This is a genomic window from Methyloversatilis universalis EHg5, from assembly GCF_000378945.1.
Classification (GTDB): domain Bacteria; phylum Pseudomonadota; class Gammaproteobacteria; order Burkholderiales; family Rhodocyclaceae; genus Methyloversatilis; species Methyloversatilis universalis_A.
In genome coordinates this window covers 4018486-4073262 of the sequence record NZ_KB900539.1, presented here as the reverse complement: position 1 = coordinate 4073262, position 54777 = coordinate 4018486, and the positions used below count along the sequence as shown (strand labels likewise).

The following is a 54777-nucleotide window of genomic DNA, read 5'->3' as shown; positions in this document are numbered from 1 at the left end:
CGATGTGCAGCGTCATGCCGCCCTCGCGCGCCAGCACGTTGATGGCGGCGCCCCCGGCGAGGAAGTTCTCGACCATCTGCCAGGTCACGTCGGCCGGGTAGGCGGACAGACCGCGGCCGCGCGCGTCGCGCAGCGTGCCGTGGTCGCCGGCGCACACCAGCAGGTGCGGTGTGCCGGGTTCGGGCGCGGTCGAGCCCAGCACCTGACCGATCTGCAGCGCCAGCGCCTCCAGCCGGCCGAGTGCGCCCAGCGGCTTGGTCTTGTTATCGATGCAGGCCTGAAGCGCGGCGGACAGGTCGGGGGCGGGCGGGGCGAGGTCGAAGCGGGGCGTCATGGTGATCCGGTGGTGCAGTGCAGCCCGGCAGTTTAGCCGGCTGGCGGGCAGGGCGTGGGCCAGCGACAATGGCAGCCCGCATCGATCCCGCTTCGCCCCCGCTGTGCGCACCCGTCTTGAATTCCTGCTGCTGGCGCTGATCTGGGGCGCGTCCTTCGCGTTGTACCGCGTCGCCATTCCCGAACTGGGCCTGCCGCTGACCGTGGGGCTGCGGCTTGCACTGGCGTCGGCCGCGCTGCTGGCGGTGTTCGGCTGGCCACTGCGCCAGGTGGCGGCGGGCGAGCGCCGGCGCGTGGCCGGCTGGCTGCTGCTGACCGGTGCCGGCAGCACCGCGCTGCCGTTCGTGCTTTTTGCCGAAACCGTCATGCGCTCCAGCGCCGGCTTCGCCGCGGTATTGAACGCGACCTCGCCGCTGTTTTCGGCGCTGCTGGGCGTGTGGGTATGGCGCGAAGCGGTGTCGCGCTCGAAGCAGCTGGGCCTGCTGCTCGGCTTTGTCGGTGTCGCAATGCTGGCGGCGCTGCGTGACACCGGTCCGCTGAAGGTGGGGCTGGACGCGGTCGCGCTGGGGCTGGTCGCGGCGGCGTCCTATGGCCTGTGCGTGCAGTGGGTGAGGCGGCGGCTGCACGATGTGCCGCCGACCGCGGTGGCGACCGGCATTTCGCTGGTCGGCGCGTTGCTGCTGCTGCCCTGGGCGTTGCTGTCGCTGCCGGACCAGCTGCCGTCCTGGCGGCCCTTGCTGGCGGTGGCCATGCTGGGCCTGGTGTCGACCGCGCTGGCCAATGCGCTGTATTTCCGGCTGATCGGCCGCATGGGCGCCACCCAGGCGCTCAGCGTCACCTTCCTGATTCCGCCCTTCGCCATGCTGTGGGGTCACCTGCTGTTCGATGAGCGGCCCACGCTGGCCATGCTGGGAAGCACCGTGATCATTCTGGCGGGTACCGCACTGAGCGTGGGCTGGCGGCGTGCGCGCTGAAGCGGTCAACGCGCGCGCCGCGGGAATCGTTGTATGAGCGCCCGGCCGCTGCCGGCGCTCTTGGAGACCGGGCCGCTGCTGGCATAGACTTGCGGGCCGCGTCGCCGAGCCTGCGCCGGATCCCGCCCGGCCCCGCGCCAGAAAAGAATCCTGGTTCAACCACATCGTCGAGGAACACCATGAAAACGCTGATTTCCGCTGTCGTCTGTGCCGCCGCGCTCGTGAGCGCACCGGCTTTCGCCAGCAAGGACCTGGCCACCGCCAAGGGCTGCCTGGCCTGTCATTCGCAGGGCGCCGACACCAAGATCGGCCCGGGTTACGCCGCGGTCGCCAAGAAGTACGCCGGCCAGAAAGACGCCGAAGCCAAGGTCGCCGCCTTCATCAAGGCCGGTACCCCGGCTGGCGGCAAGACCCTCTGGGGTGGCCCGATGCCGATGCCGGCCCAGTCCGCGCTGTCGGATGCCGATGCCAAGACCCTGGCTGCCTGGGTACTGGCCGGCGCGAAGTAATCCGTTTCTGCGCGTGCGCACGAAAGCCGGCCTGTAGGCCGGCTTTTTCGTTCACCGCAGGATTGCGGGCAAGGCCACCCGCTATTCACCGTGTTGCCGTTCACGGTGCACTGCTAAAGTGCCGCGCATCCCGCAATGGAGCCGGCCATGGATGCAGCACCCGCACGTACCCGCTACGGCATGCAGGTCACCGAATCGATACGGCAGACCCGCGTACGCTATGTGCTGCTGTTTGCCGCCGCGCTGGCTACGCCGCTGCTCTATCCGCCGACCACCGCGCTGCTGCTGCTGGCGCTGGTGAGCTACGCGATCCGGATGTTCGGCGTCGAAGGCATCTATCACCGCTACTTTTCGCACCGGGCCTTCCGCTGTTCGCGCCGGGTGCAGTTCGTGCTGGCACTGATCGCATCGCAGTGCGGCCAGCACGGGCCACTGTGGTGGGCTTCGGTTCATCGCCACCACCATCAGAACGTCGAGGCGCCGGAAGATCCGATCTCGCCGCGCCAGCACGGCCTGTTTCACTCGCATGTCGGCTGGGTGTGGTGCGAGCGCTACAAGGACACCGACCTCGACCGCGTGCCGGATTTCGCCCGCTACCCGGAAATCCTCTGGATAAACAAGCACTACACGCTGCTCATGCTGTCCGGCGCCTTCTTCATCTGGCTGCTGGCCCGCGCTGGCGTGTTCGGGCCGGACGTGAGCGGCGGCGCTGCGCTGATGTGGGGCTTCTTCCTGCCGACCGCGCTCGGCGTGCAGACTGTGTCCATGGTCAATTCGGTCGGCCATTTCCGCCGCCTGCCGGGCGGTTACCGCCGCTTCGACACCGACGACGATTCGATGAACCGTCCGCTGCTGGCGCTGTTCACGATGGGCGGTGGCTGGCACAACAACCATCACCGCTACGGCGCCAGCGCCCGCGCCGGCTTCGCCTGGTACGAGCTGGACATCACCTTCCTCATCCTGAAACTGCTGGCCCTGCTGGGCATCATCCGCGATCTGCGCGACCGTCTGCCGGACGACGTGCGGGAAGAGGGCGGGCTGGCGCCCGCGCCAGCGGGCGACAAGGTGGGCGGCTGAGCGTCGGAAAACTTTGCACGCGTGTCCGCAGGCTTTGCAACGACGGTGAGCCGTGATGGCCGTGTACCTGGCGAACGGGGCATTCCGGTTGCAGCCGCTTCCGTGCGGCCGGTCACGCTGCGCATGAGGTGGAACAGGGTGGGCGGCGCACAAGCGCTTACCCCTGTGCTAGCGCCGCACCGTGCGCACTGTCGGTAAGCCTTACAGCACCCAAACGGCGTGCCGCCGGGCTGTCCTGCATCCTGCTGTTCACAATACGTAATACCAAAGTCATACGTTTTGGCACATCGCTTGCTGTCGCTCGGTCAAACATTACCGGAGCGTTACAGATGAAATTCCGCACCCTTCTGCTGCCCGCCCTGATCGCCGCCCTGTCCGGCGGTGCGCAGGCCGCTTCCATGCTCAGTTTCGGCGCCAGCGGCTATGGCACCCAGTTCCTGGAAGCCAACGACGACCGCTCGACCAATCAGATCCGGCTGCCGTTCAGCATCAACTTCTTCGGTCAGACCTACAGCAATTTCTTCGTCAACAACAACGGCAACATCACCTTTGAAAGCGCGCTGAGCTCGTTTACGCCGGCCGCATTCCCGATCGCTTCGCAGCCGATGATTGCGCCCTACTGGGGTGACGTGGATACCCGTGGCGTGGGCAATGTGTGGATCCATTCACCGAACGACGACACGCTGGCGGTGACCTGGCAAAACGTCGGCTACTACAACCAGCAGACCAACAAGACCAACAGCTTCCAGCTGCTGCTGCGCAACCGTGCCGACACCGGTGCCGGCAACTTCGACGTCGATTTCCGCTACCAGAGTCTTGAATGGACCACCGGTGACGCCAGCGACGGATCGAACGGTCTCGGCGGCATTCCGGCGCAGGCCGGCTACGACGCCGGTGACGGCATCAACTACCTGACCCTGCCCGGTTCGCGTACCGGCGACGTGCTGAACCTGCAGAACACCACCAATGTGGCCGGCGGCGAAGCCGGCCTGTGGTCCTTCGCCATCCGCAACGGTCAGCTGCCGGGCAGCTCGCCCACCAATCCGCTGATGCCGGTGGCCAGCGACGAAGGCTGGAACTTCAACTTCAACATCGTGCCGGGCCGGACCGTGTTCATCGATCCGGACATCGCCATCGGCTACGACTACATCGTGAACAGCGGCCCGTCGATCGCCTCGGTGCTGCTGCCGACCTTCGGCGATGGCCTGTACGACCTGTGGCTGTGGAATGGCAGCGAGTGGGTCGCCACCGGCGACGTGCTGACCGGCGGTGTGACCTACAACTTCGTCGAGGCGGTCACCCGCTTCCGCATCCTGGGCATCGAACAGGGCGCCGCGCTCGACCCGCTGAACCCGACCGCCTTCGTCACCGGCCTCACTTTCGACAGCAGCGGTCAGGTGTCGATGTCGCAGAACCCGATCACCGTGTCGGTGCCGGTGCCCGAGCCGGAAACCTACGCGATGTTCCTGGCCGGTCTGGGCCTGGTCGCCATGGCCCGCCGTCGCCGCGCCGCCTGAGTTTCCGGCGGCAGAGGACAGCGATGCCGGCCTGCGTTCGCGCAGTCCGGCATCGTCGTTTCTGCCGCGCCCAAATTGACGCTCCGGGCGGTCACCCGCAGAATCCGGGGCTGACAACCTTTTCAGCCCTCCGCGGAGATTCCAGATGACCCCGATCACCTCGTCGCGCCCGCTGACCGCACTGGTCGCGCTGTCCGCCTGCCTGCTTGCGGCCTGCGGCCAGAAGGACGACGCGGCCGCCCCGGCTGCCGCCGACGCCGCGGCCACCGTCACCATACGGCTGGGCCATGTGGCGCCGCTGACCGGGCCGCAGGCGCATCTGGGCAAGGACAACGAGAATGGCGCACGGCTGGCGATCGACGACCTGAATGCCGAAAAGCTGCTGATCGGCGGCAAGGTGGCCAAGTTCGAACTGCTGGGCGAAGACGACCAGGCTGACCCGCGCCAGGGCACGACGGTGGCGCAGAAGCTGGCCGACGCCCACGTCAACGCGGTGATCGGTCACCTGAACTCCGGCACCACCATTCCGGCGTCGCGCATCTACCACGACGCCGGCATCGTGCAGGTGTCGCCGTCGGCCACCAACCCGACCTACACCCGTCAGGGTTACAAGACCGCCTTCCGCGTGTTCGCCGACGACGTGCAGCAGGGCAGCGTGCTCGGCGGCTTCGCGGTGACCAAGCTGGGCGCTAAGAAGATCGCCATCATCGACGACCGCACCGCCTACGGTCAGGGCCTGGCTGACGAGTTCGACAAGGCGGCCAAGGCGGCGGGCGCCACCATCGTCACCCGTGAATACACGACCGACAAGGAAACCGATTTCGCCGCCATCCTGACCAAGGTGAAATCGACCAGACCGGATCTGGTGTTCTACGGTGGCATGGACACCCAGGCCGGCCCGATGGCGCGCCAGCTCAGGACGCTCAATATCGGCGCACCCATGCTGTTCGGCGACGGCGCCTGCACGGTCGAGTTCCACAAGCTGGCGGGCGAGGGCGCTGACGGCCACTACTGTTCGCTGCCCGGCGTGCCGCTGGACCAGATGGCCGGCGGCAGCGCCTTCCGTGACCGCTACAAGGCCAAGTACAACGCCGACATCCAGCTCTACGCGCCCTATGCCTACGACGCGGTGCGAGTGGTGGCCGAGGCGATGAAACAGGCCGGTTCGGTCGACACCGCCAAATTCCTGCCGGCGCTTGCCGCGCTGAACTACCCGGGTCTGACCGCGCAGATCCAGTTCGACGAGAAGGGCGACATCAGGGACGGCGCGATCACGCTGTACCAGGCCAAGGGCGGCGCCTGGAGCGCGCTCGAAACCCTGGGCGGCAAGGCGCCGAACTGATCCCCGGCGCGGCCATGCCGCGCCCCGCAGGCCGCGCCGGCAGCTGCCGGTGCGGCTTCCTTCCCCGGGTGCCGCGCGGCGGCACTGTACGGCACAGGACACCCGACGCTTCGTGGACATCCTCATCCAGCAGATCATCAACGGGCTGGTGCTCGGCAGCATCTATGCGCTGGTCGCCCTTGGCTACACGATGGTCTACGGCATCCTCGGCCTGATCAATTTCGCGCACGGCGAAGTGGTCATGATCGGCGCGCTGAGCGCGCTCACTGCCATCGGCCTGCTGGTGCCGAGCGGCCTGCCCGGTCCGGTCGTCGTGCTGGCCGGCCTGCTGATCGCGATTCCGGTGTGCATGGCGGTGGGCTTCACGATAGAGCGCATCGCCTACCGGCCGCTGCGCAACGCGCCACGTCTGGCGCCGCTGATCACCGCCATCGGCGTGTCCATCGTGCTGCAGCAGCTGGCCATGATGGGCTGGGGCCGCAACTACCACACCTTCCCGGCCCTGCTGTCCGTGACCGCGCACAAGGTCGGCGGCGCGGCCATCACCGACCTGCAGATCATCATCGTGCTCACCGCGGCGCTGCTGATGGCGGCGCTGGTGTGGCTGGTCACCCGTACCCGGCTCGGCCGCGCGATGCGGGCGAGCGCCGAAAATCCGGCGGTGGCCCGGCTGATGGGCGTGGATGTGGACCGCGTCATTTCCTTCACCTTCGTGCTCGGCTCCGGCCTGGCGGCGGTGGCCGGCGTCATGGTGGCCGCCAACTACTCGATCGCGCACTACGCGATGGGCTTCATGCTGGGGCTCAAGGCCTTCACCGCGGCCGTGCTGGGCGGCATCGGCAATCTCGGCGGCGCCATGCTGGGCGGACTGCTGCTGGGCATCATCGAAAGCCTGGCCGCCGGCTATATCGGCGACCTGACCGGCGGCTTCCTCGGCAGCCACTACAAGGACGTGTTCGCCTTCTTCGTGCTCATCCTGGTGCTGGTGTTCCGTCCGTCCGGGCTGATGGGCGAAAAGGTGGCGGAGCGGGCATGAGCGCCGATCCGAAACTGAAGGCCCGGCTGGGCATCGCGCTGATCGGCGTGGCGCTGGCGGTGCTGCCCTTCGCGGTCGGCGCCACCTTCGGCAATTCCTGGGTGCGCATCGTCGATTTCGCGCTGCTCTACGTCATGCTGGCGCTCGGGCTCAACATCGTGGTCGGCTTCGCCGGCCTGCTCGACCTCGGCTACATCGCCTTCTACGCGGTCGGCGCCTATCTGTACGCGCTGCTGTCCAGCCCGCATCTGGCGACCGCCTTCCCGGCGCTGTTCGCGGTCGCACCCGGCTGGCCGGTGTGGGCGGTGCTGCCGCTGGGCGCGCTGGTGGCCGGCCTGTTCGGTGTCATGCTCGGTGCGCCGACGCTCAAGCTGCGCGGTGACTATCTGGCCATCGTGACGCTGGGCTTCGGCGAAATCATCCGCATCTTCCTGAACAACCTGAATGCGCCGGCCAACATCACCAACGGGCCGCAGGGCATCAACAACATCGCCGCCGCCCAGATCGGCGGCCACGCGCTGAACCGGCCGCTGGAGCTGTTCGGTGTCATGGTGCCGGGCGTGCATCTGCAGTACTACTTCTTCCTCGCGCTCACGCTGCTCGTGGTGTTTGTCTGCGTGCGGCTGCAGGATTCGCGGCTCGGCCGCGCCTGGGTCGCCATCCGCGAAGATGAGGTGGCCGCCCGCGCCTGCGGCATCAATACGCGCAACGTGAAGCTGCTGGCTTTCGGTCTGGGCGCCACCTTCGGCGGCGTGGCCGGCGGCCTGTTCGCCGGCTTCCAGGGCTTCGTCAGCCCGGAGTCCTTCGGCCTGCTGGAATCGGTCATGGTGCTGTGCATGGTGGTGCTGGGCGGCATGGGCCACATCCCGGGTGTCATTCTCGGCGCGGTGCTGCTGGCGCTGCTGCCGGAGGCGCTGCGCTGGGGTGCGGTGCCGGTGCAGCAGTCGCTGTTCGGCAAGGTGCTGATCGACCCGGAATCGCTGCGCCTGCTGCTGTTCGGCATCGCGCTGGTGGTGGTGATGCGCTGGCGCCCGGCCGGCCTGTGGCCGTCTGCGCTGCGCAAGCGCGAACTGGCGGCGCACGGAGAGGCGGCATGAGCGCGCCGCTGCTGGAAGCCCGCGGCATCAGCAAGCGCTTCGGGGGCGTGCAGGCGCTGCGCGACGTGTCGCTGTCCATACGCGCCGGTGAGGTGTACGGGTTGATCGGCCCGAATGGCGCCGGCAAGACCAGCTTCTTCAATGTGCTCACCGGCCTGTACAGCGCCGATCAGGGCGAGGTGCGCTTCGACGGCCAGTCGCTGCCGCTGGGCGTGCCGCACCGCATCGCCGGTCTGGGCATCGCCCGCACCTTTCAGAACATCCGGCTGTTCGGCGCCATGAGCGCGCTGGAGAACGTGATGGTGGGCCGCCACATCCGGCTGCACACCGGCGTGCTGGGCGCCATCCTGCGCACGCCGGCTGCGCGCCGCGAAGAGGCCGACACCGAGGCGCGCGCGCATGCGCTGCTGCGCTATGTCGGCATCGACCGGCTGGCCAATCAGCAGGCCACGCATCTGAGCTACGGCGACCAGCGCCGGCTGGAGATCGCCCGTGCGCTGGCCACCGAACCACGTCTGCTGGCGCTGGACGAACCGGCCGCCGGCATGAATGCGACCGAAACCGCCGGCCTGCGCGCGCTGATCGAAAAGCTGCGCGGCGATGGCATGACCGTGCTGCTGATCGAACACGACGTGAAACTGGTGATGGGCCTGTGCGACCGCGTTGCGGTGCTCGATTACGGCGAGAAGATCGCCGAGGACGTGCCTGACGTCGTCCGCCGCGACCCGCGTGTGATCGCCGCCTATCTGGGCAGGGAGGCGGCCGATGCTTGAGGTGCGCGGACTGGAGGTGCACTACGGCGGCATCTGCGCGGTGCGCGGCGTCGATCTGGACGTCGCCGCCGGCGAGAAGGTGGCGCTGATCGGTGCCAACGGCGCCGGCAAGACCAGCACGCTGAAAGCCATCGCCCGCATGCTGCCGGCGCGCGGCAGCGTAAAGCTGGAGGGCGAGGCGATCGAGCACGCGCCGCCGCACACGCTGGTGCGCAAGGGTTTCGCGCTGGTGCCGGAAGGCCGCGGCGTGTTCGCCCGGCTGTCGGTGCTGGAAAACCTTGAAATGGGCGCCTATGTTCGTGACGACAAGGCGGCGATCGAGGCCGACATCGAACGCGTGTTCGGCCTGCTGCCGCGGCTGAAGGAGCGCGCCGGCCAGACCGCCGGCACGCTGTCCGGCGGCGAACAGCAGATGGTGGCCATCGGCCGCGCGCTGATGAGCCGGCCGCGCCTGCTGCTGCTGGACGAGCCGTCGATGGGGCTGTCGCCCATCATGGTCGACACCGTGTTCGACGTGATCCGCCAGGTGGTGCAGGAGGGGGTGACGCTGCTGCTGGTCGAACAGAACGCGCGGCTCGCGCTGTCGCTGTGCGACCGCGGCTGTGTGATGGACGGCGGTGAAATCACGCTCACTGCGCCGGCCGCCGAACTGCTGGACAACCCGGCGGTGCGCGCCGCCTATCTCGGAGAATGAAACCGTGATCCGCACCCTTGCCGCCTTTGCCACACTCACCGTACTGAGCGGCCTGCTTGCCGCCTGCAGCAGCCAGCAGATGTACGACAGCGCCACCGGCTGGCGGCAGCAGGAATGCGACCGCATCACTGACGCCGCCGAGCGCAGCCGCTGCCTGGAAACCGCGAATCTCGAGTACGAGCGCTACCGGCGCGAGCGCGAAAAGGCTGGCGACGCGCGCTGAGGCCGGCGACGCGCGTTGAGGCCGGCGACGCGCGTTGAGGCCCGCTGAAGCCGCCTGGCGTCGGCAGGCGTGGATGACGTCAGCGCGCTCTTGCACAGCAGCAACCGCCCGCACGAATCCGTTGTTGCCATTGTCATTTTCCGGATAATCCGCGGACGTCATTCGTGGAGCACCGGTCATGCGCATCCTGCTGTGCTGCCTCTGCCTGCTGCTGTCCGCGCTCGCAGGCGCCGACCCGCTGCCGCCGATGCTGGCGCTGCGTGCGCCCGCCGATGTCGATCCGGCGGCCTACTGGGTCAGCGAAAAACTGGATGGCGTACGCGCGCGCTGGGACGGCGAGGCGCTGCGGCTGCGCAATGGCGAGCGCATCGCCGCGCCGGCGTGGTTCACCGCGCCGCTGCCGGCGCAGCCGCTCGACGGCGAACTGTGGCTGGCCCGCGGGCGCTTCGACGCGCTGTCGGGTCTGGTGCGGCGGCAGCAGCCGGACGAGGCGGACTGGCGGCAGGTGCGCTACATGCTGTTCGAACTGCCGGGTGCCGACGGCGATTTCAGCGCGCGGCTCGAGCACCTGAAAGCCATCGAAAGCCGTGCCGGCGTGGACTGGATACGGGCAGTGCCCCAGCGTCGGGTGGCCGACCGCGATCAGCTCGAAGCGCTGTTCCGTGAGGTGGTCGGGCAGGGCGGCGAGGGCCTGATGCTGCACCGGGCCGACGCACACTGGGCGTCCGGACGCAGCGAGGCCCTGCTGAAGATGACGCCGTTCGAGGACGCCGAGGCGACGGTGCTGGCCCATCTGCCGGGCCGTGGCCGTCTGCGCGGAAAGCTGGGTGCGCTGGCCGTGGTCGACGCCGAAGGCCGCCGCTTTCACCTGGGCAGCGGCTTCTCCGATGCCCAGCGTGCAGCACCGCCGCCGATCGGTGCGGTGGTCACCTACCGCTTCCGCGAACGCACGCCGCGCGGCCTGCCGCGCTTTCCGGTGTTCGTGCGCGAGCGCCTGCTGCCGTGAAAACGGCAACGGGCGCCGCAGCGCCCGTCGTCTTCATGCCGGCAGCCCGGCGTCAGTGCAGGTTCTCTTCCGCCCGCTGGTCCTTGCGGTAGGTTTCATACACCAGCACCGGAATGCCCAGCGGCTTCAGGTGCTGTTCGATCAGCGGCTTCACGTCTGCCCAGTTCAGGCCGCCGACGCCGGTGGCCAGTCGCGGCAGCGCGACGCTGGTTGCGCCGGTCGTCTGCAGATGCCGCGCCAGCGCTTTCAGCGCGTGATGCACGTTTTCCACCGTGGCCTTGCCCGGCTTCGCGGCCGGACCGTCGCCCACCATGTTCTGGGTCAGCAGGTTCACGATGTTGCGCGTGCTGCCGTCGTTGTCGACGCCGGCCCACGACCACACCTCGCCGGCGTTCAGATGCTTGCCGTGCACGGCATGGCGGTAGTCGCGCGCCATCGAGGGCCAGCGCTCGCGCAAGGCCAGCGCGAGGCCGTGATCGAAATGTTCCTGCACGGCGATGCCGTGCGCGATGACGTGAGCCTTGCTCAGCAGGATGTCGCCGGTGACTTCGCGGATCATTCGGTTCTCCTTGTGTCTGCGGAGCCGCGGCACCGTGCCGCGGTCTTCGAGTTCAAGGTACGCCGGCGGGGGCAGGCGCCATTGACCGGGGTCAAACCGCCCTCAGTACGCGCTAGTAAGCCTTCAGTCCGTCCGCGCGCTGACCTGGGCGTGGGTTGCCTGCGCCAGATCCTGCCGCGTCCGCCCGTGTGAGGGCAGCGCCGGCAGCAGTTCGACCCGGGCCACGGTGCGCGGTGCGCGCGCCAGCATGCATACCGACTGCCAGAAGGTGGTGTCGTCGATGTAGGCGGCGGCGTCCGCGTGTTCGCCGCGGTGGTCGACATAGCGCAGGCGCACCGGCTTGACCGCGCGGCCGGCGTCGATCGCCGCCTGGAACAGCGCGGCGCGGAAGGGCAGCACGCCGCGTCCGTCGCTGGTGGTGCCTTCCGGAAACACCATCACGCTGCGCCCGCAGCTGAGCGAACCGACCAGGCGGTCGCGCACTTCGGCGGCCGAACTGCGGCTGCTGCGACGGATGAACACGGTCTGGTTGCGCGCCACCAGCCAGCCGATCACCGGCCAGCTGCGCACGTCGTCCTTGCACACGAAGGACAGTGGTGAAATCGCGTTGATGACGAACACATCCACCCACGAAATGTGATTGCTCACCAGCAGCTGGCCGGGCCGCGGCAGCGGGCCGCGCGCCTGCAGCTCGACGCCGAGCACCGCCAGCAGCTGGCGCGACCAGCCCGCGCGCATCTTGCGCTGGGTGCGCTCGCTCACCAGCGGGTAGAACAGGCCGACCCGGGTGCAGCCGTCCGCCAGATGCAGCGCGAGCCGGCCTATGCGCCACGCCATGCGCAGGCGGGCACGCAGACCCTGGCTGTGGTGAGTGGCCGCGGCGGCGCGGCCGGATGAGGCGGAATGGGGCAGAGGCAAGGGCAGATCGAGTTCGTCAAACAGGCTGATGACCGACATCTTACTGTCCTCCCCGGTTCCGCTGCGTCAGGCGGCACGCGGCATGAAGTGGCGGGCGTAGCGCGCGTCCATGCGGGTCATGTCCAGCAGCACCGGCAGGTCGGCGGTGTTGAAGTCCGGGTCCCAGGCCGGCTCGCCGCACACCTGCGCACCGGCGCGCACATAGCCCTTCACCAGCGGCGGCATGACTGCGCTGGCGGCGGGCACCAGTCGTTCCAGCGGCAGGCGCAGCTTCGGGAATACGCGGTATTCCGGCGGCGCCATGTGTTCGCCCAGGCTGGCGAACACGGCTGCCGCGTTGTGACCACCGTCGGCTAGGCCGATGCTGGCGCAGCCGATCAGGTACTGGTGGCCGTTGTCCTGCATGTAGCAGGCGAGGCCGGACCACAGCAGCCCGATCACCGCGGCGTTGCTGCGGTAGTCGGCGTCGATGCAGGAGCGGCCTACCTCGACCATGCGCGGGCGCAGGTGGTCGAGCCGGCCGAGATCGAACTCGGTTTCCGAGTAGTAGCCACCGGTACGGCGCGCGGCCTCCGGCGGCAGGATGCGGTAGCAGCCGACGATGCGGCCACTGTCGTCGTCGCGCACGATGAGGTGGTCGCAGTGCGCGTCGAAGCGGTCGATGTCAGCGCCCTGCACCGGGCTGTCCAGCCGTGCGCCCAGTTCATCGGCAAACACCCGCCAGCGCAGCTGCTGCGCGGCCAGTACTTCGGATTCGCACTTCGCCAGCGTCACGCTGAGGTTGCGTTCTGCGCGCCGACCGCGCGCCTGTTCGATCTGCAGCATCCCGTCTCTCCAGGAAGGATTCCGCCGCACGATAGGGAGCGCGTGTTCAGGTGATATGACGTCGCGGCGACAGCGTCGTTACAGCGACCCTCGCCACGCCGCCCCAAACAGCGGTATAAGCATTCCGCTCGATCGAGCCCCACACAACCCACGAGGATGTTCTGATGAACCACCGTACCGGCGCGCTTGCTGCCGCCCTGATGATGACTGTGGCCACCTCGGCGCTGGCCGAAACCAAGGCGCCGGCTGCCGCTGCGCCGCTGGCCAAGGTGAATGGCGTGGCCGTGCCGAAGGCGCTGGCTGATCTGCTGGTGAGCGAGCAGGTGGCCCAGGGTGCGAAGGACGACGACGAACTGCGTGCCCGCGTGCGTGACCATCTGGTGCGCCGCGAGGTGCTGCTGCAGACCGCGCGCAAGGCCGGTACCGACAAGCTGCCGGCAGTGCAGCAGCGCATCGCCTACGCCACCAGCGAAATGCTGGCCAATGCCTATCTCGAGCGCTGGGTGGAACAGAACCCGGTGACCGAGGCGGCTGCCCGTGCCGAGTATGAAAAGGTGGTCGGCCAGAACGCGCCGAACGAGTACCTGTCGCGCCACATCCTGGTCGAGAGCGAAGAACAGGCGCGCGACATCATCGCCAAGCTGAAGGCCGGTACCGCCTTCGCCGAACTGGCGGTGCAGTCGAACGATCCGGGCAGCAAGGAACGCGGCGGCGAGCTGGGCTGGTCGCGTCCGGGCAGCTTCGTGCCGGAATTCGACGCCGCGCTGCAGAAGCTGGAGAAGGGCGCATTCACCCAAGAGCCGGTCAAGACCGCCTACGGCTTCCACGTGATCCAGCTGGACGACATCCGCCGCGCCGAACCGCCGAAGTTCGAGGAGGTGAAGGACCGCATCATCGAATCGATGCAGCAGAGCAAGGTGCAGCAGCACATCGAATCGCTGGTGACCAAGGCCAAGGTGCAGTAAGCACCGCCTGCGTCCGGCGACTTGATCGCCGGGCGCAGCTCAGGCCGGGCCGACGAAGCGCAGCGCCAGCAGCGTCACGTCGTCCGACTGCGGCTGGTTGCCGCAGAACAGCCGCATCGCGTCGCGCAGCGTTTCGATCGCGGTGGCGGCGCCACCACCCACGCCGGACAGCGTGGCCAGCATGCGGGTTTCGCCGAACAGTGCGCCCTGCGCGTTCAGCGCTTCGGTCACGCCGTCGGTGTACAGCAGCAGCAGATCGCCGCGCTCCAGCCGGGCCTCGGCCAGGCTGTAGTCCACGGTCGGATCGATGCCGGCGATCGGGTTCTGCGGCACCTTGAGCAGCGTCGGCGTCTGGCTGCGCCGCACCAGCACCGGCCGCGGATGGCCGGCATTGGCGTAACGCAGCAGGCCGTCGCGGGTATCCAGCAGGCCGATGAACAGGCTGGCGAACAGCATGCGTTCGTTGTTCAGCGCGAGCTTGCGGTTGATGCGCTCCATCACCCGCTCCATATGCCCCTTCTGCCCCTGCTTGCGCGCCGCTTCGGCGCGCAGTGTGGTGACCGTGCGCATCATCAGCAGTGCCGCCGGCATGCCTTTGCCGCACACGTCGCCGATGGCGACGAACAGCCGGTGTTCGTCGATGAAGAAGGCGTCGAAGAAGTCGCCACCGATTTCCCGCGCCTGCTGGATGCTCGCTTCGCACTCGATTTCCGGGTGTTCGGCAAACATCGGCGAACGCATCGGCAGCATGCCCGACTGGATTTCGCGTGCGGTGCGCAGTTCGGACTGCAGCCGCTCCAGCACCATGGAACTGCGTACCTGCTCGACCACCTGGTGATTGGCCTGGCGCATGCGGGCTGCCATCAGCCGCATCAGGTTGCGCGCGACCTGGGGCAGCGGCAGCAGCTCGGAAAAGAAGCTGTGGGCGTCGATCAGCAGCAGCCGGGTGCCGGCTTCGGCCACCACCCAGGCGGACGCCGGTTCGCCATCGACGATGGACAGCTCACCGGCGCATTCGCCGGTGCCGATCACGGTGTGACCGGTGCTTCCGGCTTCGGCCGGATCTTCCAGATACACCCGCAGCCGGCCGTTCAGCACCAGTGCCACATGATCGTTCTGCATGCCCGGCGCCAGCACCAGGTATTCGTCCGGATAGTCACGCTGGGCGCAGTGCGCGACCAGGCCTTCGATCAGCGCGTACGGCACGTCGCGGAACAGCTCCAGCCGGGAAATGAAGCCCAGCGCCCGTCGCTCCGCACCGCTGCGCGCGTCAGCATTCACCGTGCTGCCGTCGGCACGCCGGAGCGGGAATGTCGCCGGCGTGCGCCGCCGCCGGTCGATGCCGCGCCTGACCGGAGCACGTGTGCCGGCCGGGCTGCTGCGACCCGGTCGGGCCCAGGCCAGCGTGAGCTGATTGCGGCCGCTGGCCCGCTCATAGCTCACCTGTTCGGCGAACTGGCGCACCAGATGCACGCCCAGACCGCCCACGCTGGCTTCTTCCAGCGTGGCCGGCGTGACCGGCTCGGGCAGCGCCAGCGGATCGAATTCGCGGCCGTCGTCGGCCACCACCAGCTTGACCGACTGCGGTTCCAGGATGAGGTCCAGCGCGATCGTGTGCGGTGCCTCGTCGTCGAAGGCGTAGCTGACGATGTTGGCGACCAGTTCCGACACGCAGAGGTCGAGCCGGAACACCAGCTCGCTGCCCAGATCGAAGGCGTCGCCCAGCGTGCGCAGCCAGGCGCTGGCGGCGGAAATGGCACCGCTGTCGTTGATCAGCCGCAGGCTGCGCCGGGCGTGCGCGCTATGCACGACAGACTCCATGCGACGCGGCGCGCGCGTTCAGTCCTGCAATGACCGGCGCGCCGCTTCCAGGTCGTCGCACAGCGTGAGCAGCTGGTCCACGCCGGCGGTTTTCAGCACGCGCTGGATCATGGGCTGGGCACCGAACATGACCAGCTTGCCACCGCGCGCCGCCTGGCCGCGCGCCGCGCCGAGCAGCGTGCGGATGCCGATCGACGCGAGAAAACTCACCGCCGACAGGTCGACCGCGATCCGTGCCGGATGCGTGCTGGTGGCGTAGGTGAAGGGCTGATCCAGCGCTTCCGCGCCTTCGATGTCGAGTCGGCCATCCAGCCGGATCAGGGTGATGCCGCCGTCCAGCGGCTGGCTGTCCATCTTCATGTCGGTGCTCCCGGAGTGGCCGCAGACCGTCAGCGCGGACCGTGGCAAGCTCTGCAGCTTGTTTCATTTGCATGTCAGGGGTGTGACGGCGTCAGTCTTCCAGCCGCTGTTCGCCCCAGCGCGGCAGCAGCGCATGCGGCACCCGCAGCTGGTCGAGAATGCGGGCGACCACGAAATCCACCAGATCGGCGATGGACTGCGGCTGCTGGTAGAAGCCGGGCGAGGGCGGCAGGATGACCGCGCCGTTGCGCGACAGGCTGAGCATGTTTTCGAGGTGCAGCGTGGAAAAAGGCGTTTCGCGCGGCACCAGGATGAGAGGGCGGCGTTCCTTCATCACCACGTCGGCCGCACGCTCGATCAGGCTGGACGCGAGGCCGTGCGCGATCGCTGCCAGCGTGCCCATCGAGCACGGGCACACCACCATGGCGTCCGGCGGGTTGGAGCCGGAGGCCGGCGGGCTGTTCCAGTCGTCGCGGCCGAATACCCGGATCTGGCCTGTGGCCGCCGAAAAGCGCGCCGACAGTTCGCGCTCTGCCTGCTGCGGGCTGGCCGGCAGCAGCAGATCGGCCTCCTGGCGGGCGACGATCTGTGCCACCTGCGAATAGACGATCCACACGTTGCAACCGGCCGCCACCAGCGTTTCGATCAGGCGCAGGCCGTAGGGGATGCCGGAGGCGCCGGTCAGCGCGACCAGCACGGTGTGCGGGGTAGGGTGGGCGGTGCTCATGCCACATTGTCCCGCAACAGCCGTGCCGCGACCACGCCATTGACGATGCCGAACACCAGCGCGGCGGCGAAGAACACCGGCGCCAGATTGAACAGCCCGTCGTGTGGCACCAGCCACAGCCGGGCCAGCAGCAGCTGGCCGGCGATATGGGCGAAGGCCGCGGCCACCGAGCGGCCGACCGGCCCCAGCCAGCGCGCAGGCAGCGGCTGCAGCGCACCGAGCGCGCACAGGCTGGCCAGCGCGCCGCTGGCCGACAGGAAGAAGCCGGGTGCCAGGAACTGGCCGGCCAGCAGGCTGCCGGCCAGCACGCGCAGCACGCTGACCCAGGCGGCGTCGCGCCAGCCGTGCCGCACCAGCACGATAAGGATGACGATGTTGGCCAGCCCGGGCTTCACGCCGGGCAGCGGGCTCGGAATGGCCGCTTCGACCAGCGAGGCCGCAATCGCCGCTGCTGCGTAGCGCGCCAGCCGGCGGTCGCGCGGGTCGGGGCGCACCTCAAGGGCGTCCATCAGAAGGCCACCGTATCGGCGCCACCGTCGGGTCCGGTCAGTTGCAGCGTGATGTGACTGGGTGCGCACACCGCGACGCTGCCGCCGCGGCTGAGCCAGCCCTGCTGTACGCAGTACTGTCGCGGACCGGGGTCGGCCGCCACCCGTGCGCGCCCGGGCTGGACTTCGATCACGGTGTCGCCCTGTCTGCCCAATGCGCCGGCGATCGCGACACGATGGCTGCCGTTCAACGGCAGTTCGGCAACGATGCGGCCGTCCAGCCTGACCTGGGCGATCGTGGGAGCGGTCTGCCCCCACCGGGCGGCGGCGGTGGCGGCGGTCAGTGCGATGCCGGCCACGATGACCAGCAGGTCGCCGGGCCGCAGCAGCGCGCTGCCGGTGTTCACTTGCCGCTGGCGGCGAGCGAGCGGTGGCGCAGCAGCACGCGGGCAGCGCTGCGGAAGTGTTCGGCCAGCCACTGCGCCATGTAGACCGAACGGTGCTGGCCGCCGGTGCAGCCAATGGCCACGGTCAGGTAGCTGCGGCTGTCCTTGACGTAGCAGGGCAGCCAGTCGCGTACGAAGCGGGCGATGTCGTCGCGCATGCGCAGCACTTCCGGATGGCGCTCCAGATAGTCGATCACCGGCTGGTCGCAACCGGTCTGCGGGCGCAGGCTGGTGTCGTAATACGGATTGGGCAGGCAGCGCACGTCGAACACCAGGTCCGCGTCCAGCGGAATGCCGTGCTTGAAGCCGAAGGATTCGAACATCAGCGTGAGACCAGACGTTTCGTCGATCTGCACCAGTTCGCGCACCCACTTGCGCAGCACCGCTGACGGCAGGTCGCTGGTGTCGATGCGATGACCGAGCGCGACGATGGGCGCCAGCATTTCACGTTCGTGGCGGATCGCCTCGGCCAGCGAAGTTTCGTCGTCGCCCAGCGGGTGGCGGCGGCGGGTTTCCGAAAAGCGGGCGATCAGTGCGTCGTCGCGTGCGTCAAGAAACAGCGTCTGCAGCTGGGTGCCGTTGCGCAGCACGCCCATCATCGGCGGCAGCGCGCTCATGCTCTTGCCCGAACGTACGTCCACCGCAACCGCGACCCGGCTGGTACCGGCGTCGCGCAGATGGCCCACCAGCTGCGGCAGCAGCGGCGCCGGCAGGTTGTCCACGCAGAAGAAACCGGCATCTTCCAGCACATTGAGCGCCACGCTCTTGCCGGATCCGGACATGCCGCTGATCAGTACCAGGCGCATCGCGCCGCGTCGGGTTTCATTCACGCCGTATTACCCAGAAAAATTCTGCTGATGTCATGGTCATGCTTGACACCCTGCCAGAGGAAACTACGCTGTAAGGATGCGGTCAGAAGAAGCATAGCGCGCGAAGCACGACCCGGATCAGTTTGTTCGTGCCCCGATCGATGGCGACGCGCGCCCCCGGATCAACACGGAGGTGCCCATCATGCGATATCTGAGATTGCAGCGCAGCCAGGCCAATCGCCGTCGTGCGGAACGCGAGGCGGAAAGGGCCGGCGTGCAATCGCGTGCCCAGAGTGCGCCGGTCGGCAGCACGACGCGCGAAGCCGCGAATTCGGTCGGCGAACCGGCCGAGCCGCGTCGCCGGCGCGAGAGCTGAAGCCGGCGGCAGACGCCGCCACCCGGAGTGTGCCGTTGTCGCGTCAGTCGTTCTCGGGTACTACCCGCGGATGGCCGGCTGTTTCCCGTTCGAATATCCGTTCCAGTATGTCCAGACGGACCTCGTCGGAACTCGAACCCCAGGCCGCGATCTCGTCGCGCGAGCGCAGGCAGCCGAGGCAGTAGCCGGTCGTCTTGTCCAGCGTGCAGACGCCGGTGCAGGGTGAAGCCACCATCTTTCAGTAATCCTCAGTGCTCAGTCTTGGGGCCGGAATGCGCGTGCCACGCGTGATGCCGGGGCGCGGTCCAGCCGCGCGCTGATCCAGCGCGCGGTGCCGACCAGCGCCTGCATGTCGATGCCGGATTCGATTCCGGCGCCGTCCAGCATATAGACAAGGTCTTCGGTCGCCACGTTTCCGCTGGCGCCCGGTGCGAAGGGGCAGCCGCCCAGGCCGCCCACAGAGGCGTCGAACACCGTTACGCCGCGTTGCAGCGCCGCCCACACATTGGCCACCCCCATGCCCCAGGTGTCGTGGAAGTGGCCGGCCAGCTGCGCGACCGGCACCTGTTCCGCCACGGTGTCGACCAGCGCGCCGATCTGTGCTGGCGTGCCGATGCCGGTGGTATCGCCCAGGCTCACCTCGAAGCAGCCCATGTCGATCAGCCGGGCCGCCATGCCGGCTACCTTGCGGCTATCGACGGCGCCTTCGTAGGGGCAACCGATCACGCAGGACAGATAGCCGCGCACGCGCACCCCGGCATCGCGTGCGCGCTGCGCCACCGCGGACAGGCGGTCCATCGATTCGGCAATGCTGCAGGCGGTGTTCCGCTGCGAAAAGGTTTCCGATGCTGCGGCGAAGATGGCGATGTCGGTACAGCCGGCGGCCAGCGCGGCGTCCAGCCCGGTGTCGTTCGGCACCAGACAGGGATAGCTCACGCCGGCCCGGCGAGGCAGGCGCTGCATCAGTTCGCCGCTGCCCGCCATGTTCGGCACCCGCTTCGGCGAAACGAAGGCGCCGGCTTCGATGTCACGCAGGCCGGCGTCGGCCAGGCGCGCGATCAGCGCGAGCCGGTCGTCGACGCCCAGTGCCATGGTTTCGTTCTGCAGGCCGTCGCGCGGACCGACTTCGACGATGCGCACGCGGGCCGGCAGCGGGCCCGCGCTCATGCCATGCCGACCGGCACCCAGCCCGGATGGCGGCGCGCGAACAGCGCGTCCAGCCCTTCCTGCGCTTCGGCGCCGGTATCGATGCGTTCTTCCAGTCCGACCACGTGGTCCAGCGTCTGCTGGTCGGCGTGCGGGCGGCCGAGCGCACGCACCAGGCTCTTGATCTGGTGCTGGGCGCGCGGGCCGCCAAGCAGCAGCGCGTCGACCACTTCGCCCACCGCCTCGTCCAGATCGTCGGCGGATGCGACGATTTCCGACAGCAGGCCGATGCGGTAGGCCTCGGATGCCGAAAAGCGCTCGCCGGTCAGGAAGTAGCGGCGCGCCCGCGCCGGGCCGACCGCGCCGATCACGTAAGGCGCGATGACCGCCGGTACCTGGCCGGTGCGCACGCTGTCGAAGCTGAACTGTGCGTCAAAACTGGCGATCGCGATGTCGCAGGCGGCCAGCAGGCCGGCACCCAGACCGCTGGCCGGACCCTGCACCCGCGCCACCACCGGTCGGGCCGATTCGGACAGCGTGCGCATCAGCCGTGCAGCCAGCGCCGGGTCGGCGGACATGAGGCCGCTGCGTTCCATTTCCTGCGGGTCGCTGCCGATGCTGAAGCTGTCGCCCAGCGCCGACAGCACGATGACGCGCACGTCGGCACGGGCGTTCATGTCGTCGATGACCGCGATCAGTGCCTGTACCAGCGAAGCGTCGAGCAGGTTGTGGTGGTCAGGGCGGTTCAGCGTGGCGATGCCGATGCCGTCCACCACCTCGGTCAGCACCAGCGCCTTCGGATCATTCATCAAGGCAGGGTCCCCTGTACCAGCCGGCTGCCCAGCGCGCGCAGCGGCGCGCCCAGTTCGAAGCCGGGCAGCACCACTTCTTCATCCACCGCGTACAGCTGGCAGGGCAGGCCATGCGCCTCGCAGGCGGCGATGGCGTCCTGTTCCGCGTCACTGCCGGCATTCCATGCCCATTCGCCATTCATGTTCAGCGCGAACGCGCGCGGCCGCAGCGTGACCTGCAGGAAGCGGCCGTAACCGGCGCGACCGCCGTCATTCAGCAGCGGCACCGCATCGACCAGATCGACCGGGCGCAGCCAGCCGCCGGGTTCGCCGGCGCTGGCGGAACAGGCGGCAAGGGCGGCGGCGCAGGCGAGCAGCGAACGCAGGCGAACGGTGTTCATGCGACGGGTACTCCCGTGGTGAGGTCGGCGCCCAGCCTGTCGAGCAGGCGTGCCGGATCGTCGTCGGACAGGATCAGTGCGCGATGCGCCCGGCTCAGGAAGCCGGCGCTCACCGCCTGATCGAACATGGCGAGCAGCGGATCGAAGTAGCCGGCCACATTGAGCAGCCCGGCCGGCTTGCGATGCAGCCCGAGCTGCGCCCAGGTGAGAATTTCGCACAGTTCGTCCAGCGTGCCAAAACCGCCGGGTGCTGCCACGAAGGCGTCGGCCAGATCGGCCATCAAGGCCTTGCGGGTGTGCATGCTGTCGACCACGTGCAGCTGCGTCAGGCCCGGGTGGGCGACTTCCAGCTGTTCGAGATGGTGGGGGATGACGCCGATCGCCTCGCCGCCGGCGGCCAGTGCGGCGTCGGCCACCACGCCCATCAGGCCGATGTTGCCGCCGCCATACACCAGGCCGTGGCCGCGCGTGGCCAGCAGGGTGCCGAGCCGGCGCGCCGCGTCGGCATGGATGGGGTCGTCACCGCTGCGCGAACCGCAGAAGACACAGACACGCATCGGTCGGAATCGGGTCGAAAGGGAACAGGGTGCGAAGTATGCCTGTGCCGCGCGGCCGCCGCGAGCGGAAGGCGGGCTCGCTGGGCCACGGGGCACGTTTCAGGCCGTGATCGGCAGTGACTCAGTCGGTGACTCAGTCGGTGACTCAGTCGGTGAACTTCGCGCGCACCACGCGCCATTCCTGCGGGCCGTCCATGGTGCGCGAACAGCCCAGCGGCACCGGTTCGGCGCCCGGTTTCATTTCGGTCTTGGAGCGGTCGCCGGTGCCCACGCCCATGTGATAGCGGTCCAGCCACACGGTCACGGTGCGGCTCGGGTGGCTGTTGCTGACAAGGATCTGCACCGAATTGCGCGACACGCACTGGGCAGCGAAATCCTTGCCGAAGGTGACGAACTGAAGCGGGTCTTCTTCCTGCGCCCACACCGGCGAAGCGGCGCCGAGGGCCAGCAGCAGCGGGGTCAGTACGGCGATGGCGGTGCGCATCGGTCTCCTCCGGAAGCGGTTCGACGGTTCGGATGCCGTCAGATGCGTGAACGCGGCGGGCGTTCCGCAGTACATGCGCAAGTGTAACAACCGGGGTCGCAGCACTCGATATTGCGCTGCACAATGAGCCGGATTTCGAGTTATGATCGTGCAAATTCAATGTCTTGGCCCCTGACCCCGTGTCCGAACATCCCCACGCGCTGGAAATGCTGGATCTGCCGCGGCCCGCACCGGGCCGGCTGGCGCCGGTCGCGCGCGGTGTGTACCGGCTGTGCATGCCGGTTGCGTTCGCGCCGGGCCACGTCAATGTGTGGGCGATCGAGGACCAGGACGCTGACGGCCCGTGCTGGACCCTGGTCGATGCGGGCTTTCCGGACGACGCCACCCGCGCCCACTGGCTGCAGGCGCTGACCGGCGATCTGGCCGGACGGCCGGTACGCCGCATCCTGATCACCCACTGCCATCCGGACCACTTCGGTCTGGGCGACTGGCTGGCGCAGCAGACCGGCGGCCGCATCTGGATGTCGCTCGGCGAATACCTGACCGCCCAGGCCTGGTTCGGCGACACGCCGGCGTCGGCGATGGACCTGATGGCCGCCTTCTTCCGCCAGCACGGCCTGCCGCCGGCGCAGACCGAGGCGATGCAGCGCGAGGGCAGCCGCTACCGCCGCACTGTCGGTTCGCTGCCGACCGCGATGCGCCGCGTCCTGCCGGGCGAGGTGATCACGATAGGCGAAGACGCCTGGGAAGCCATCGTCGGCCACGGCCACTCGCCGGAACACCTCAGTTTCTATCGCGCACACGACCCTGTGCTGATCGCCGGCGACATGCTGCTGCCCACCATTTCGCCGAACACGCCCACGCTGCCGTTCGAGCCGGAAACCGATGCGGTCGCTCACTACCTCGACTCGATCGAACGTTTCCGCCTGCTGGCCGCCCATACCGTGGTGCTGCCGGCGCATGGCGATCCCTACCGCGGCGTCGGCCTGCGGGTGGACCAGCTGCGCCTGCATCACGAAAAGCGCCTGGTGCAGATCGCCTCGCTGTGCGAGGTACCGACGACAGCCTTCGAACTGTTGCCGCGCCTGTTCAAGCGCGAGCTCGACAGTTTCCAGACGCGGTTTGCCATGGGAGAGGTGATCGCTCACCTGAACCACCTGTGGCAGACCGGCGGACTGCGCCGCCTGCACGACACCGACGGCGTATTCCGCTTCACCCAGCCCTGACGTAGTAACCGTCCTGACCACTCACAACCCAGCCACAAGCCCAGGGGGAGACAGCATGAACAAGCCAGCCGCCAAAGAAGCCAAGCAAGCAGAACCCGCCGCACTGCCGGATCCGGCCGCGGTCGCCAAGACCTATGCCGAAGTCGCCGAACGCGCCTCCAAGCTGCTCGGCGAACACGTGCAGCGCCAGCTCAAGCGCGGCATCACGCCGCCGTCCGACGAGCTGGGCATTGCCCAGGCCTTCATGGACATGACCTCGCGTCTGCTGTCCAACCCGTACAAGCTGGCACAGGCGCAGATGGGCCTGGTGTGGGACTACTACACGCTGTGGCAGCAGTCGATGCTGCGCTTCATGGGCGTCGATGCCGCGCCGGTCGCCACCCCGGTCAAGGGTGACAACCGCTTCCGCGGCGAGGAGTGGGAAAGCCACTTCCTGTTCGACTTCTTCAAGCAGAGCTACCTGATCGCCGCCCGCCACATCCACGACGTGGTGAGCAACGTTGAAGGCATGGACGAGCACACGCTGCAGAAGGTCAATTTCTTCACCCGCCAGACCATCAACGCCTTCAGCCCGAGCAACTTCGCGCTGACCAACCCGGAAGTGCTGCGCGAAACCGTGCGCAGCCACGGCCAGAACCTGCTCAAGGGCTTCAACAACCTGCTGCGCGACATCGAGGACGGCGACGGCCAGCTGCGCGTGCGCATGACCGACACCTCGGCCTTCGAACTGGGCCGTAACGTCGCGACCACGCAGGGCAAGGTGGTGGGCGAGAACGCGCTGATGCAGCTGCTGCAGTTCAACCCGAGCACTGACACCCAGTACAAGCGTCCGCTGCTCATCGTGCCGCCCTGGATCAACAAGTACTACATCCTCGATCTGCGCGAAACCAACAGCTACATCAAGTGGGCCACCGATCAGGGCCACACCGTGTTCGTCATTTCGTGGGTGAATCCGGACGAGAAGCTGGCCCAGCTCACCTTCGAGGACTACGTGGAACAGGGCCCGCTGGCCGCGCTCGACATGATCGAGAAGCAGACCGGTGAAACCGAAGTGAATGCCGCCGGCTACTGCCTGGGCGGCACGCTGCTGGCGACCACGCTGGCCTATCTGGCCGGCAAGAAGCAGAAGCGCATCGCCAGCGCCACCTTCTTCACCACGCTGATCGATTTTTCCGAGCCGGGCGAACTGGGCGTGTTCATCGACGAGAAGGCGGTCGAGGGCCTGGAAAAGAAGATGTTCGAACGCGGCTACCTCGAAGGCACCGAAATGGCCGGCACCTTCAACATGCTGCGGTCGAACGACCTGATCTGGTCCTTCGTGGTGAACAACTACCTGATGGGCCGCGAGCCCTTCCCGTTCGACCTGCTGTACTGGAATTCGGACTCGACCCGCATGCCGGCCTGCATGCACAGCTTCTACCTGCGCCAGATGTACATCCAGAACAAGCTGCGCGAACCGGGCGGAATCACCGTGCTGGGTGAGGCGATCGACATCCGCAAGATCAAGACGCCGGTGTATTTCGTGTCGGCCATCGAAGACCACATCGCGCCGTGGAAGAGCACCTATCTGGGCGCCCAGCTGGTGTCCGGCCCGGTCCGCTTCGTGCTCGGCGGCTCCGGCCACATCGCCGGCATCGTCAATCCGCCGGCGGCCAACAAGTACGGCTACTGGACCAATCCGGGCGTCAAGCTCGCGGACAGCGCCGACGAGTGGTTCAACGGCTGCACCCAGAACCCGGGTTCGTGGTGGGTGGACTGGCAGCAGTGGGTGACCGCACAGGACAGCGACCGCGTGCCGGCCCGCGACCCGGCCAAGGGCAAGCTTAAGGCGATCGAGGACGCGCCGGGCCGTTACGCCAAGCTGCGTCTGGACACGATGAAGAAGTAATACGCCGCTCAGGCGGTGCAGCAATGAAAACGGCCGGTCAGTGACCGGCCGTTTTTCTTTCCGGGTGGAGCGGCCGTCGAAATCGGAATCCCTCGCGGCGGGGGCGCCGCTCCCACAAAATCTGCCACAGGCTGCTCATGCCTCTGTGGGCGCGGCGCCCCACCGCGATGCTGACCTCGATCAGGCCGCCGCGCTCTCGCCGCTGATCACTCCGGCGGCGTTTCCAGCAGCACGTCGCGGCCGGTGTGGCCGGCGATCAGTTCCAGCAGTTCCTGTTCGTTGTAAGGCTTGCCGAGGTAGTGGTTCACGCCGATCTCGCGCGCATAGGCCTTGTGCTTCTCGGCGGTGCGCGAGGTGATCATGATGATGGGCACGTCGCGGGTGCGCGCATCGGCGCGCACGTTGCGTGTGAGGTCGAAGCCGTCCATGCGCGGCATTTCGATATCCACCAGCATCACGTCGGGCACTGCGTCGATCAGCTTTTCCAGCGCATCGACGCCATCCTTCGCGGTCACTACGCGATAGCCTTCGCGTTCCAGCAGCCGGCTGGTGATCTTGCGCACGGTCAGCGAATCGTCCACCACCATCACCAGCGGCGTCTCGTCCGCGGTGGCGGCCGGCATTGCCGGTACGTCAGGCAGATCGGCGCCGGCGTGGCCGCGGGCGGCCAGATCCAGGCGGTTGCGGGCGGCGATGGCCACCGGGTTGATGATGAGGGTCACTTCGCCGTCCGGCAGCACGGTGGCGCCGGAAATGCCGACCAGCTTGGACAGCTGCGGGCCGACCGGCTTCACCACCACTTCCTGGTTGCCGCGCAGCGCATCGACTTCGAGCGCCATGAATTCATGGCCGCTGCTGATCAGCAGCACCCAGCTGCCGGCGGCCGGCGGGCTCTGCCGCTCGCCCAGCAGGCGCGGCAGGTATTGATAGCGGTAATGGGTGCCCAGCCATTCCTGGCCACCGGCATCGCGCAGGGTTTCGCCCGATTCGCCCTTCAGTTCGCGCGCGTGCTGCACCATGGACGACGGAATCGCGTAGGTCTTGCCGCCGCTGCTTACCAGTACCGACTGGGTGACCGCCAGCGTCATCGGCAGCGACAGCCGGAAGCGGGTGCCCTGACCGGATTCACTCACGGTTTCGATGCGGCCGCCGAGCGCGCTGGTGGCGTTCTTCACCACGTCCATGCCGACGCCACGGCCGGCCAGTTCCGACACCTGGGCGGCGGTGGTGAAGCCCGGTTCGAAAATGAGGCCAGTCAGCCGCCGCTCATCCACCACCTCGTCTGCGGCCAGCAGGCCGCGTTCGACACCGCGCGCACGGATGCGCTCGAAAGCGAGGCCGGCGCCGTCGTCGGCCAGTTCGATCTCGACCTCGTTGGTCTGCTGGGTGAGCGTGATGACGATTTCGCCGGTTTCCGACTTGCCGGCCGCCACCCGCGCCTCGCGCGACTCGACGCCGTGCGCCACTGCGTTACGCAGCAGGTGCTCGATCGGGCCGGTCATCTTTTCCAGCACTTCGCGGTCCAGCTCGATCTGCGTATTGCGCAGCTCGAGGTTCACCTTCTTGCCCAGTTCCTTGGCCGACTGCCGGGCAACTCGGTACAGCCGGTCTTCCAGCGTCGAGAACGGTACCATGCGCACCGACATCAGCGCCTGCGACAGTTCGCGGTTCAGCCGTGCCTGCGACTGGATGGCGGTGTCGGCGGCGTCGAGGTTGCGCACCAGGTTGTACTGCACCGTGGTGACGTCGGACAGACTTTCGGTCATCAGCCGCGACAGCTCCTGCAGTCGCGTGAAGCGGTCCATTTCCAGCGGATCGAACTGTTCGTGGTGCGCTTCCGCCGCCGCCATGCGCGACTGCATCTGGCTTTCGGCGTGGATTTCGATCTCGCGCAGCTGGCCGCGCAGGCGCTGCACGTTTTCGGTCAGGTCGTTCAGCGAGCCACGCAGCGCGCGCAGTTCTCCTTCGATACGGGTGCGGGCGATGCTCATTTCGCCCGCCTCGTTCACGAAGCGGTCCACCATGTCGGAGCGCACCCGCACGGTGGGCCGTTCGCGCACCGTGCCGGCTTCCTCGTCGGCGGCTATGGCAGCCGGTGCATCGGTCGTGCCGCCGTCGGCCTGCGCCGTGGCTGCGGCCGGTTCGACGGTTTCCCCGCGTTCCAGCCGGCCGACCAGTTCCTCGCAGCGGTCGTAGGCCAGTTCGAGCTCGTCGAGCACCAGCCCGCGGTCGTCCTCGCTGCAGGGCACCTCGATCACGCCTTCCATGCTGTGCACCAGATCGCCGAAGCGCATGACGCCGGCCATGCGGGCGCTGCCCTTGAGCGTATGCAGCTGGCGGCGCAGCGCGTCGGAGGCGCTCAACTGACCGGCCTCTTCGCGCCAGGCGCGCAGTTCGTGGCCGATCTCGCCCAGCAGGTCGTGAGCTTCTTCGAGGAAGATGGGCAGCAGCTGCGGATCGATATCGTCGGCCACGCGCGGCGTGTCGTCCGCGGCCGGCAGGCGCGGTGGCACCGGCAGCGGTGACGGGCGCGGCAGTTCTACCGCAAGCGTGTTCTCCGGTGGCGGCAGTACGTATTCGTCCGGCAGCGCGACCTTTTCGAATGCCATGTCGTCGCCGTCGAGCAGCAGCGCGCTGCTGTCTTCGCCCTGGTCGGATGCCGCGGCCGGGCTGTATTCCGGTTCGGCTGGCGGGGCTTCGGCGTGTGCGTCCTGCTCCGGTTCGGCCGCAGAGGCGTCGAGCTCGGTCAGCCCGATGAGATCGATAGCGTCGACCGTTTCTGCGACTTCCGGCGATACAGCATCGGCGGAGGCATCTGAAGCGTCGCCGTCTTCCCACGGCAGGTCGCTATCGGTCAGGTCGTCGATGCCGGTGACCGGACCCGCCTCGGGTACGGATGCGGTCTCAGGTTCGGATTCCGGTTCGACTTCTGGTTCGACCACCGGCTCCGGCAGCAGCTGGCCTTCGTCATCCAGCCCGCGGCGGAAGCCGGCCAGATCGCTGAGCACCGAACGCGCGCCGGTGTCGGCCGGTTCAGGCGTGACGGAAGGCGGCAGTTCGAACACCGGCAGTTCGACCGGCGTCACCGGCAGCATGAACAATGCGTCCAGCCGCGCCACCAGATCGGGTACCGGTACTGCGGGCTGGCTGGCGGCGACCGCGTTGACCTGGCTTTCAAGCGTGCCGGCGGCGGTGTTGAGCAGTGCGGATTCGTGGTCGGCCGGCGGCTGGCCGTGGCTTTCGCAGCGTTGCAGTGCGTGTTCGAGCGCCTTGGCCAGCAGGCTGATGTCGTGTTCGCCCACGGTGAGCGAAATGCCGCCCAGCGTGTGGGCGGCGATCAGGCTGTCCTGAGTGGGCAGCAGTGACGGATTGACGTGAAGCCGCGCCAGTTCGCGGCGCAGCGTGGCCAGGTGACCGCGCGCCTCGGCGACGAACAGGTCGAACAGCGTGCGGTCGGCACCGGCGTCCAGCGCCAGGTCCTCGGCATCGATGTCGGCGGTGATGTCTATCGGCTCGATCGCTTCGACAGATGCTGCTGCAGCGTCATCCTCGGGCAGTTCGGTAATGTCCAGCGTTTCGGCATCGGTCGGCGGCGCCAGTTCGAGGTCGAAATCGATGTCGAGTGCGAGCGGTTCGGGTGCGGCCGGCGGTTCCGATGCGAACAGTACATCCGGCACGATGGTGGTTTCGGCCAGAGATGCGTCGTTGAAGATGTCTGCCAGGTCGTCGAGGTTGGCCTGTCCGTTGCTGGCGGACGTGCCAGGCAGTCCGGCGGCCTCCAGCGCTTCCTCTTCGTCCAGGTTGAAGTCGAGCCCGCCGTCGAGTTCCAGATCCAGTGCGTGATCCGGCGCCGGGGCGGGCGCCGTGCCGGTGGCCGCTTCCGGTTCGCCCAGCAGTGCGGCACAGGCCGGCGTCAGCCAGTCGTGGGGCGGGGTCTGGGTGTTGCCGTCGGTCAGCATGTCTACCCAGCCGGCGAACAGGCTGCGCGCGCGGTCGAGCAGGTCGAACAGTTCCGGCGTGCCGTCGCGTTCGCTGGCCAGCCAGCGGTTCATCACCTGTTCCACCGCATACGCGGCTTCGCCGAGGTCGCGCAGGCCGACCATGCGGCCACTGCCCTTGAGGGTATGGAAGCCGCGCCGCAGCGTGGTGAGCAGATCCTGGCTGTGCGGTGCCTGACGGGCGGACACGGTGCCGGCGGCGATGGTGTCCAGCACCTCGCGTGCCTCTTCGATGAAAATTTCCAGCAGCTCGGCGTCGAACTCTTCCTGACTGGCTTCCGCCAGTCGCACCGTGTCGGCGGACGGTGCCAGCGAGTCGGCGGGCGAGTCGGCCAGTGCCTGCACCGCTTCGGCCACCGGGGTGTCGCCGGCCTTGAGTGCGGCCAGTGCTTCGGCCACCCGCTTTTCGAGCTTTTCGTCGGCCAGCAGCTTGGCGTCCTGGCGCATGGTTTCCAGCGCCTGCCGCAGTTCGTCGCGGGTGCTGTCGTCGGCACCGCCGCGCGCCAGGCGGTCCAGCAGCTGGGTGGCTTCGGCGCGCCGCGCGGCCAGTTCGTTCTCGACGGTGACGCCGTCGGCATCGGCGCCGACCGGGGCTTCTCTGGCCTGCGCGCTGCCGCGCGGGTTCAGGATGATGTCCAGATCGGCCGGGCCGTACTGCAGCTTGTCCACGAAGAAGCCGAGGCCGGACAGCTGGTGCGCCAGCGTTTCGAATTCGCCTTCGGCTGCGACATGATCGGGCTGGGCCATGCGCGCGATCTGCTGTGCGCTGCGGCGGACCAGCGCGACCGCGCTGTCCTGCCCCAGCATGTTCAGCGCGCCCTCGACCTGCTTGAGCGGCGCGGACAGGCCGGCCAGTTCCGGGGCGCGGGCCGGGTTGCGGAAATAGGCGTCGAGATGCTGTTCGACCTCGCCCAGACTGGCCAGGATTTCGCGCGCGACCTGGCCCATGAACAGGCGCTCCTGCGCCTTGCGCGACATTTCGTCGAACAGCGGAATCTGCATCGCCGGCAGTTCTTCGCCACGGCGGGCGCGGGCGAGACGGTCGACCAGGGTGTCGACCTGGGCCGGCAGATCGTCGGCCTGAGCACGGCTGAACTGTTCGATCAGCGCGTCCATCACCAGCAGCGCAGTGGCGACTTCCATCGCCAGGCTTTCCTGGTGCTGCAGCGGGTCGCGCCGCAGCCACTGGCCGAGATCGAGCAGGGCGGCGGCGAGCCGGGCCAGATCGGGCTGGCCGACCCGGGTGCTGGCGGCCACCATGGCTTCGCACTGTTCGTGGAACTGCGGCAGCGCGACCGCCGCGCCGGAAGAGAAGCGGGTCCACGCGTCCTTGGCCTGGCCGAGCGATTCGCGCAGCGCGGCGATGGCCGGCCGCAGCGCGGCGATGTCGTCGCGCGCATCGTGTTCGCTGGCCACCAGCGCGTCCAGCGCATAGGTGTCGCGCACCGCGCGCAGCGCCGGCGTGCTCTGGCTGGCGGAGGCGATGAAGTAGAGCGAATCGCGCATCAGCCGCTCGGCCACGCCACGCGACCCTTCGAGCAGCCGGCGCATCTGCACGTCGACGCGCGCGCACAGCCGTTTCACGAAGAAATCGCTCTGGATGGCGCCCTGCGCCATGCCTTCGAACAGCGCGCCGATTACCCACCAGAAGGCGCGGGTGGCCGGGGCGGTCTGGGTCTGTTCGATCGCGCCGACCGCCTGCCGCATCTGCACCAGACCGTCGCGGTCGTCGCGCAGGAAGCGCAGCAGGCCACGCTCGAACTGGCTGCGCGCAGCGCGCAGCGCGCGCGAGCGGTCCAGCGGCGACAGCGCGGCGGCAGCGGCGCTGCTGCCGGCCGGGCGGCGCGTGAGGTCAGGGAAGAACAGTTCCGACGGCGCGACCACGCTTTCGCCGCGTGCCGCCATGAGGTCGCGGTACAGCGGCATCAGCCGCATCGGCTGGTCGACGCCGCCGGCCACCAGTTCGTCCAGATGACTGCGCACCGCGGAAATCGCCCGCTGCGCCACCGGCCCGGCCTGGTTGTCGGTGTCGCTGAGCTTGCCGGCGTGCCAGTCGGCGAACAGCTGTTCCAGCGCGTCGCAGAAGTGGGTCAGGCCATCGAGGCCGACGATGGCGAGCGCGCCGCGCGCCTGGTGCAGATGGGTCTGCGCGAACTTCAGCGCCTCGGCGCCGGCGGCGTGCCGGCCGTCGCCCAGCGCTTCGGCCGCACGCACCAGGGCGAGATCGATCTCGCCGCGGACCCAGATCAGCGGGCCCAGATCCTGTTCGCTGGAAGAGGTGCTCATACCTTGAAGCCCGCGACCGAGCCCTTGAGTTCAGCGGCGAGGTCCGCCAGCTGGCCGATGGATACCGCGGTCTGCTTGGTGCCGACCGTGGTCTGTTCGGTGATGCGCAGAATGCCCTGCATGCCCTGGGCCACGCGGGTCGCCTGTTCGGCCTGCACCTGTGCGGACGACGAAATGCTTTCGATCAGCTGCGCCAGTTCGGACGACACGGTGGAAATTTCATCCAGCGCCTGACCGGCCGCGTCGGACAGGCGTGCGCCTTCGACCACGCCGCGGGTGGAGTTTTCCATCGCCGCCACCGCGTCCTGGGTGTCAGTCTGAATGGTGCGCACAATCGCCGCGATCTGCTTGGTCGCTTCGGCCGAGCGTTCGGCCAGCCGCTGCACTTCTTCCGCCACCACGGTGAAGCCGCGGCCGGCTTCGCCAGCGCTCGCGGCCTGGATGGCGGCGTTCAGCGCCAGCACGTTGGTCTGTTCGGTAATGTCGGAAATCAGCTCCACGATTTCGCCGATCTCCTGCGACGATTCGCCGAGGCGCTTGATGCGTTTCGACGTTTCCTGGATCTGTTCGCGGATGTCGTTCATGCCGCGGATCGAGTTCGACATCGCGGTCGAGCCGTTCTGTGCGGCGGACAGCGACTGGCGCGCCACCTGCGCGGAGCGGGTGGCTTCCTGCGACACCGTGTTCATCGACTGCGCCATCGCCAGCACCGACTGGCCGGATTCGGTCACCTCGCGCGACTGCTTTTCCGCCGCGGTGAGCAGCTGGGTGGAAATGCGCTGCGCGGTTTCCGACGCCTCGGTCACGCGGCTGGCGGCGTCATTGATCCGCTTCACCAGCACCGACAGCTCCTCGATCGTGTAATTGACCGAATCGGCAATCGCGCCGGTGATGTCTTCCGACACCGTGGCGCGCACGGTCAGGTCACCGTCGGCCAGATCGCCCATTTCGTTCATCAGCCGCAGGATGGCCTGCTGGGTGAGGTCCTTCTCGCGCTTGGCTTCTTCGCGCGAACCTTCGGCCTGCAGACGCTGGTCGTTCTGGTCCTCGTTGTAGGCGCGCACCATCAGGAACACGCTGGCCAGCGCCAGCAGCACGCACAGCGCGCCGGCGCCGGCCAGCGCCAGACGACCGTCGCGCTCGCCGACATAGCCGGCGCCGAGCTGGTCGGTCAGCGTGGACAGCGCGGCGGCGTCGCTCACCACTGCGAGACCGGCCTTGCGTGCGGCGGAGATGTCATCCGGCTTGGCCAGCTGGTCGGCCAGCGCGGCGAGCGGTGCGTCCAGTGCGGCGCGGGCAGCGGCGTAGCGGCTGCGCGCCTCGCCGTCGATGCCCGTCTCCACCTGAGCGGCGACGTCGCGCAGCGCCGGCAGTGCGCGGGCGAGGGCAGTGGTCACGGCCGGATCGGCACTGCCGCTGCCGGTCAGTGCATGCACACCGGCCTGCACTTCGGTCAGCAGCGCGGCAAAGCTGCGGAAGGCGGTAGCGTCCTTGCCGCTGCCCTGCGCGGCCGCAGCGGCCAGCGGTCCGGCCTGCTGGTTCAGCGCGCGCGCCAGTTCGCCGGCGGCGCGCAGCGCCTTGTCCTGTGCCAGCAGCGCGGACACGTTCTTGTCGAAGGCGCCCCAGGCGGTGTCCAGCTGCTGCAGCGTGGGCTGTACCGAGCCTGAACTGGCCGGCACGTCGACGCCGTCGATCTCGCCGCCCTGGCTGACCCGGTCGAGCAGCCGGAAGAAGCCGTCACGGCTGGCGGCCAGTTCGCCGAAGGCCGCCTGTTCGCCGGCCATCGCCTGCTGTGCCGACTTCGCCATGCTCTGGCTCAGCGTGCGCATCTGGCCGGCGGCCGAAATGTAGCTGGCGTTGTAGCGGGTGATGCGCAGATCCTGCCAGACCAGGAAGGCGGCGATCACGATGAAGAACAGGAACAGCGTGCCCAGCGCGCGTACCTGCTGTTCGAGCGGCAGGTGGCCGATCAGCGGCAGACGGCCGCGCAGGAAGCCGAGGCTGCCGCGTGACGCGGCGGGTGCGCTGGCCGCATCAGTGCTGCGGGCGGATTTCAGTCCTGGGATGTTCAGTGCCATCGTGGCCTTTCCTGGGGGCTGTTCGGTTCGTGTGGGGTGTTCGATCCCGGCCCGGGCGTGCCTCAGGCCGCGACGTCGAGAAAGCGTTCGTCGGTGTACAGCCGGCGCGGATCGAAGCGGCGCCACAGCCGGCCCTGGGTATCGGTGAACTGTCCGGCGACCCAGGGGCGCGGATCCGGCGCGGCGTTCTCCGCCGGCTCGAAATCCTCGCGGGCGCGCAGACCGAGCACGCGCGACACCAGCAGTGCGCTGTTGCAGCCGAACTTGGCGTGCGGCAGCAGCAGCCTGGCATCGCCGGTCAGCACCGTGGGGTTGCCGCCCTGGAAGGCGGCCAGATCACTGACCGCGTACAGCACGCCGCGCACGTTGGCGACGCCGCGCAGCCAGCCGGTGGCCAGCGGTACCGGTGTCAGCGTGGGCACCGGCAGGATTTCGCCGGATTCGGCCAGATCGATCAGCCACAGCTCGCCGCCGGACTGCAGGCCAAGCAGCGCACGGGTGCTGGTGCCGCCCGCGGTGTCCGACAGCTTGCGGGCCAGTTCTTCCTGGAATTCGCGCAGCGAGAGCTTAGCCATCGCTGTCTGCCGCGCCGAGCTGGGTGATGCGGCCGAGCAGTTCTTCCAGATTGACCGGCTTGACCATGTAGTCGAGCGCGCCCTGGCGCATGCCCCAGATGCGGTCGGTCGGCAGGTCCTTGCTGGTGCACATGATCACCGGAATGTCGCGCGTGCTGTCGTCGCGGGTGATGGTGCGGGTGGCCTGGTAGCCGTTGATGCCGGGCATCACCACATCCATCAGGATGAGGTCCGGCTTTTCGGCCTTGGCCTTCGCGATCGCCTGTTCGCCGTTCTCGGCGATGATGACCTCGAAGCCCTTGCGGGTCAGGAAATCGTTCAGAACATGGCGTTCGGTGGGCGAATCGTCCACCACCATGATGCGCTTGATCGCCATCGTCGGCTCCGCGTTCGAATGGATACGGGGTGGGGGGCGTCAGTCAGCGCCGCTGCGGGCGTGGCGCGACACCGCCTGCAGCAGGCTGTCCTTCGTGAAGGGCTTCGTCAGATACTCGTCCGACCCGACCATGCGACCGCGTGCGCGGTCGAACAGGCCGTCTCGAGACGACAGCATCACGACCGGAGTAGCGGCAAACCGGGGGTTCTTCTTGATGAGTGCGCAGGTCTGATAGCCGTCGAGGCGCGGCATCATGATGTCGCAGAAGATGACCTGCGGATGATGGTCGCTGATCTTGGCCAGCGCATCGAAGCCGTCTTCGGCCAGCACCACCTGGTAGCCGGCCTGGACCAGAAAGATTTCGGCACTGCGGCGTATGGTGTTGCTGTCGTCGATCACCATCACCTTGACGCCGGCGCTGCCACCCGAATCAGCCAAGATGCTCTCCCCTCGTGCGCACGACACAGGCCTGCGCGATCAAGCGATGTGCAGGCATGCGGATTGTCTTCATACAGCCGCTCGTCGAGCCCGCCCGGTCAGCCGGAATGCCGGCGAACGGACGGCCTGCCGGCGCGTCCGTCAGATCTGGACCATTTCGAAATCGTCCTTGCGTGCGGCGCACTCGGGACAGGTCCAGTTGGGCGGAACGTCCTCCCAGCGGGTGCCGGGGGCGATGCCCTCTTCCGGCAGGCCTGCGGCTTCGTCGTAGATGAAGCCGCAGATGAGACACATGTAAGTCTGGAATTCGGCCGTGACAGAGGAACTCATGGCGGGCTGCTTTGTTAGAATCCAATTGATATTACCGTAATTAACCATCTGTAACGACAATCCGGGCGCGCGCTTTATGGTCAATGCTGATGTACGGGCGCTTCCTCCGCTTGTCATGTGCTTTTCCGCGACCGACCCCACTGGCGGGGCCGGCATGCAGGCGGATCTGATGACGCTGTCGGCGCTGGGCTGCCACGCGCTGACCGTGGTTACCGCGGTCACGGTGCAGGACAGCGCCGGGGTCGAGGAAGTGGTGCCCATGGACGACGACCTGCTGGTCGATCAGGCGAGGGTGCTGCTGGCCGACATGCCGGTGGCGGCATTCAAGATCGGCGTGATGGGCAGCATCGAGAACATCGCTGCCATCGCCGAAATCATTTCCGACTATCCGGACGTGCCGGTGGTGCTCGACCCGGTGCTGTCCTCCGGCCGCGGCGACGAACTGGCGGACGAGGACATGGTGATTGCGCTGCAGGAACTGCTGCTGCCGCTCACCACCGTGCTCACGCCCAACAGTCTGGAAGCACGTCGCCTCGCCCAGCCGGACGACGATGACGATGACGACGGCGGCGATTTCGCCGACGAGGACGACCTGGACGATGACGACGACGCGGTGGAGGACGACCACCGCGGCGTGGCTACCCCTTCGCTCGACCAGTGCGCCCGCCAGCTCATCGCCGCCGGCTGCGGCCATGTGCTGCTGACCGGCACCCACGAATCCACTGCCCGCGTCGCCAATGTGCTGTACGGCCCGAACGGCGTCATCCGCCGCGACGAATGGGACCGCCTGCCCGGCAGCTACCACGGCTCCGGCTGCACGCTGGCGTCCGCGGTGGCGGCCTGGCTGGCGCACGGCCTGGACATCGGCGAGGCGGTGCACGCCGCGCAGGAGTACACCTGGCGCACGCTGGAATCCGGCTTCCGGCCCGGCATGGGCCAGCATCTGCCGGACCGCTTCTTCTTCCTGCGCGAACGGCACGCGGCCGCTGCCGGCGGCGCAGCCGACGAGGATGACGGCGATGACGCATAAGCCGCTGCGCGGCCTGTACGCGGTCACGCCGGAAGCGCTGAGCGGCGGCGCGCTCTACCGTGCGGCCGAAGCGGCCTGCGGCGGCGGCGCCGTCGTGCTGCAGTACCGCAACAAATCCACCGATGCTGCCCAGCGGCGTGCCGACGCCGACGCGCTGCGCGCCATCACCACGGTGTGCGGCACGCTGTTCGTGATCAACGACGACATCGAACTGGCACGCGCCTGCAGCGCCGACGGCGTGCACATCGGTCGCGACGACGGCGACCCGGCGCGGGCGCGTGCCCGGCTGGGCAAGGACGCATTGCTCGGCGTGTCCTGCTACGACGATCCGGCACTGGCCCGCGCGGCCGCGGCGGCCGGTGCCGACTACATCGCCTTCGGTTCGATGTACGCCTCCGGCACCAAGCCGCAGGCGCCGCCGGCTTCGATCGCCCGTTTCGCCGAGGTGGCCGACCTCGGCCTGCCGCGCTGCGCCATCGGCGGCATCACGCTGGCGCGCGCGCCGGAACTGATCGCCGCCGGCGCCGATCTGCTGGCGGTGGTGTCCGACCTGTTCGACGCCGACGACATCGCGGCCCGGGCCCGCGCCTACGCCCGGCTCTTCTGACCGCCTTTCCGCACGATTCCCCGAAGGATTCCCCATGAGCACCCGCAACGAACAGCTTTTCGAACGCGCCCAGCGCAGCATTCCCGGCGGCGTCAATTCGCCGGTGCGCGCCTTCCGCTCGGTCGGCGGCACGCCGCGCTTCTTCACCCGCGGCGCGGGCAGCCGGCTGTGGGACGCCGACGGCGCCGAATACATCGACTATGTCGGCTCCTGGGGCCCGGCCATCGTCGGCCACGCGCACCCGGAGGTGATCCGCGCGGTGCAGGAGGCGGCGGTCGGCGGTCTGTCGTTCGGCGCGCCGACCGAGGCGGAAATCCTGATGGCGGAAACGCTGTGCGCCCGCGTGCCGTCGATCGAGCAGGTGCGCCTGGTCAGCTCCGGCACCGAAGCGACCATGAGCGCCATCCGGCTGGCGCGCGGCTTCACCGGCCGTGACGCCATCGTGAAATTCGAGGGCTGCTACCACGGCCACGCCGACAGCCTGCTGGTGAAGGCCGGCTCCGGCGCGCTCACCTTCGGCAACCCCAGTTCGGGCGGCGTGCCGGACGACTTCGCCAAGCACACGCTGGTGCTCGACTACAACGACGTGCAGCAGCTCGAAGACTGCTTCCGCAACCACGGCAGCCGCATCGCCTGCGTCATCGTCGAGCCGGTGGTCGGCAACATGAACCTCATCATGCCGAGCCGCGAATTCATCGACGCCATGCGCGCGCTGTGCACGAAGCACGGCGCGGTGCTCATTTTCGACGAAGTGATGACCGGCTTCCGCGTCGGCCCGGTCGGCGCCCAGGGTCTGTTCGGCATCACGCCCGACCTCACCACGCTGGGCAAGGTGATCGGCGGCGGCATGCCGGTCGGCGCCTTCGGCGGCCGGCGCGACATCATGTCCGCCATCGCCCCGCTGGGCGCGGTCTATCAGGCAGGCACGCTGTCCGGCAACCCGGTCGCGGTGGCCGCCGGCCTGAAAACGCTGGAACTGATCAACGCCCCCGGCTTCCACGACCGCCTCGCCGCCCGCACGAAGCAGTTCTGCGACGGCCTGGTCGCCGCCGCGAAAGAGGCCGGCGTCACCTTCTCCGCCCAGTCGGTCGGCGGCATGTTCGGCCTCTACTTCCGCGACGGCTGCCCGGCGAGCTACGCCGAAGTGATGCAGTCCGACCGCGAACGCTTCAACCGCTTCTTCCACGCCATGCTGGACGCCGGCGTCTACCTCGCGCCCTCCGCCTTCGAAGCGGGATTCGTGTCGGGCGCGCACAGCGAGGACGACATCGCGCAGACCATCGCGCGGGCGAAGGCGGCGTTCGCGAAGGCGGCGTGACCGCAGCCACGTGTTCGGCGGCACGGCGATGATTGCCAACGTCCTCACCATCGCCGGCACCGACCCGACCGGCGGTGCCGGCCTGCAGGCCGACCTCAAGACCTTTTCCGCGCTCGGCGCCTACGGCATGGGCGCGATCACCGCGGTGGTGGCGCAGAACACCCGCGGTGTGCGCAGCTTCGTGGTGCTGGAGCCGGATTTCGTCGGCGCGCAGATCGACGCGGTGTTCGACGACGTGCGGGTCGATGCGGTGAAGGTGGGCATGATCGCCAACGCCGCGATCGCCCGCGTGGTGGCGGACCGGCTGCGCCGGCATGCGCGCTGCCCGGTGGTGGTCGATCCGGTCATGGTGGCCAAGAGCGGCGACCATCTGCTGCTGCCGGACGCGGTGGCCGCGCTGCGCGACGAACTGCTGCCGCTGGCGACGCTTATTACGCCCAATCTGCCGGAAGCGGCGGTGCTGCTCGATTGCCCGCCGCCGCAGACGCTGGACGACATGCGCGCCATGCTGGCCGCCCTGACGGCGCTCGGGCCGCAGTGGGTGCTGCTCAAGGGCGGCCATCTGCGTGCGCCGCACAGCACCGATCTGCTGGGCGGCCCGGAGGGCGTGCTCGAACTGCCGGCGCAGCGCCTCTCCACCACCCGCGATCACGGCACCGGCTGCACGCTGGCCGCGGCCGTCGCGGCGCTGCTGCCGACCACCGATACGGTGAGCGCGGTGCGTCGCGCGAAGGACTATCTCAATGCGGCGCTGGCGGCGGCGGATCAGCTGGAAGTCGGCGGTGGCCGCGGGCCGGTGCATCACTTTCATGCGATGTGGGCTCGGCCGGGCGCCGATTGACCGCAGCGGGATCGGGATTCAGCGCCGAACCTTCACGCGGCCCCTACAGCGTGCCGCGCGGCTTGCGCCCCGATTTCACCGCCAGTGCGTCATACACCGGGTTGGGCAGCAGCCGCATCAGTTTTGCCACCATCCCCATCTGCCACGGAATGACCGCGTAGCTGCGCCGGCTGTCGAAGAAGCGGGCGAAGCGCGCCGCCGCGTCGTCGGCATCCAGCATGAAGGGCATGGGGTAGGGGTTCTTCTCGGTCATCGGCGTGTCGATGTAGCCCGGGCACAGCGTTTTCACCTGCACGCCGCTGCCGCGCAGTTCGACCCGCAGGCTTTCGAGATAGCTGATGGCGGCTGACTTGGAGGCGCTATAGGCGCCGGCGCCGGGCAGGCCGCGGATGCCGGCGACCGAGGCGATGCCGACCAGCGTGCCCGAGCCGCGCGCCTGCATCGGTTTCACGAAGGGCGCGAAGGTGCGCACCAGGCCCAGCACATTGATGTCGAACACCGCTTCGAAGGCGGGCAGGTCGTCCTGTTCGCCGGTCAGCGTGCCGACCGATACGCCGGCGTTGCCGATCACCAGATCAGGCAGGCCGGCGTCGGCGATGAAGGCTTCGGCCGCGGCACGCAGCGCGTCGGCGTCGCGCACGTCGGCCACATAGCTGAAGTGGCGGCCGGGCAGGCGGGCGCGCAGGGTGTCGAGCAGTGCGCCACGGCGGGCGACCAGACCGAGGGTGGCGCCCTGTGCCGCGTAGTGGCGGGCCAGCGCCTCGCCGATGCCGGTCGATGCACCGGTCAGAAAAACAACGGGTACCACGCGGGCACCCGTTGTCGTCACCGGAGCGGCCGGATTCACTTCTTGCCGGCGGCGGCGCGTTCGGCGCGTGCGCGCTCGATCAGCGCATCCAGATTCACCAGCATGGTTTCGTAGCTGTTGCCCAGCGCGATGTACTTGCCATCAACCACCAGCGCCGGCACGCCGGTGAGCTGATAGGCGGCGCTCATCTGCTGCGCGCGCTGCACCTTGCCGGACACCGCGAAGGACTTGGCGGTCTCTTCGAACTTCTTCGCGTCGATGCCGTTCTTGCCCATCCAGGCCGAAATGGCGCCGACGTCGTTGAACGGCTGGCGGTCGACATGAATGGCGTCGAACACCTTGCCGTGCAGACGATCCAGCTCACCCAGGGTTTCCAGCGTGTAGTAGGTCTGCGCGCCCGGCACCCAGGACTGGCGGAAGATGGCCGGTACCCGCTTGAAGGTGACGTCTGCCGGCATCTTGGCCAGCCACTTCTTCAGCGTGGGTTCCAGATCGAAGCAGTGCGGGCAGCCGTACCAGAAGAACTCGATCACTTCGACCTTGTTGCCCGGTTCGGTGGACTGCGCCGGCTTGATTTCGCGGAAGTCCTTGTCGGTCAGCGGTGCTGCGCTCACACCCATGGACATGAAGCCGGCGATAGCCAGCGCTGCGAGCGTCTTGAATCCGAATTTCATGTGTTCTCCTGTATTCCGTATCGATCCGGTGTCATCGGACAACCGATGCCTCGATTCCGTTCTGTGCCAGTTCAGCGCGCGTGCGCTGCATGTCTTCCGCGCTGGCGAAGGGGCCGAGACGCACGCGGTAGAGCGTGCCCTTGCCGGCCACCGTCACCTTCTGTACGCCGGATTCCAGACCGATCAACGCAAGACGCGCCCGCAGGTTGTCCGCTTCTTCTTCCGAAGAGAAGGCGCCGGCCTGCAGGATGAGCTTGGCGGCCGGGGTGTCCGCCGCCGGTGCGGCCGCGGCGGGTGCCGGCGCTGGCGCCGCTTCGGCCGCAGGCTTGTCGCTGCCCGGCGTTTGCGCGTTGCCGGGCAGCAGGTCGTAGAAATCGAAGCGCTTGGCTTCGGCCGGTGCCGGCACGGCGGCCTTGTCGCCCGGCTTGCCCGGCAGTGCCGCCGGCTGTGCCGGGGCATGGCCGGGTGCCGGCGCGTTCTCGCGCACCTGCAGCGGCAGCGAGGAGCCGTGGATGTACCACATGACGCCGGCGCTCAGCACCACGCCCAGCACCAGACCGATGAAGATGCCGACCACGGTGCCGCCGCGGTTGTTGCGGGGTGAGGCCTTCTTCTGCGGGGCTTTGGCCATTTACATGGTTTCCGGGGCAGACACGCCGAGCAGTGCGAGGCCGTTGGCGATGACCTGCCGGGTGGCCGCCGCCAGTGCAAGGCGGGCTTCGCGCACGGCCAGATCGTCCACCAGCATGCGCGAGGCGTTGTAGAAGGCGTGGAAGTCGGACGCCACGTCGCGCAGGTAGAAGGCCACCGAATGCGGCGCGCGGTCGGCCACTGCGGCGGTGATCACGTCCGGGAATTCGGCCAGGCGCTGTGCCAGCAGCAGTTCCTTCTCGCCGGACAGGCTGTCCATCGGCACCTCCGGCAGCAGCGACAGGTCGAGCGCGTGATTGGCCACCGCTTCACGGATGACCGAACAGATGCGCGCGTGCGCGTACTGGATGTAATAGACCGGGTTGTCGTTCGATTCGGACTTGGCCAGATCGAGGTCGAAATCCAGATGCTGGTCGCTCTTGCGCAGCACGTAGAAGAAGCGGGCGGCGTCGTTGCCCACTTCGGCGCGCAGGTCGCGCAGCGTGACGAAGTCGCCCGAGCGCTTGCCCATGGCTGCCTTCTCGCCGCCACGGTAGAGCACCGCGAACTGCACCAGCGCGATTTCCAGCCGGTCCGGATTCTCGCCCAGCGCGGTCAGCGCGCCCTTCACCCGCGGAATGTAGCCGTGGTGGTCGGCGCCCCACACGTCGATCACCAGATCGAAGCCGCGCGCGAACTTTTCGGCGTGGTAGGCGATGTCGGACGCGAAATAGGTGTAGATGCCGTTGTCGCGGCGGACCACGCGGTCCTTCTCGTCACCGAAGTGGGTGGAGCGGAACCACAGCGCGCCATCCTGTTCGTAGATGTGGCCGGCGTCCTGCAGGCGTTTCACCGCGCGGTCGACCGCACCATTGGTGTGCAGTGACTGTTCCGAGTACCACACGTCGTAATGCACGCGGAACTCGCCGAGATCGTTGCGCTGGTCGGCCAGCATGGCGTCGAGCGCGAAGCGGTGCACCGTCCACCAGTCGTCGCCGAGCGACTTCTTGGCGGTGGCGATCAGCGCGTCGAGCTGGGCGTCAGCGGTGTCGCCGGGCACCGAGGCGTCAGGCAGGTCGGCGGTATGGCGGTTCAGGCGCGGGCCCTGCTGCACGAACAGTTCCGAGCCGATGTCGCGCACGTAGTCGCCGCGGTAGCCGTCGGCCGGGAACTTGATCGCCGTGCCCTGGGTTTCCATGTAGCGCAGCCACACCGACACCGCCAGGATGTCCATCTGGCGTCCGGCGTCGTTTACGTAGAACTCGCGGGTGACCGCATAGCCGGCGGCTTCGAGCAGGTTGGACAGTGCCGAACCGTAAGCCGCACCGCGGCCGTGGCCGACGTGCAGCGGGCCGGTCGGGTTGGCCGACACGAACTCGATCTGCACCTTCTTGCCGGCGCCGCTGTCGGAGCGGCCGTAGCGTTCGCCTTCGGCGAGGATGCGGCCGACGATGGCCTGCTTCACCGTGGCGCTGAAGAAGAAGTTGATGAAGCCGGCGCCCGCCACTTCGGCGCGCTCGATCAGCGTCGACGGCGGCAGTTCACGCACGATGCGCTCGGCGATCACGCGCGGGTTCTGCTTCAGCGCCTTCGCGAGTTGCAGGGCGACATTGCAGGCGAGGTCGCCGTGGGCGGCCTGCTTCGGGCGGTCGAGGATGATGTCGGGCGCGGCGAGATCCGGTGCCACGCTGGCGAGCGAGGCATGCAGCAGACGGGTCAGTTCCAGGCGCAGTTCGGGGGTCATGGATGAAACAGGGGCGCAGGGCGCGTATGCATTCGGAAGCGGCGAAGTATAACGCGAGCCCGTGGCCGCCTTCCCGGCGCGGCTTCCGGGCCGGCAGCCCTTCTTGTACAGTGCGCGCTCCCTGCGCGCCCGCACTGTTTAGCAACATGACGTTTCACGCCGCCCGTCCGACCCTGATTACCCCTCCGGCGAGGACCTGAGCCGATGCGCTGGTTGCGACTGCTCAAGATCGTGACGGTCAGCCTGCGCTACGGGCTGGACCAGATGCTGATCGACGCCGGCAGCAAGCTGCGCTTCGCCGGCCTGCTGCGGGTGACCCGGCTCGGCCGCCGTTTCGACGCGCCGCGCGCGGTGCGTCTGCGCCAGGCGCTGGAGGCGCTCGGGCCCATCTTCGTCAAGTTCGGCCAGATGCTGTCCACCCGGCGCGATCTGCTGCCGCCGGATCTGGCGGACGAGCTGGCCAAGCTGCAGGACCGCGTGCCGCCCTTCCCGTCGGAACAGGCGATCGCGCGGCTGGAAACGTTCTATGGCCGGCCGCTGTCGCAGGTGTTCGCCAGCTTCGAAACGCAGCCGGTGGCCTCCGCCTCGGTGGCGCAGGTGCATTTCGCGGTGCTGCCCACCGGCGAGGAGGTCGCGGTCAAGGTGCTGCGGCCGGGCATCGAGCACATCATCGCCAACGACATCGCGCTGATGGAAACCGCCGCCGCGCTGCTCGAACGGGTGTGGTCGGAAGGCCGCCGGCTGAAGGCGCGCGAGGTGGTGGCAGAGTTCTCCAAGCACCTCGGCGACGAACTGGACCTGATGCGCGAGGCGTCGAACTGTTCGCAGCTGCGCCGCAATTTCCGCGACTCGCCGCTGCTGTCGGTGCCTGAGGTGTACTGGGACTACTGTGGTCCCAGCGTCATGGTGATGCAGCGCATGCACGGTCTGCCGGTGTCGCAGGTCGATGCGCTGCGCGCCCAGGGCGTGGACATGGCGGCGCTGTCGCGCTCCGGCGTCGAAATCTTCTTCACCCAGGTGTTCCGCGACGGCTTTTTCCACGCCGACATGCATCCGGGCAATATTTTCGTGTCGCCGGATGGCCAATACATCGCGCTTGACTTCGGCATCATGGGCACGCTCACCGACGTCGACAAGAACTACCTGGCGCAGAACTTCCTCGCCTTCTTCCAGCGCGACTACAAGCGGGTGGCGCAGGCCCACGTCGATGCCGGCTGGGTGCCGCGTGGCACCCGGGTCGATGAATTCGAGGCGGCGATCCGCGCGGTGTGCGAACCCATCTTCGACAAGCCGCTGAAGGAAATCGAGTTCGGCCGCACGCTGTTGCGGCTGTTCCAGGTGTCGCGCCGCTTCAATGTCGAAATCCAGCCGCAGCTGGTCATGCTGCAGAAGACCCTGCTCAATATCGAAGGCCTGGGTCGCCAGCTCGACCCGGACCTCGATCTGTGGAAGACCGCCAAGCCCTTCCTCGAACGCTGGATGAACGAGCAGATGGGCTGGCGCGCGCTGCGCCGCAAGCTGGCGGATGAGGCGCCGGGCTGGGCGCTCACGCTGCCCGAACTGCCGCGGCTGGCGCACCGGGTGCTCGGCCGCGCCGCCGAATTCGATGTGGCGCTGGAGCCGGCCGCCGTCGAGCGTCGCCATCGCGGCCTGATGCGCTGGTTGCGCGTGCTCTGCCTGCTGCTGGCGACGCTGATCGGCATCGAGCTGTGGCGGCTGTTCGGGATCTGATCCCGAGCGTCATGCCGCCGCCCTAAAGTCGGGCGAGGGGCCGTCGTTAGTGCTGCTTCAAGCCGCGAGCACACAACGATGAAAACGATCCCGGTGTTTCAGATTTCGCATGCCTGCGTGTCGCCCTGCAGGGGGCGTGCGCAATGAATCTTCCTCTCGTACGCCTGGGCGCGCTCGCCGGCTCCATGAGCCGTTCCATGCATGGCGCGGCCCTCACGTTCTCACAGGTCGTGGCCGACCGGGTCGGCATGTCGGTGCTGCATGTCGAGCTGGTCGACCGGGACGGCCTGCAGCGCAGCCTGCACGGGCTCGACCGCTACAGCGGCGGCCGGCTGTGCATGATCGCGCAGCGCATGCGCACCGCCGACGGCAACCACACGCAGGCCATGCTGGTGCTGCCCGAGGAGGGCGCGCGGCTGATCGTGCGCCGCATGCTCGGCCTGCCGGTGCTGCTGGGCGAACTGTCCGAACTGGAACAGGACGCGCTCTCCGAACTGGGTGGCATCGTGATCGACGCCTGCGGCGGAGGTCTGGCCGGTGCCTTCGGCCTGCAGGCCGAAGCGGCACAGCCGACGGTGGACCTGACTGACGCTGAAAGCGGCTTTTCGCTGGACGAGTCGCTGCAGAATGCGCTGGTCACCCATCTCCACATCCATCTGTCGGGCCTGCGGGTCGAGGGCCGGGTGGTGCTCGAAATGGTGGCCGATACCGCGCTGCCTGCCGTGCCGCACTATCGCTTTTCGGCCTGACCGAAAAACAGCCGCGAACCCCCGTACACGGGCCGATGTGCGCCGCTATCATTGCGGTCGCGCGGCGTTGTGCCGCGCTGCGCATCCTGTCTTGCCGGGGCTTCCATGCTGATCTGGTTCGTCGTGCTCTATCTGATGGTGTCGGTCGGCATCGGCCTGTTCGCCGCCACCCGTGTCCATAACGCCAAGGACTTCGCGGTGGCCGGGCGCAGCCTGCCGTTGCCCGTTGTCACCGCCACCGTGTTCGCCACCTGGTTCGGCGCCGAGGCGGTGTTCGGCGTGTCGGCCCAGTTCGTCACCTCCGGCCTGGGCGGCGTGGTGGCCGACCCCTTCGGCTCGTCGATGTGCCTGATCATCGCCGGCTTCTTCTTCGCCTCGAAGCTGTACAAGCTCAACATCCTGACCGTCGGCGACTACTACCGGATGCGCTACAGCCGCTCGGTCGAGGCGATCACGTCGATGTGCATCGTGGTGTCCTACCTGGGCTGGGTGGCGGCGCAGATCAAGGCCATGGGCCTCATTTTCTTCATGGTGACCGACGGCGGCGTGAGCCAGCATGCAGGCATGGTGCTGGGCGCGCTCATCGTGCTCACCTACACCACCTTCGGCGGCATGTTCTCGGTGGCCATTCTCGATTTCGTGCAGATGGCGGTGTCCATGGGCGGCCTGCTGTACATCGCCTACATCATCAGCGGCCTGACCGGCGGCGTCGCCCCGGTGATCGAGCACGCGTCGGCCGCCGGCAAGCTCGACTTCTTCCCGCCGGCTGACCCCTGGCTGTGGATCACCTTCATCGGTGCCTGGCTCACCATGATGCTGGGTTCGATTCCGCAGCAGGACGTGTTCCAGCGCGTCACTTCGGCGAAGACCGCGAAAACCGCGGTGGCCGGCTCGGTGCTGGGGGCCAGCATCTACTTCGTGTTCTGCTTCGTGCCGATGTTCATCGCCTATTCGGCGACGCTGATCGACCCGGCTACCTTCGGTGCGCTGATCGAGGAAGATTCGCAGCGCGTGCTGCCCACGCTGGTGATGCAGCACACGCCGCTGATCGCGCAGATATTCTTCTTCGGCGCGGTGCTGTCGGCCATCATGAGCTGCTCGTCGGCCACGCTGCTGGCGCCGTCGGTCACCTTTGCCGAGAACATCGTGAAGGGCTTCTACCCGCACATGAGCGACCGTCAGCTGCTGCGTGTGATGCGGGCTGCCATCGTCGGCTTCGCCAGCGCGGTGCTGGCGGTGGCGCTCAATTCCGAAAGCAGCATCTTCGGCATGGTGGAGAACGCCTACAAGGTGACGCTGGCCGGTGCCTTCGTGCCGCTGTTCTTCGGCGCGTTCTGGAAACGCGCGACCACCCAGGGCGCGCTGGCGGCCATCATCGGCGGCCTGTCCTCATGGCTGCTGGTCGAGGTGCTGGTCGGCGAAGCCAGCCTGGTGCCGCCGCAGCTGATCGGTCTGGTGGTGAGCGCCACCGGCATGGTGGTCGGTTCGCTGCTGCCGCAGTGGGTGGGGCATCGCCTGCCGCACGAGCCGGACCACGCGGCCCTGCATCACCATGCGGCGGCCGGCACCCACCACGCGGCACCGGGGCGCCACACGCCGCATCGCTGAGCGCATCCGCCCGGACGCCGGGCGAGCGCGTTCAGGGCGCCTTGCCGGCCGCTTCCTGCGCGGCTGCCTTGGCGGCGGCTTCCGCCTCGCGACGGGCGCGCTCTTCCTCGCGCTTCTGAATCCGTTCGTCGATGGCTGCGGCCTTTCTGCGCTGATCGGCTGCGCGTTGCGCCGCGCGGGCGTCTTCCTGCTTGCGCCGGGCGGCCTGTTCGGCGTCCTTGCGTGCCTGTTCGCGCGCCTGCGCTTCCGCATGGCCGGCCAGTTCCGCGTCCTTCGTCGCCCGTGCGGCGGCCGCCTCCTCGCGCAGGGCATCCTGTTCGCGTGTCTTGGCGCTGACGTCGATCGATTTCTCGCGGCGTGCGTCGGCTGCCCGCTGCTTGTCGGCCCGGCGCGCTTCGGCCGAACGGTGGCGGATGTCGCGCTCGATGTCGCTGGCTTCCAGTTCAAGCCGGCGCGCCGAGGTCATGCTGCTGCGGTAGGTGTCGTCGGCACCTTCCAGGCAGGATGACACCAGCGTGTGCTGCCAGCACGCCGTGTGCGCAGCGTCGCGCACCCGTGCCGCTTCTTCCTTCTTCGTCTTCGCCTGTTCCTTCAGCGCGGTGGCACGATCGCGCAGGCGGGTGCGTTCTTCGGCCGGGAAATCGTTGACCGGCGCGTCGACCGGCGCTTGCGCATGGATGATGCCGGCCGCGGCGAGCGCCGCCAGACCGGTCAGGGTGCGCAGGGCAAACTTGTTCACGTACTGTTGTCCTCTTGCTTGGGGTGGTGGCGCGCGGTCGTGCCATCCCCGATTCATCGATCAACGGCGATCCGTAGTCGCATCGGCATGCGCCGGCAGCCGGGTCGCCCGAGATCGTACTCCGCAACCCCGCCTTGTCGCGCACCGGTCGCGTCCTGTACAGCAACGCGGCTGCCTGCCGTACGAGGGACAGCAGTCTGACTGCAGCGCCGCCTGCGGTCGCGCAGCATATCGGCGATCCGGGCTGTCCGGTGATGAAGGGAGGGCGTTGCCGGGGAGGAAGGGGCGTGGCGCAAAAGCGTCGCTGCGCTGACGCAGCGGGCCCCGCGCAGGACGGGGCCGGTCGTCAGATCAGATCTGTACCGTGCTCGAAGGGCGCAGTACGTAGCCCACCACTGCCAGTCCGCCGAAGCACAGTGCGGCGCCCGACAGGCCGACCACCATGGCCGAGATCGAGGCGACCGCGCAGAACGGCAGTGCATGTCGCGTCGCCGAACGGTAGCCGGCGCGCATGAAGCGATTGATCCGTTTCATTTCCGTCTCCTGCAGAGGGGCAGTCAGTGTTGACTGGTCTGGCGCCAGCTTGTCGCGAGATTAGCGCGGAGTTCCAAACTCGTTTCGTGCGATTTCAGACACTTGGCGGTGAAACTTCGGGTCTTGTGTGTCTTTTTGCAAGAGTGAAACGGCGAAGAAAGCAAGGGCGAAAAAAAGGGCGCCCGAAGGCGCCCTAACCATTGCTGGAGGAGTGTTCTGTCCGTCGATCAGAGACGGTAGGCGGTTTCGCCGTGGGCGGTCACGTCCAGACCTTCGCGTTCTTCGTCTTCCGGCACGCGCAGGCCGATGAAGATGTCGACCAGCTTGAAGGCGATGAAGGACACGACCGTGGTCCAGATGATGGTCACGCCGACCGCGGTGGCCTGGGTGATGACCTGACCCATGATGTCGTAGCCTTCGGCCACGCTGTTGGTCACGTAGTCATACACGCCGGAGCCGCCGAGCGACGGGGCCGCGAACACGCCGGTCAGGATGGCACCCAGGATGCCGCCCACGCCATGCACGCCGAACACGTCGAGCGCGTCATCGGCGCCGAGCATGTGCTTCAGGCCATTCACGCCCCACAGGCAGACGATGCCGGACAACAGACCCATGATCAGGGCACCCATCGGGCCGACGAAGCCGCAGGCCGGGGTGATGGCGACCAGACCGGCCACCGCACCCGACGCTGCACCCAGCATCGACGGCTTGCCCTTCAGGATCCATTCGCCCATCAGCCAGGACACGGTGGCACCGGCGGTGGCGATCAGCGTGGTGGCGAAGGCCAGTACGGCGGTACCGTTGGCTTCCAGGTTGGAACCGGCGTTGAAGCCGAACCAGCCCACCCACAGCAGCGAGGCTCCGACCATGGTCATCACCAGCGAGTGCGGCGCCATCGATTCCTTGCCGTAGCCGACACGCTTGCCGACCATGTAGGCACCCACCAGACCGGCCACGCCGGCGTTGATGTGCACCACGGTGCCGCCTGCGAAGTCCAGCGCGCCCTTGGCCCACAGGAAACCTGCGTTGCCGGTGACGGTGGCCAGGGTTTCAGCCGAGGTGATCGCGTCCGGGCCGTCCCAGTACCACACCATGTGCGCGACCGGGATGTAGCTGAACGTGAACCACAGCACCGAGAACAGCAGCACGGCGGAGAACTTCACGCGCTCGGCGAAGGCGCCGATGATCAGCGCAGCGGTGATGCCGGCGAAGGTCGACTGGAAGGCGGCGAAGATCATTTCAGGGATGTACACACCCTTGCTGAAGGTCGCGCCCAGCGAATCGACGGTGACGCCCTTCAGGAAGAGCTTGTCCAGCGTGCCGATGAAGGGGTTGCCTGCGGTGAAGGCCAGCGAGTAGCCATACACGAACCAGAGCACCACGATCAGCGAGAACACGGTCATCACCTGCATCAGGATGGACAGCATGTTCTTCGAACGCACCAGGCCGCCGTAGAACAGCGCCAGGCCCGGCACCGCCATCATGATGACCAGGATGGAGGCCAGCATCATCCAGACGGTATCGCCCTTGTTGAAGCTGGGGGCCGGTGCGGCTTCAGCCGCAGCGGGTGCCGCCTCGGCGGCGGCCGGAGCCGCTTCCGGTGCAGCGGGGGCAGCAGCCGGCGCAACCGCTTCCGCGGTCGCGGCGGCAGGCGCTGCCGGGGGGTCTTCTGCCATGACAGGCGCTGCCAGGCCAATGGCCAGCGTGGCGCACAGGATGCTCAAAAAGCGCTTCATCTCCCGTTCTCCCTTAAAGCGCATCGACGCCGGTTTCACCGGTGCGGATGCGGACGACCTGTTCGAGCTCGAACACGAAAATCTTGCCGTCACCGATCTTGCCGGTGCTGGCGGACTTTTCGATCGCTTCGACGACGCTGTCGACCAGCTCGTCGCTGATCGCGGCTTCGATCTTCACCTTCGGCAGGAAATCGACCACGTATTCCGCGCCGCGGTACAGCTCGGTGTGGCCCTTCTGGCGGCCGAAGCCCTTGACCTCGGTAACGGTGATGCCCTGCACGCCGATGGCGGACAGCGCCTCACGCACTTCGTCAAGCTTGAACGGCTTGATGATGGCAGTGACTAGTTTCATGACATTCCCCTGGCAGATGCCTTGAAGCGTTGTGGATCAGAAGGTCTTGGTCAGGAATACGACCGTCTGGCCGTCGCCCAGATACTTGCCCAGCGCGTTGGTGTAGAACGCTTCCTGGGTGCGGTTCATGCTGGTGTCAGTGTAGTAGGCACCAACGGTGAAGCCTTGCGGCAGCGCGTACGAGGCGCCGATCTTCCAGTCTTCATACGAAGCCTGCGAGTCATTGCTCACGCCGGCGTTCGAACCCTTGAACTCCTGGATGCCGTAGTGCAGGTTCAGCGTCAGCGATTCGGTGATCGGGTAGTTTGCCTGCAGGTCGAGGTACCAGGTGCCGGACGAGTTGTTCACGCCGAAGGTGTCACCCATGCTGTACGAGTACTTGGCCGACAGGAACTGCCAGGCCACCGCCACGTAGGCTTCCAGCGTGTCGGCCTTGACGGCGCCGGCGACGCGGTCACCCGGGTACATGTACTGCAGCAGGCCCACGTCGTAGGTCACGCCGCTGTCGCCGAAGGCACCGCGGTAGCCGCCGTACACATCCAGTTCGAGGCTGGACGAGTTGTAGCCGGTGACGGCCGACGAGTCGGTCAGCCAGGAAATGTTCGAGCCCCAGGTGCCGATGTAGAAGCCGCTGGCGTGCGAGTAGTCGAAACCGCCCTGCAGCGCGATGTCTTCGTTGGTCTGGCTGATGCCGCGGAACACGTACTGGCTGAACAGACCGACGTTGCCGGTGAAGGTGTGCGGGCTGGCCGGCTCTTCGGCGTGTGCGGAAAAGGCGGGCACGGCGAGCGCGCTGGCCAGGGCTGCGGCGATCAGAGTCTTTTGCATGAGGTTCACTCCTGGATTGTTGGGAAGACTGCTCGACCTTCCTTGCATGGAGCGTGCCAGCAAAAAAATCATATCTAATTCAATGCTTTGCAATGTTCCGATGCGAATGGCTGCCTGCGCCTCCCGGACCCTTGCCCCAAGTTCACGCGCAGGAAAACCGGTGGGCACCAAAGCGGTGCGTGAATGGGCGGGAATCCGGAGGGCGCTCGTCGCTGTGCGCGAAATCGGTGCCCGCACGCACCGGATCACACCATCGTCATGCGCTGGCCGTGCGGCGGGTTCGCGTCATTGCGGCCTTTGGCGGCACAATGCGCGGCGCGGCGGCCGCTGTCGGCCTGTCGAAGCGTGCCGCGTTGTATACATATGCTGACTGTCAGGAGAGTGCGATGCTCAATCCCAAGATGCTCGAAGAATTGTCCAGCCGCTTTTCCGAACTGATTGCCGCCAGCCCGGCGCGCGATCTCGAAAAGAACGCCAAAGCCATGGCCAGCGCCATGTTTTCCCGGCTGGATCTGGTCACGCGCGAGGAATTCGACGTGCAGAAAGAGGTGCTTGCCCGCACCCGCGCACAGCTTGAGGCGCTGGAAGTACGAGTGGCCGAGCTGGAACGAAAACTGGCCGGCGAAGGCTGATCCGGCCCGAATGCGGAATCTTTTCGTCGCGGGCGCATCAACAGGCTGCCTGCACCCCTTTGGAGAATTCATGAGCTTTCCGCATTTCGCGACTGCCGCCCGTGCGCTGACCGCCTCGGTCGTGCTGGCCGGTTTCGCGTTCGCCCAGCCGGCCGCGGCTGCACCGTACGCCCGTGTGCTGCCTGAAAAGAGCACGCTCGCCTTCGTGTCGAACCAGATGGGCGTGTCGGTTGATGGCAGCTTCAAGCGCTTCACCGCCACGCTGGATTTCGATCCGGCCAAGCCGGAAGCCGGCAAGGCCACGCTGGACATCGACATGGCGTCGATCGACGCCGGCGGACCGGAAGCGAACGACGAGGTGAAGGGCAAGAACTGGTTTGACGTGAAGCAGTTTGCGGCCGCCCGCTTCGTGTCCAGCTCGGTCAAGCCGCTCGGCGGCAACAGGTACGAAGCGCGCGGCCAGATGACCATACGCGGCAAGTCGCGCGAAGTGGTTGCGCCCTTCACGCTGAAGCCGGAAGGGGCGGGTGCGGTGCTGGAAGGCGGCTTCCAGCTCAAGCGTCTGGACTACGGCATCGGCACCGGTGCCTGGGGCGACACCTCGGTGGTCGCCGACGAGGTGCAGATCAAGTTCCGGCTCACCGTGGCCGGCAAGTAAGCAGGTCATCCACTCGAACAGCGGCCGGCCAGACCGGCCGCCGGGCGCGGCGCCGTCCGCCCCCGCCATCCTCACCGGGAGTTTCCGCATGAAGAAGACCCTGATCGCCCTGTTCGGCACCTTCGCCGGCCTGTCCATGACCGCCGGCGCGATGGCGGCCGACAGTTTCACGATAGACAGCCGCCACACCTTTCCGGTGTTCGAGGTGAACCACCTCGGCTTCTCGACCCAGCGCGGCCGCTTCAACAACGTGACCGGCAAGATCATGCTGGTACCGTCGCAGAAGAGCGGCAGCATCGAGGTGAACATAGACAGCGCCTCGATCGACATGGGCATGGACGCCTGGGACAAGCAGATGCGCGGCGAGGATTTCTTCAATGTCGAGAAATTCCCGAACATGAGCTTCAAGTCCACCAAGCTCGTCTACGACGGCGACAAGCTGGTCGGCGCGGAAGGCGATTTTACGCTGCTGGGCGTGACCAAGCCGGTCAAGCTGGAGGTGAAGGGTTTCACCTGCGGCACCCACCCGATCAACAAGAAGGCGCTGTGCGGCGCCGACATTTCCACCGTCATCAAGCGTTCGGAATTCGGCATGACCAAGTACGTGCCGAGCATTTCCGACGACGTCGTGATCAAGATTCCGGTCGAGGCGTTCAAGGACTGATCCTGCTCGCGGCGGGCGCGGCGAGTGGCCGCGCCGGCGTTGCCCGGTGCGGGCATCGCGCTGTGTTAACCCGCTACCACCCCGCCTGTCCCTGTCCGTAGCACGTTAGTGGCCTGCGCGCGTCGCGCGCATCCACACGTGAGGAGACGGACATGAAGGCGAAGAAAATCCTGCTGCTGGCCGGCGATTTCGTCGAGGACTACGAAATCATGGTGCCCTTCCAGGCGTTGCAGGCGGTGGGCCACACCGTGCACGCGGTGTGTCCGGACAAGAAGGCGGGCGACCAGATCGCCACCGCCATCCACGATTTCGAAGGCCAGCAGACCTATTCCGAAAAGCGTGGCCACAACTTCACGCTGAACGCCACCTTTGACAGCGTGCAGGCCGAGGACTACGACGCGCTGCTGATTCCCGGCGGCCGGGCGCCCGAGTACCTGCGCATGGACGACAAGGTGCTGGCCCTGGTCCGTCACTTCGCGCTGAGCGACAAGCCGATCGCCGCCATCTGCCACGGCGCCCAGCTGCTGGCCGGTGCGAAGGTGCTGGAAGGCCGCCTGTGTTCGGCCTACCCGGCCTGCCGCGCTGAGGTGGAACTGGCTGGTGGCCGCTATGCCGACATCGCCATCGATGGCGCGGTGACCGACCGCAATCTGGTGACCGCGCCGGCCTGGCCGGCTCACCCGGCGTGGATTGCGCAGTTCCTCGCGGTGCTCGGCACGCGCATCGAGTAAGCGGAGAGGGCGGGGCGCCTGCGTCCCGCCCGCGCTGTCTACAATAGGCGCAGGAGGTGTCACCCATGTGCCAGATCTTCATTCGCGCCGATCCCGAGCTTTACCTCATGCGCAGCCGTTCGCTGCGGCTGCGTGGCGTCGCCACCAGCATCCGGCTGGAGAACCAGTTCTGGGACGTGCTGGAAGAGATCGGCGCGCGTGACGGCCTGACCCTGCCGCGGCTCATATCGAAGCTGTACGACGAACTGGCTGAAGCCGGTGGCGGAGACGGCGCACACCTGCTGCCGGCCAATTTCACCTCCTTCCTGCGCGTGTGCTGCGGCCGCTACATGGCGCTGCAGCTGGCGGGCGCGATACCGGCGGACACCCGGATCGCCATTTCCTCGCTCGACGCCGAACGGGTGCTGGCCGCCGAACGCCCGCGCACCGCGGCCAACAAGGTGGCCTGATGACGGCGCTGAAGTACCTGTCGGCCTACCCGGCCCACATCCAGGACCAGGTGCGCGCGCTGATCGAGCAGGACAGGCTGGCCGAGACGCTGCGCGTGCGTTACCCGGAGCGGCACGAGGTGCGCAGCGATTCGGCGCTGTACGACTACGTGCTCGAACTGAAGAACCGCCATCTGCGCACCGCGCCGCCGGTGAGCAAGGTCGCCTACGACAGCGGCCTCGGTCTGGTGGCGAAGGCGCTCGGCACGCAGACCACCATTTCGCG

General features: G+C 67.8%; 59 protein-coding genes (2 of these 59 cut by a window edge). 28 read left to right on the top strand and 31 right to left on the bottom strand.

Annotation, left to right across the window (positions count from 1 at the left end):
• Positions 1–334, bottom strand: the start of a protein-coding gene (cobT, locus tag METUNV2_RS0118635) for a nicotinate-nucleotide--dimethylbenzimidazole phosphoribosyltransferase (RefSeq protein ID WP_018230993.1). The gene continues 716 nt to the left of window position 1, outside the view; the window shows 334 of its 1050 coding nt (coding positions 1–334); the start codon lies at positions 332–334; its stop codon lies beyond the left edge, outside the window.
• 103 nt (positions 335–437) lie between these two features.
• Here cobT and METUNV2_RS0118630 point away from each other — a divergent pair, with 103 nt between their 5' ends.
• The 11 genes from METUNV2_RS0118630 to METUNV2_RS0118580 all read left to right on the top strand — a co-directional run bounded on the left by METUNV2_RS0118630 (position 438) and on the right by METUNV2_RS0118580 (position 10581).
• A complete protein-coding gene (locus tag METUNV2_RS0118630; protein WP_018230992.1) occupies positions 438–1307 on the top strand; it encodes a DMT family transporter in 870 nt (289 codons plus the stop codon).
• Positions 1308–1486: 179 nt separating this feature from the next.
• Positions 1487–1816, top strand: coding sequence for a c-type cytochrome (locus METUNV2_RS0118625; RefSeq protein ID WP_018230991.1), 330 nt, complete (start codon positions 1487–1489; stop codon positions 1814–1816).
• 147 nt (positions 1817–1963) lie between these two features.
• Positions 1964–2893 (top strand): acyl-CoA desaturase, encoded by a 930-nt coding sequence (locus METUNV2_RS0118620; protein WP_018230990.1) that lies wholly within the window; start codon positions 1964–1966, stop codon positions 2891–2893.
• 329 nt (positions 2894–3222) lie between these two features.
• Positions 3223–4410 (top strand): nidogen-like domain-containing protein, encoded by a 1188-nt coding sequence (locus METUNV2_RS0118615; RefSeq protein ID WP_018230989.1) that lies wholly within the window; start codon positions 3223–3225, stop codon positions 4408–4410.
• Positions 4411–4555: 145 nt separating this feature from the next.
• Complete coding sequence (locus METUNV2_RS0118610) at positions 4556–5752, top strand: branched-chain amino acid ABC transporter substrate-binding protein (protein ID WP_018230988.1); 1197 nt, start codon at positions 4556–4558, stop codon at positions 5750–5752.
• Positions 5753–5864: 112 nt separating this feature from the next.
• Positions 5865–6788, top strand: a complete 924-nt coding sequence (locus METUNV2_RS0118605; protein ID WP_018230987.1) for a branched-chain amino acid ABC transporter permease — start codon at positions 5865–5867, stop codon at positions 6786–6788.
• On the top strand, positions 6785–7885 hold the full coding sequence (locus METUNV2_RS0118600) for an ABC transporter permease subunit (protein WP_018230986.1): 1101 nt from the start codon (positions 6785–6787) through the stop codon (positions 7883–7885). The genes METUNV2_RS0118605 and METUNV2_RS0118600 overlap by 4 nt, the downstream gene beginning before the upstream one ends.
• Positions 7882–8658: an ABC transporter ATP-binding protein gene (locus METUNV2_RS0118595; protein WP_018230985.1), complete on the top strand. Its 777-nt coding sequence runs from the start codon at positions 7882–7884 to the stop codon at positions 8656–8658. The genes METUNV2_RS0118600 and METUNV2_RS0118595 overlap by 4 nt, the downstream gene beginning before the upstream one ends.
• The gene (locus METUNV2_RS0118590) at positions 8651–9352 is read left to right on the top strand and encodes an ABC transporter ATP-binding protein (RefSeq protein ID WP_018230984.1); all 702 of its coding nucleotides are present in this window, start codon (positions 8651–8653) and stop codon (positions 9350–9352) included. Before METUNV2_RS0118595 ends, METUNV2_RS0118590 begins: the two co-directional genes overlap by 8 nt.
• Positions 9353–9356: 4 nt before the next feature.
• Positions 9357–9575, top strand: coding sequence for a hypothetical protein (locus tag METUNV2_RS0118585; protein ID WP_018230983.1), 219 nt, complete (start codon positions 9357–9359; stop codon positions 9573–9575).
• Between the two features lie 178 nt (positions 9576–9753).
• A complete protein-coding gene (locus tag METUNV2_RS0118580) occupies positions 9754–10581 on the top strand; it encodes a DNA ligase (RefSeq protein WP_018230982.1) in 828 nt (275 codons plus the stop codon).
• A gap of 52 nt (positions 10582–10633) precedes the next feature.
• On the opposite strand, the gene METUNV2_RS0118575 is transcribed toward METUNV2_RS0118580, so the two are convergent.
• The 3 genes from METUNV2_RS0118575 to METUNV2_RS0118565 all read right to left on the bottom strand — a co-directional run bounded on the left by METUNV2_RS0118575 (position 10634) and on the right by METUNV2_RS0118565 (position 12883).
• Positions 10634–11140, bottom strand: a complete 507-nt coding sequence (locus METUNV2_RS0118575; protein WP_018230981.1) for a macro domain-containing protein — start codon at positions 11138–11140, stop codon at positions 10634–10636.
• A gap of 123 nt (positions 11141–11263) precedes the next feature.
• On the bottom strand, positions 11264–12097 hold the full coding sequence (locus METUNV2_RS0118570) for a lysophospholipid acyltransferase family protein (protein ID WP_018230980.1): 834 nt from the start codon (positions 12095–12097) through the stop codon (positions 11264–11266).
• Between the two features lie 27 nt (positions 12098–12124).
• Complete coding sequence (locus METUNV2_RS0118565) at positions 12125–12883, bottom strand: GNAT family N-acetyltransferase (protein WP_018230979.1); 759 nt, start codon at positions 12881–12883, stop codon at positions 12125–12127.
• A gap of 164 nt (positions 12884–13047) precedes the next feature.
• On the opposite strand from METUNV2_RS0118565, the gene METUNV2_RS0118560 reads away from it, so the two are divergent.
• Complete coding sequence (locus tag METUNV2_RS0118560) at positions 13048–13848, top strand: peptidylprolyl isomerase (RefSeq protein WP_018230978.1); 801 nt, start codon at positions 13048–13050, stop codon at positions 13846–13848.
• A 39-nt stretch (positions 13849–13887) separates the two neighbouring features.
• On the opposite strand, the gene METUNV2_RS0118555 is transcribed toward METUNV2_RS0118560, so the two are convergent.
• The 6 genes from METUNV2_RS0118555 to rapZ all read right to left on the bottom strand — a co-directional run bounded on the left by METUNV2_RS0118555 (position 13888) and on the right by rapZ (position 18496).
• Entirely contained in the window at positions 13888–15657 is a 1770-nt protein-coding gene (locus tag METUNV2_RS0118555; RefSeq protein ID WP_157281446.1) for a SpoIIE family protein phosphatase, read from the bottom strand.
• A gap of 30 nt (positions 15658–15687) precedes the next feature.
• Positions 15688–16029, bottom strand: a complete 342-nt coding sequence (locus METUNV2_RS0118550; RefSeq protein ID WP_018230976.1) for an STAS domain-containing protein — start codon at positions 16027–16029, stop codon at positions 15688–15690.
• Positions 16030–16120: 91 nt separating this feature from the next.
• Complete coding sequence (locus METUNV2_RS0118545; protein WP_018230975.1) at positions 16121–16756, bottom strand: flavin prenyltransferase UbiX; 636 nt, start codon at positions 16754–16756, stop codon at positions 16121–16123.
• Positions 16753–17265, bottom strand: coding sequence for a Gx transporter family protein (locus METUNV2_RS0118540; protein WP_018230974.1), 513 nt, complete (start codon positions 17263–17265; stop codon positions 16753–16755). Before METUNV2_RS0118540 ends, METUNV2_RS0118545 begins: the two co-directional genes overlap by 4 nt.
• Entirely contained in the window at positions 17265–17651 is a 387-nt protein-coding gene (locus METUNV2_RS0118535; RefSeq protein ID WP_018230973.1) for a NusG domain II-containing protein, read from the bottom strand. The genes METUNV2_RS0118540 and METUNV2_RS0118535 overlap by 1 nt, the downstream gene beginning before the upstream one ends.
• Positions 17648–18496, bottom strand: coding sequence for an RNase adapter RapZ (gene rapZ / locus METUNV2_RS0118530; protein ID WP_018230972.1), 849 nt, complete (start codon positions 18494–18496; stop codon positions 17648–17650). Before rapZ ends, METUNV2_RS0118535 begins: the two co-directional genes overlap by 4 nt.
• Before the next feature lie 205 nt (positions 18497–18701).
• Here rapZ and METUNV2_RS20055 point away from each other — a divergent pair, with 205 nt between their 5' ends.
• Complete coding sequence (locus METUNV2_RS20055; RefSeq protein ID WP_198288867.1) at positions 18702–18875, top strand: hypothetical protein; 174 nt, start codon at positions 18702–18704, stop codon at positions 18873–18875.
• A gap of 43 nt (positions 18876–18918) precedes the next feature.
• Here the strand turns inward: METUNV2_RS20055 and METUNV2_RS0118520 are convergent, their stop codons facing one another.
• The 6 genes from METUNV2_RS0118520 to METUNV2_RS0118495 all read right to left on the bottom strand — a co-directional run bounded on the left by METUNV2_RS0118520 (position 18919) and on the right by METUNV2_RS0118495 (position 22254).
• Positions 18919–19110 carry a DUF1289 domain-containing protein gene (locus METUNV2_RS0118520; protein WP_018230970.1) on the bottom strand — a complete coding sequence of 64 codons (192 nt, stop codon included), beginning with the start codon at positions 19108–19110 and terminating at the stop codon, positions 18919–18921.
• Between the two features lie 20 nt (positions 19111–19130).
• Positions 19131–20042 carry a hydroxymethylglutaryl-CoA lyase gene (locus METUNV2_RS0118515; protein ID WP_018230969.1) on the bottom strand — a complete coding sequence of 304 codons (912 nt, stop codon included), beginning with the start codon at positions 20040–20042 and terminating at the stop codon, positions 19131–19133.
• Positions 20039–20830: an enoyl-CoA hydratase-related protein gene (locus METUNV2_RS0118510; RefSeq protein ID WP_018230968.1), complete on the bottom strand. Its 792-nt coding sequence runs from the start codon at positions 20828–20830 to the stop codon at positions 20039–20041. Before METUNV2_RS0118510 ends, METUNV2_RS0118515 begins: the two co-directional genes overlap by 4 nt.
• Positions 20830–21213: a hypothetical protein gene (locus tag METUNV2_RS0118505; RefSeq protein ID WP_018230967.1), complete on the bottom strand. Its 384-nt coding sequence runs from the start codon at positions 21211–21213 to the stop codon at positions 20830–20832. The genes METUNV2_RS0118510 and METUNV2_RS0118505 overlap by 1 nt, the downstream gene beginning before the upstream one ends.
• Positions 21210–21770, bottom strand: coding sequence for a TIGR00730 family Rossman fold protein (locus tag METUNV2_RS0118500; RefSeq protein ID WP_018230966.1), 561 nt, complete (start codon positions 21768–21770; stop codon positions 21210–21212). The genes METUNV2_RS0118505 and METUNV2_RS0118500 overlap by 4 nt, the downstream gene beginning before the upstream one ends.
• Positions 21771–21915: 145 nt before the next feature.
• Positions 21916–22254 carry a hypothetical protein gene (locus METUNV2_RS0118495; protein ID WP_018230965.1) on the bottom strand — a complete coding sequence of 113 codons (339 nt, stop codon included), beginning with the start codon at positions 22252–22254 and terminating at the stop codon, positions 21916–21918.
• Positions 22255–22433: 179 nt separating this feature from the next.
• Here METUNV2_RS0118495 and METUNV2_RS0118490 point away from each other — a divergent pair, with 179 nt between their 5' ends.
• Together METUNV2_RS0118490 and METUNV2_RS0118485 are read left to right on the top strand one after the other, a co-directional pair.
• A complete protein-coding gene (locus METUNV2_RS0118490; RefSeq protein ID WP_018230964.1) occupies positions 22434–23480 on the top strand; it encodes an MBL fold metallo-hydrolase in 1047 nt (348 codons plus the stop codon).
• Between the two features lie 55 nt (positions 23481–23535).
• Positions 23536–25368 (top strand): PHA/PHB synthase family protein, encoded by a 1833-nt coding sequence (locus METUNV2_RS0118485; protein ID WP_018230963.1) that lies wholly within the window; start codon positions 23536–23538, stop codon positions 25366–25368.
• A gap of 206 nt (positions 25369–25574) precedes the next feature.
• Here the strand turns inward: METUNV2_RS0118485 and METUNV2_RS0118480 are convergent, their stop codons facing one another.
• The 6 genes from METUNV2_RS0118480 to METUNV2_RS0118455 form a co-directional block, all read right to left on the bottom strand.
• Positions 25575–31652 carry a hybrid sensor histidine kinase/response regulator gene (locus tag METUNV2_RS0118480; protein WP_018230962.1) on the bottom strand — a complete coding sequence of 2026 codons (6078 nt, stop codon included), beginning with the start codon at positions 31650–31652 and terminating at the stop codon, positions 25575–25577.
• A complete protein-coding gene (locus METUNV2_RS0118475) occupies positions 31649–33730 on the bottom strand; it encodes a methyl-accepting chemotaxis protein (RefSeq protein ID WP_018230961.1) in 2082 nt (693 codons plus the stop codon). Before METUNV2_RS0118475 ends, METUNV2_RS0118480 begins: the two co-directional genes overlap by 4 nt.
• A 62-nt stretch (positions 33731–33792) precedes the next feature.
• Positions 33793–34305 (bottom strand): chemotaxis protein CheW, encoded by a 513-nt coding sequence (locus METUNV2_RS0118470; RefSeq protein WP_018230960.1) that lies wholly within the window; start codon positions 34303–34305, stop codon positions 33793–33795.
• The gene (locus tag METUNV2_RS0118465; protein WP_018230959.1) at positions 34298–34681 is read right to left on the bottom strand and encodes a response regulator; all 384 of its coding nucleotides are present in this window, start codon (positions 34679–34681) and stop codon (positions 34298–34300) included. The genes METUNV2_RS0118470 and METUNV2_RS0118465 overlap by 8 nt, the downstream gene beginning before the upstream one ends.
• Positions 34682–34720: 39 nt before the next feature.
• Positions 34721–35119, bottom strand: coding sequence for a response regulator (locus METUNV2_RS0118460; protein WP_018230958.1), 399 nt, complete (start codon positions 35117–35119; stop codon positions 34721–34723).
• 141 nt (positions 35120–35260) lie between these two features.
• Positions 35261–35449 carry a rubredoxin gene (locus METUNV2_RS0118455; protein WP_008063615.1) on the bottom strand — a complete coding sequence of 63 codons (189 nt, stop codon included), beginning with the start codon at positions 35447–35449 and terminating at the stop codon, positions 35261–35263.
• 76 nt (positions 35450–35525) lie between these two features.
• Between METUNV2_RS0118455 and thiD (METUNV2_RS0118450) the strand changes: the two genes are divergently transcribed.
• Genes thiD (METUNV2_RS0118450) through thiD (METUNV2_RS0118435) form a run of 4 tightly spaced genes read left to right on the top strand, consistent with a single transcriptional unit; the run spans position 35526 to position 39245 of the window.
• The gene (gene thiD, locus METUNV2_RS0118450) at positions 35526–36479 is read left to right on the top strand and encodes a bifunctional hydroxymethylpyrimidine kinase/phosphomethylpyrimidine kinase (protein WP_420038386.1); all 954 of its coding nucleotides are present in this window, start codon (positions 35526–35528) and stop codon (positions 36477–36479) included.
• Positions 36469–37086: a thiamine phosphate synthase gene (thiE, locus tag METUNV2_RS0118445; RefSeq protein ID WP_018230956.1), complete on the top strand. Its 618-nt coding sequence runs from the start codon at positions 36469–36471 to the stop codon at positions 37084–37086. The genes thiD (METUNV2_RS0118450) and thiE overlap by 11 nt, the downstream gene beginning before the upstream one ends.
• 34 nt (positions 37087–37120) lie before the next feature.
• Positions 37121–38404, top strand: coding sequence for a glutamate-1-semialdehyde 2,1-aminomutase (gene hemL / locus METUNV2_RS0118440; RefSeq protein ID WP_018230955.1), 1284 nt, complete (start codon positions 37121–37123; stop codon positions 38402–38404).
• A 28-nt stretch (positions 38405–38432) separates the two neighbouring features.
• A complete protein-coding gene (gene thiD, locus METUNV2_RS0118435; protein ID WP_026188283.1) occupies positions 38433–39245 on the top strand; it encodes a bifunctional hydroxymethylpyrimidine kinase/phosphomethylpyrimidine kinase in 813 nt (270 codons plus the stop codon).
• A 43-nt stretch (positions 39246–39288) separates the two neighbouring features.
• Here the strand turns inward: thiD (METUNV2_RS0118435) and METUNV2_RS0118430 are convergent, their stop codons facing one another.
• The 4 genes from METUNV2_RS0118430 to argS are packed head-to-tail and all read right to left on the bottom strand — an operon-like array spanning position 39289 to position 43101.
• The gene (locus tag METUNV2_RS0118430; RefSeq protein ID WP_026188282.1) at positions 39289–40035 is read right to left on the bottom strand and encodes an SDR family oxidoreductase; all 747 of its coding nucleotides are present in this window, start codon (positions 40033–40035) and stop codon (positions 39289–39291) included.
• Between the two features lie 53 nt (positions 40036–40088).
• Positions 40089–40727: a thiol:disulfide interchange protein DsbA/DsbL gene (locus METUNV2_RS0118425; RefSeq protein WP_018230952.1), complete on the bottom strand. Its 639-nt coding sequence runs from the start codon at positions 40725–40727 to the stop codon at positions 40089–40091.
• Positions 40728–40758: 31 nt separating this feature from the next.
• Positions 40759–41358 carry an SPOR domain-containing protein gene (locus METUNV2_RS0118420; RefSeq protein ID WP_018230951.1) on the bottom strand — a complete coding sequence of 200 codons (600 nt, stop codon included), beginning with the start codon at positions 41356–41358 and terminating at the stop codon, positions 40759–40761.
• A complete protein-coding gene (gene argS, locus METUNV2_RS0118415; protein ID WP_018230950.1) occupies positions 41359–43101 on the bottom strand; it encodes an arginine--tRNA ligase in 1743 nt (580 codons plus the stop codon).
• A gap of 204 nt (positions 43102–43305) precedes the next feature.
• Between argS and ubiB the strand changes: the two genes are divergently transcribed.
• From ubiB to METUNV2_RS0118400, 3 genes are all read left to right on the top strand, one after another.
• The gene (gene ubiB, locus METUNV2_RS0118410; protein WP_018230949.1) at positions 43306–44832 is read left to right on the top strand and encodes a ubiquinone biosynthesis regulatory protein kinase UbiB; all 1527 of its coding nucleotides are present in this window, start codon (positions 43306–43308) and stop codon (positions 44830–44832) included.
• A gap of 143 nt (positions 44833–44975) precedes the next feature.
• Positions 44976–45581, top strand: a complete 606-nt coding sequence (locus METUNV2_RS0118405) for a hypothetical protein (RefSeq protein WP_036271229.1) — start codon at positions 44976–44978, stop codon at positions 45579–45581.
• A gap of 105 nt (positions 45582–45686) precedes the next feature.
• Positions 45687–47189 carry a sodium:solute symporter family protein gene (locus tag METUNV2_RS0118400; protein WP_018230947.1) on the top strand — a complete coding sequence of 501 codons (1503 nt, stop codon included), beginning with the start codon at positions 45687–45689 and terminating at the stop codon, positions 47187–47189.
• Positions 47190–47220: 31 nt separating this feature from the next.
• On the opposite strand, the gene METUNV2_RS0118395 is transcribed toward METUNV2_RS0118400, so the two are convergent.
• The 5 genes from METUNV2_RS0118395 to METUNV2_RS0118375 all read right to left on the bottom strand — a co-directional run bounded on the left by METUNV2_RS0118395 (position 47221) and on the right by METUNV2_RS0118375 (position 51378).
• Entirely contained in the window at positions 47221–47928 is a 708-nt protein-coding gene (locus tag METUNV2_RS0118395; protein WP_018230946.1) for a hypothetical protein, read from the bottom strand.
• A gap of 351 nt (positions 47929–48279) precedes the next feature.
• Positions 48280–48462 (bottom strand): hypothetical protein, encoded by a 183-nt coding sequence (locus tag METUNV2_RS0118390; protein WP_018230945.1) that lies wholly within the window; start codon positions 48460–48462, stop codon positions 48280–48282.
• 227 nt (positions 48463–48689) lie between these two features.
• Complete coding sequence (locus tag METUNV2_RS0118385; RefSeq protein WP_018230944.1) at positions 48690–50198, bottom strand: ammonium transporter; 1509 nt, start codon at positions 50196–50198, stop codon at positions 48690–48692.
• Between the two features lie 13 nt (positions 50199–50211).
• Positions 50212–50550: a P-II family nitrogen regulator gene (gene glnK / locus METUNV2_RS0118380; protein WP_008063653.1), complete on the bottom strand. Its 339-nt coding sequence runs from the start codon at positions 50548–50550 to the stop codon at positions 50212–50214.
• 36 nt (positions 50551–50586) lie between these two features.
• Positions 50587–51378, bottom strand: coding sequence for a TorF family putative porin (locus METUNV2_RS0118375; protein WP_018230943.1), 792 nt, complete (start codon positions 51376–51378; stop codon positions 50587–50589).
• Positions 51379–51605: 227 nt separating this feature from the next.
• Between METUNV2_RS0118375 and METUNV2_RS20185 the strand changes: the two genes are divergently transcribed.
• The 6 genes from METUNV2_RS20185 to METUNV2_RS0118345 form a co-directional block, all read left to right on the top strand.
• Complete coding sequence (locus tag METUNV2_RS20185) at positions 51606–52010, top strand: accessory factor UbiK family protein (RefSeq protein WP_232415718.1); 405 nt, start codon at positions 51606–51608, stop codon at positions 52008–52010.
• A 70-nt stretch (positions 52011–52080) separates the two neighbouring features.
• Positions 52081–52668 (top strand): YceI family protein, encoded by a 588-nt coding sequence (locus tag METUNV2_RS0118365; RefSeq protein ID WP_018230941.1) that lies wholly within the window; start codon positions 52081–52083, stop codon positions 52666–52668.
• 88 nt (positions 52669–52756) lie between these two features.
• Positions 52757–53332 (top strand): YceI family protein, encoded by a 576-nt coding sequence (locus METUNV2_RS0118360; RefSeq protein ID WP_018230940.1) that lies wholly within the window; start codon positions 52757–52759, stop codon positions 53330–53332.
• Between the two features lie 152 nt (positions 53333–53484).
• Positions 53485–54063 carry a DJ-1/PfpI family protein gene (locus METUNV2_RS0118355; RefSeq protein ID WP_018230939.1) on the top strand — a complete coding sequence of 193 codons (579 nt, stop codon included), beginning with the start codon at positions 53485–53487 and terminating at the stop codon, positions 54061–54063.
• 65 nt (positions 54064–54128) lie between these two features.
• Complete coding sequence (locus METUNV2_RS0118350) at positions 54129–54512, top strand: ribbon-helix-helix domain-containing protein (RefSeq protein ID WP_018230938.1); 384 nt, start codon at positions 54129–54131, stop codon at positions 54510–54512.
• Positions 54512–54777 carry the 5' portion of a YgjP-like metallopeptidase domain-containing protein gene (locus METUNV2_RS0118345; RefSeq protein WP_018230937.1) on the top strand. 238 nt of this gene lie beyond the right edge of the window, so only the first 266 of its 504 coding nucleotides appear in the window; the start codon lies at positions 54512–54514; its stop codon lies off the right edge, out of view. The genes METUNV2_RS0118350 and METUNV2_RS0118345 overlap by 1 nt, the downstream gene beginning before the upstream one ends.

Coding starts and splice junctions, on each gene's coding strand:
- METUNV2_RS0118625 (WP_018230991.1), top strand. CDS start 1,487: ATGAAAACGCTGATTTCCGCTGTCGTCTGTGCCGCCGCGCTCGTGAGC.
- METUNV2_RS0118620 (WP_018230990.1), top strand. CDS start 1,964: ATGGATGCAGCACCCGCACGTACCCGCTACGGCATGCAGGTCACCGAA.
- METUNV2_RS0118615 (WP_018230989.1), top strand. CDS start 3,223: ATGAAATTCCGCACCCTTCTGCTGCCCGCCCTGATCGCCGCCCTGTCC.
- METUNV2_RS0118610 (WP_018230988.1), top strand. CDS start 4,556: ATGACCCCGATCACCTCGTCGCGCCCGCTGACCGCACTGGTCGCGCTG.
- METUNV2_RS0118600 (WP_018230986.1), top strand. CDS start 6,785: ATGAGCGCCGATCCGAAACTGAAGGCCCGGCTGGGCATCGCGCTGATC.
- METUNV2_RS0118595 (WP_018230985.1), top strand. CDS start 7,882: ATGAGCGCGCCGCTGCTGGAAGCCCGCGGCATCAGCAAGCGCTTCGGG.
- METUNV2_RS0118590 (WP_018230984.1), top strand. CDS start 8,651: ATGCTTGAGGTGCGCGGACTGGAGGTGCACTACGGCGGCATCTGCGCG.
- METUNV2_RS0118580 (WP_018230982.1), top strand. CDS start 9,754: ATGCGCATCCTGCTGTGCTGCCTCTGCCTGCTGCTGTCCGCGCTCGCA.
- METUNV2_RS0118575 (WP_018230981.1), bottom strand. CDS start 11,140: ATGATCCGCGAAGTCACCGGCGACATCCTGCTGAGCAAGGCTCACGTC.
- METUNV2_RS0118570 (WP_018230980.1), bottom strand. CDS start 12,097: ATGTCGGTCATCAGCCTGTTTGACGAACTCGATCTGCCCTTGCCTCTG.
- METUNV2_RS0118565 (WP_018230979.1), bottom strand. CDS start 12,883: ATGCTGCAGATCGAACAGGCGCGCGGTCGGCGCGCAGAACGCAACCTC.
- METUNV2_RS0118560 (WP_018230978.1), top strand. CDS start 13,048: ATGAACCACCGTACCGGCGCGCTTGCTGCCGCCCTGATGATGACTGTG.
- METUNV2_RS0118550 (WP_018230976.1), bottom strand. CDS start 16,029: ATGAAGATGGACAGCCAGCCGCTGGACGGCGGCATCACCCTGATCCGG.
- METUNV2_RS0118545 (WP_018230975.1), bottom strand. CDS start 16,756: ATGAGCACCGCCCACCCTACCCCGCACACCGTGCTGGTCGCGCTGACC.
- METUNV2_RS0118540 (WP_018230974.1), bottom strand. CDS start 17,265: ATGGACGCCCTTGAGGTGCGCCCCGACCCGCGCGACCGCCGGCTGGCG.
- rapZ (WP_018230972.1), bottom strand. CDS start 18,496: ATGCGCCTGGTACTGATCAGCGGCATGTCCGGATCCGGCAAGAGCGTG.
- METUNV2_RS20055 (WP_198288867.1), top strand. CDS start 18,702: ATGCGATATCTGAGATTGCAGCGCAGCCAGGCCAATCGCCGTCGTGCG.
- METUNV2_RS0118520 (WP_018230970.1), bottom strand. CDS start 19,110: ATGGTGGCTTCACCCTGCACCGGCGTCTGCACGCTGGACAAGACGACC.
- METUNV2_RS0118515 (WP_018230969.1), bottom strand. CDS start 20,042: ATGAGCGCGGGCCCGCTGCCGGCCCGCGTGCGCATCGTCGAAGTCGGT.
- METUNV2_RS0118510 (WP_018230968.1), bottom strand. CDS start 20,830: ATGAATGATCCGAAGGCGCTGGTGCTGACCGAGGTGGTGGACGGCATC.
- METUNV2_RS0118505 (WP_018230967.1), bottom strand. CDS start 21,213: ATGAACACCGTTCGCCTGCGTTCGCTGCTCGCCTGCGCCGCCGCCCTT.
- METUNV2_RS0118500 (WP_018230966.1), bottom strand. CDS start 21,770: ATGCGTGTCTGTGTCTTCTGCGGTTCGCGCAGCGGTGACGACCCCATC.
- METUNV2_RS0118495 (WP_018230965.1), bottom strand. CDS start 22,254: ATGCGCACCGCCATCGCCGTACTGACCCCGCTGCTGCTGGCCCTCGGC.
- METUNV2_RS0118485 (WP_018230963.1), top strand. CDS start 23,536: ATGAACAAGCCAGCCGCCAAAGAAGCCAAGCAAGCAGAACCCGCCGCA.
- METUNV2_RS0118480 (WP_018230962.1), bottom strand. CDS start 31,652: ATGAGCACCTCTTCCAGCGAACAGGATCTGGGCCCGCTGATCTGGGTC.
- METUNV2_RS0118475 (WP_018230961.1), bottom strand. CDS start 33,730: ATGGCACTGAACATCCCAGGACTGAAATCCGCCCGCAGCACTGATGCG.
- METUNV2_RS0118470 (WP_018230960.1), bottom strand. CDS start 34,305: ATGGCTAAGCTCTCGCTGCGCGAATTCCAGGAAGAACTGGCCCGCAAG.
- METUNV2_RS0118465 (WP_018230959.1), bottom strand. CDS start 34,681: ATGGCGATCAAGCGCATCATGGTGGTGGACGATTCGCCCACCGAACGC.
- METUNV2_RS0118455 (WP_008063615.1), bottom strand. CDS start 35,449: ATGAGTTCCTCTGTCACGGCCGAATTCCAGACTTACATGTGTCTCATC.
- thiD (WP_420038386.1), top strand. CDS start 35,526: ATGGTCAATGCTGATGTACGGGCGCTTCCTCCGCTTGTCATGTGCTTT.
- thiE (WP_018230956.1), top strand. CDS start 36,469: ATGACGCATAAGCCGCTGCGCGGCCTGTACGCGGTCACGCCGGAAGCG.
- hemL (WP_018230955.1), top strand. CDS start 37,121: ATGAGCACCCGCAACGAACAGCTTTTCGAACGCGCCCAGCGCAGCATT.
- thiD (WP_026188283.1), top strand. CDS start 38,433: ATGATTGCCAACGTCCTCACCATCGCCGGCACCGACCCGACCGGCGGT.
- METUNV2_RS0118425 (WP_018230952.1), bottom strand. CDS start 40,727: ATGAAATTCGGATTCAAGACGCTCGCAGCGCTGGCTATCGCCGGCTTC.
- METUNV2_RS0118420 (WP_018230951.1), bottom strand. CDS start 41,358: ATGGCCAAAGCCCCGCAGAAGAAGGCCTCACCCCGCAACAACCGCGGC.
- argS (WP_018230950.1), bottom strand. CDS start 43,101: ATGACCCCCGAACTGCGCCTGGAACTGACCCGTCTGCTGCATGCCTCG.
- ubiB (WP_018230949.1), top strand. CDS start 43,306: ATGCGCTGGTTGCGACTGCTCAAGATCGTGACGGTCAGCCTGCGCTAC.
- METUNV2_RS0118405 (WP_036271229.1), top strand. CDS start 44,976: ATGAATCTTCCTCTCGTACGCCTGGGCGCGCTCGCCGGCTCCATGAGC.
- METUNV2_RS0118400 (WP_018230947.1), top strand. CDS start 45,687: ATGCTGATCTGGTTCGTCGTGCTCTATCTGATGGTGTCGGTCGGCATC.
- METUNV2_RS0118390 (WP_018230945.1), bottom strand. CDS start 48,462: ATGAAACGGATCAATCGCTTCATGCGCGCCGGCTACCGTTCGGCGACG.
- METUNV2_RS0118385 (WP_018230944.1), bottom strand. CDS start 50,198: ATGAAGCGCTTTTTGAGCATCCTGTGCGCCACGCTGGCCATTGGCCTG.
- glnK (WP_008063653.1), bottom strand. CDS start 50,550: ATGAAACTAGTCACTGCCATCATCAAGCCGTTCAAGCTTGACGAAGTG.
- METUNV2_RS0118375 (WP_018230943.1), bottom strand. CDS start 51,378: ATGCAAAAGACTCTGATCGCCGCAGCCCTGGCCAGCGCGCTCGCCGTG.
- METUNV2_RS0118365 (WP_018230941.1), top strand. CDS start 52,081: ATGAGCTTTCCGCATTTCGCGACTGCCGCCCGTGCGCTGACCGCCTCG.
- METUNV2_RS0118360 (WP_018230940.1), top strand. CDS start 52,757: ATGAAGAAGACCCTGATCGCCCTGTTCGGCACCTTCGCCGGCCTGTCC.
- METUNV2_RS0118355 (WP_018230939.1), top strand. CDS start 53,485: ATGAAGGCGAAGAAAATCCTGCTGCTGGCCGGCGATTTCGTCGAGGAC.
- METUNV2_RS0118350 (WP_018230938.1), top strand. CDS start 54,129: ATGTGCCAGATCTTCATTCGCGCCGATCCCGAGCTTTACCTCATGCGC.